We start from the raw sequence: 57,671 nt of genomic DNA, 5'->3' as shown, positions 1-57,671 counted from the left end.
ACCGGAAATAGTGCTGTTACTAATCTCGATATTTCCCTCATTCGACACTCCACCACCATTATATTTGGCAGTATTGTTAGCGATCGTGCTATTAGTAATTTTTACTGTGCCAATCGAATTATTCCAAATAGCGCCGCCGCTGTTAGCAGAGTTATTTGTTAGGGTGGTGCGATCGATCGTTACGGTATCCTTACTAGTGATAGAAATAGCACCCCCAACACTCATCTCTACCGTATTTTCGGAAAAAGTGCTATCTGTAATCTTTGCCGTACCATCGATCGATAACGCACCACCGTTTCTAGACTTATTACCAGAAAAAGTACTTTTGGTAATAATCAACGTATCCTGACTTGCAATAGCACCACCAGTAAAATCAGATTTGTTGTTGGTAAAATCACTATTAGCAACAGTCAGGGAACCTTCGGTATAAATAGCACCACCAGGGCCAAAAGCCTTATTATCAGAAAAGCTAGAATCAGTTACAGTTAGCGTCCCAATCCCAAGACTGGCAATAGCGCCGCCAGCAAGGTTTTTTGATTGGTTGCCAGAAAAAGTGCTTTTACTAACATTTACCTTGCCTCCCTTCCAGTTAAAAATAGCACCACCAAACCCACCAAAATCAGCCAAGTTGTTGGTAAAGGTGCTGTTACTAACATTCACCGTCCCACCATTAAAATTAGTAATAGCACCACCATGGTAATCAGATTGATTGTTAGAAAAAGTGGTATTGTTAACATTTATCGTACCAGTGCCAAAGTTAAGGATTCCGCCGCCACCCAAAGAATTGTAGTAAAGAGATCCAGACCCAGTATAACCATTAGAAATAGTCAACCCATCAATAGTAAAATCACCATTTATAACAGAGAAAATCCGATATTCTCCACCCGTATCTCGGCGCACATTTAAATTACCAGCACCAGTACCATTAATCTTTAAATTTTGGGAAATAAAGGGCAACACACCTGTTAAATTAATCGTTCCCGATGTTGCTGCACCACTAAAATTAATTGTGTCTGTTCCGGCAAAAGCTTCTGCATTTAACATCGCTTGCCGCAAAGTACCTTCCAGGTTAGCATAGTTGGGATTAATGCTGGCATCATCTGCTAAACTAATTATTACTGTATCGTTAGCAGCGATCGCTACCGTTCCCTCTTTATTAACTCCATCAATGTTGTAACTTCCTGCTGCTAAATTCAGTTTTAGCGTTTCATCTGCTTCCGCGTGAATATCATCTTTTGGGGTAAGAGTAATATCTACAAATGACTGTCCATCGGGAATAGTAACTGTTAGATTGCTACCTGCAATTACAACACTACCACCACTCAAAATATAGTCGGTAGATTTAGCTAAACTACTACCATCAATATTCAGATTAACTGTTAATGCACCTATAGTATTTGTTCCGCGACTAATGCGATAAGTTCCAGTATCACCTGTTTCTGCTGCCTTGGTATCTGTGGCGGTAAGACTGACAGTTGCTAAATCATCATTAATAATAGTTAAAACCGCTTTCGGTGTAGTAGTGCCAACATTACCCGCACTAGGGTTAACTAAAGTAAGAGCGATATTTTCATCTTGTTCGACATCAGTATCTCCAGCAATGGGAACAGATACATCTTTGAAAATATCACCCGGATTAAAGGTAACGGTAATCGGGGTATTGTTGTAATCTACTCCGCCTGTGGCGCTAGGAGAAGCACCATTAGCTAATTGAATTTGTATTGAGTTGGTGCCAGAAATATCGCCAGTGCGGTTAACTCTTACTATGCCATTTGTGTTGAAACTTCCCCCATTTCCTTCAGTAACAGTGTAAGTAGCAATACTAAAGTCAAAGGTAGGGGCAGCATCATCATTAATAATAGTATAAATAGCTGTTTGCTGTCCTCCTAAACTAGCGCCACCAGTAGGATTAACTAATTTTAAATTAATCGTATCATTTCCTTCAGGTATCCCATCTCCAATAATCGGAAGTTCTACATTTCGAGAAGTTTCCCCTGGTAACAAAGTAACAGTAATTGGCAAATTATTAATAAAATCATCGGCAGTTGCAGTACTACCCGTATCCAGTTGTACTTGTACTGTCACCGTACCATCACTGCCACTATCACGTTGAATGGTAGCAACTATTTTATTAACAGTTCCCCCATTTCCTTCATTCTCACTATAGTTAGCTTTGGTAAAAGATAAAATCCCTGGATTAGTAATTAAAGTATCATTATCTATTATTGTCAGAACCGCAGTATTTTGTAACCCAATTGTTGCCCCATTTGTCGGATCGCTTAAAGTTAAATTGACAGTTTCGTTACCCTCAACTTCTGTATCATTGAAAATGGGAATATTGACAGTTTTAGGTGTCGTATCCCCATCTGCCCAAGTAACTGTAATAAAGCTGTTATCATAATCTTTTGGTGCTGCTAATGGTGCAGCGCCACCTATTGCAGTGCCGCCATTTACTAAAACTTTAACGCTTACTATACCAGAGTCGCCATTGGTGCGATTTAGGGTAATTGAAGCAATAGGTGTACCATCTTCATTAACACTAAAATTAGCAGCACTAAATTCTAATGTACCTGGAAATACTTCTTTATTAACTGTAATTGGGATAAGCTCTTTAGCAATAATACTATTAGGATTGACTCCTTTAATAATTGCTAAATATTCAGTTGTTCCTTTGTCTTGAATAATGGTATGATTAGCATATATTCCAGTACCAGCGAAAATATTTAGTTCGGAAAATTGTAAATTTCCTATCAGTTCAATTATGTCTTCACCAGGAGTAAAATCTAGAAAATAATCAGCATCGCTAATATTAATTCCACCAGTAGTCTGAAATCCGGGAACATCATTTCTTCTACCAATTACAAAAATATCATTTCCGGCACCACCGCTAACAGTATCCGCCCCTAAATCGCCAATTAAAATATCATCGCCTTCGCCACCAAATAATCGATCGCTCTCCTTACCACCATGTAGCGTATCATTACCATTACCTCCTTCTATGGTGTCATCGTTTTCATTGCCATTAAGAAAATCGTTACCTTCACCACCAAATACTAAGTCATTACCTATTCCTGCTAATCCTATATCATCGCCTTTGTCTCCAGAAAGAGTCTCATTTCCTCGATCGCCTAATAGAAAATCATTATCTTGACCACCGTACAATAAGTCATTTCCATCACCTCCTATTACTGTATCCTTGCCGCGATTACCGTGAAGAGTATCATTGTTTTCGTTACCATTAATCCAATCATTACTATCCCCCCCAAATCCAACGTCTTCTCCTTCTCCTCCCAGGATTACATCATTTCCTTGCTCACCAAATAAAGTATCATTGCCTTCTTCTCCCGATAAAAAATCATCGTCTTTTCCCTCATATTTGGTGCTATCTGGCTGATTTTGTTTTGTTGGATCGTTGCCTTCGTCACCATTGATTACATCATTTCCTTTACCACCAAAAATAGTATCTTTGCCTGCTAAACCTAAAAGAAAATCTTCAGATAATGAACCATTAATTAAGTCATTACCGAGTGTACCGATATAAATAGTCATTTCTACTTACAGGATTTTTACGGAGACGACCCGATCATGGCTTGGTCAAAAACAAATCGTCATCAGTGAAAGCACCTAACAATATTTTGTTATTATTACTGTTTTCAGTAGGTGTTTTTTATTGTTTAAATTTTAATTTTTAACAGGGGAAATTGTTGGTTGAATTGCTGTTTTAAATACCCTGAACTTGCTCAAAAAATCAACATAACTCTTGGACAAAATCGAACAACTGATGTGCCATTTCTAATTTAGAACAAGTTGGAATTTCTACTTGTCTGCCTTGGGAATCTAGCAAGATTGCTTGGTTGTTATCGCTGGCAAAACCACTGTTGATTTTATCTATGGGATTAGCGGCGATCGCATCCAGTTTTTTCCTCTTTAACTTCTCCAATGCAGGTGTTACAATATCCCCAGTTTGGGCAGCAAAACCAATCAACTTTTGATGGGGTTGTTTTAAATTACCTAACTGGGCAACAATATCAGGAACAAACTCCAAATCTAAAGCAGTAGGAAGAGATTTTTTCGGTAACTTTTCACTGGCATAATTAGCAGGTTTCACATCTGCCACTGCTGCTGACATAATAATTAAATCGGCACTAGAAAAAGACTCTAACATAGCCTTTTGCATTTCGGCGGCGCTAGTCACACCCACAGTTTTTACACCCAATGGAATTTCCCCGGTTATTGGTGCGTGTACTAACGTTACTGATGCACCTCGATGTAATGCTGCGGTTGCTAAAGCTAATCCCATTTTGCCAGTAGAAGGATTACCAATAAATCGCACCGGATCTAAAAATTCTCTCGTTCCCCCAGCACTAATTAAAACTCGTTTTCCGGTTAAATCTTTTTTGCCTTTAGTGTGTAATAAACTGTGAATATGTGCGATAATTTCAGAAGGTTCAGCCATGCGACCGGAACCAATGCGATCGCAAGCCAAAATTCCCGCACTAGGCCCGACACTGTGATATCTTGGATTTGTAAAAATCTCTTGCCAATTGCGCTTCACTGTCAACTGTTCCCACATATCCGTATTCATCGCAGGTGCTAACAAAATCGGACAAGTAGAAGCCAAAACAGTATTAGTTAATAAATTATCAGCAAAACCATGAGCCAGTTTTGCTAAACTATTTGCAGTTAAAGGCGCGATCGCAAAAACATCCGCCCATTCACCTAATTCAATATGTAGCGGACGACCATGAATCGGTTGCCAAAAATCTCGATCGGTAAAAGCCGGATTTCGAGAAAGAGTAGCCAGGGTCAAAGGTGTGATAAACTCACAAGCCGCAGCAGTTAAAATAACCTTTACCTCGACCCCAGATTTTGCCAGGAAAGAAACTACTTCGCAGACTTTATAAGCAGCAATACCACCGCCAATGCCAATTAGAACCTTCGCCATTTTTAGATTGAGGAATTTGGATTTAACTCCAATTTTGAATCTAAAATCCTCTATCGTCAGGCTTCATCATAAGCTTCCATATCTAACAGATGAATGTAAGGTTCAATTAACTCTGGACGCTGAAAAGCGATCGCCCTCAGCAGATGCCAATCATCAAGTCCTTCAAAGACATTAGTATAATCATCCTGCTCCAAACGTGCAGCTAATTCAGCTACATCTGCTGGAGTCATAGCAGCTATATCGCGCTTCACAATGCTTGCTGTCGTCATCTCTCGGCACCTCCCGTCCCAGCGTAGAGTCAATCGATTTTAGATTTTAGATTTTAGATTTTGGATTTTGAACTGATGACATCGCATCAGGATGAGTCACATAGTCTCAATAATCAGCCATCAGCAACCTTGAATCTAAAATTGGTCAACTGGTCAAAATACACTCACCCCTACTATCTTACCCTTACCTTACTATGAGTAAATAATTACCAATTATTCGCAATAAGGTGGAGATACCTTTTTACTCAAGCTTTGGGACTTTCCACAGACATTACCTGCAACACAAAACTTCGCATTAAGTTAAGGACTGCTGGTATAACTTCATGCGCCATATTAAACTCTTGATACTGCACCGCTACTCCTAAACTCGTCAATATATCCCTAGCATTTTGAGCAGCAGTTATCGGAACAACTGAATCCCTAGTACCGTGAATAATCAACGTTGGTGGCAAAGTATCAGGTTTTGTTCCCTGAGTAATCGGATGCAAATAGCCGCTCAGACAGACTAAACCCGCTAACGGTAAATTTAATCCCACATCCAGCGTCATCGCCCCACCTTGAGAAAATCCACTTAAAATCGTCCGCGACAAAGGAACACCAGTTTCACTCTCCAAACTAGAAAGCCAATCTGTAAGAAGTTGGCGACTCTCTTGTATACCTTCATTTCGCTGAAAGTCGTACCAAGCCCTGCCCACTGATGAGTAAGGGTGAGGGAAAGGGGCATTAGGAAAGAGAAACTGATAATCCGGTAAGTTCAGAAAAGGTGCTAAGTCAGCCAAATCTTCTGCATTGGCACCCCAGCCGTGCAAAGCGACAATCACCCCAGTTGGTGCTTGTCCGGTTGTTGGTGGAATGGAAATTACCTGAAGAGACAGAAGTTTGCTCCTAAATTCAGACTAACGCCTTTGATTTTAGACCAATAGTTTTATTCTTGACACTCCCGTTAATCAAGAGCGGATGTAACGGGAGATTCTTTGCAAGATTTTCACTCTTAAAGGTTGTGCCAAACAACCCCTAGACAGTCCGAAAATACTTTCATTCTGTTTACTTAAATGTTTTCTCAAGATATTAGCTGCACCTAATATCGGCATTAATCAACCAACCTTGCTTGGTGCGATACAAACCTCTTTTGACTCGCTTCCCGGAAAACTTGCGCGGCTCTGGATTGTCAGCGTTGTAGACAGGAATAACGTCATTATCGAGAAAACTAGCAATACTTGTGTAGCTTTCCTCTTGCTCAACAAATTCAATTCCGTGACGACTACAGAGGCTTTGCAGCTTGAGTCTAAGTATAGATACAGGAACTTGTACAAAGTTTTGATTGTTGCGTTGTCCGAGATTAATTTTGAGAAATGATATTAGGCGATCGCTAAAACCTTAATTTCGCTAAATTATTAAATCATTCTTAAGAATTACTTTTACGTAAATATACGCAACTCTGACTTTTATGAAGATTCGGTGAAGTTTCTTGAGGGAATGTATCTTTCATAATATTATTTTGTAGAATTAACCGTATAAATACTATGAACTAGCTAGTAAACCCTATTTCTTTGAGTGAGATTATACGGATTTCACTAGTTAGTCTTAGTTTTAAGATTGAGGTGGTAAATCTACTAATTATTGCTGAGACAATGGATGTCTTACAGCAATCATTTTCGCTGATTTATTTAATGATAATTCCTAGAGAATTACAAATATTTTCCATATACTTCTAAATTTATTTGGGTACTTTTTTGTATCTATAATGCTGCTATTCTTGTTTAAATTTATTGTTCCCTTTCGTTTTCAATGGAGTTCGGTGGATGCAAGTACCACAAATTGAATTAATTCCCTTACGTGCTGCGATTTGTTCAGATGTACCATCAGATTTGGATGTTCTAATTAGAATTATTCCACCTGCACCGGAAAAAGACTTACAAAGACCACCTTTAAACTTGTGCTTAGTAATCGATCGCTCAAGTTCCATGAAAGGAAGAAAAATCGATTATGTGAAAAAAGCAGCTTGCTATGCAGTGCAACAACTTTTAATTACCGATCGCGTCAGTGTAGTAGTATTCGATCGGGCAGTTTATACCCTAGTAGATAGTACATTTGCCGTAGATAAAGCTAATATAATTCATCAAATTCAACAAATTCAACCCGGATATGGAACCGCCCTACACGCAGGTTGGCAAGCCGGAGCAATTCAAGTTATTAAACATCTTAATTCCCAACATTTAAATCGAGTAATTTTGCTTTCTGATGGCTTTAGTAGCGTCGGTGAAAAAAATCCTTATGTCATCGCCACAGATGTTTATGGCTTAGCACAACAGGGCGTAAGTACAACAACAATGGGTGTGGGTAATCATTACGATGAAGACTTACTAACCTCAATGGCAAAACGCGGAAATGGCGGATATTATTACATCCAATCTCCCGAAAAATTGCCGATTATTTTTCGCACAGAATTACAAGATTTAATGGCAACAGTAGGGCATACTGTGAGTTTAGCGATCGATCCGCAAGGAGCCGTAGAAATTGAAGACGTACTGAACGATTTAGAAACCGATCAAAGAGGCAGATTTCAATTACCAAACTTAATTATGGGTAATCCAATGGAAGTAGTGGTAAGATTGCAAGTGCCACCAATTCCACAAATTACAGACCTGTGCTATTTCCGCTTAAATTGGAAAAATCCCAAACAAGAAGAACTACAAAAAATTTGGACAAGTCTACGCTTACCTGTAATTAATTCAGCATCAATAAGTGAATTCCCCCCCAATTTAGAAGTCCAACAAAGAACATTATTAATGATGGTAGCTAGAGCGAAAAAGGAAGCAGTAAAACATCTCGATCGCGGCGACTACGAAATGGCAAGTAAACTACTCAAAAATGCCAGATTACAAGTAATAAACGCCCCCCAATCACCATTACTAGATAAAGAAGCTCAAGCATTAGCTAACTTGGATGCCGACTTACAAGCAAGGCAACTATTAAAGTTACGCAAACAAGCAAGCTTAGAAACTTATGACATTACCTTAACAAATCCCCGTATCTTAGATGACATCATCTAAACATTTAATAAATTAATCAGTTTCTAATTCCTGATTATCAGGTAAGATCGCTAATGGTCAATCAGCGATAGGAAAAATTAAGGTCATGGCGCGTCTAGCACTGCTGAGTACCTCTGATAAAACTGGATTAGTAGACTTTGCTCGAATTCTTGTCGAAGAATTTCAATTTGATTTAATCAGCAGTGGCGGAACCGCTGTTACCTTGAAAGAAGCAGGTTTACCAGTCACAAAAGTTTCAGATTATACAGGGTTTCCCGAAATTTTAGGGGGAAGAGTGAAAACTCTCCACCCTCGAATTCATGGGGGAATTTTAGCCAGAAAAGATTTACCAGAAGATATTAAAGATTTAGAAACACACCAAATTCGCCCCATAGATTTGGTAGTAGTCAACCTTTATCCCTTTGAACAAACTATTGCCAAACCTAATGTAACTTTAGCAGAAGCAGTGGAACAAATCGATATTGGTGGCCCTGCAATGATTCGCGCCGCAGCGAAAAATTTCGCTCATTTAACAGTATTGTCCAACCCCGATCAATATAAAAATTATGTAGAAGAATTGCGGCAAAATGGAGAACCAAGTTTTGATTTTCGTAAAGCTTGTGCATTAGCAGCATTTAGACATACTTCTACTTACGATTTAGCAATTTCTAATTATTTAGCAACTGATGATTCCTTTTTCAATATTTCAGGAAAACAGTTGCAACCCCTGCGTTACGGAGAAAATCCTCATCAACCAGCTGCCTGGTATCAAACAGGAACCGTTGCTACAGGTTGGACAGCTGCTACTAAATTACAAGGTAAAGAATTAAGTTACAATAATTTAGTAGATTTGGAAGCTGCCAGAAGAATTATTGCCGAATTTAGCGACACTCCCGCTGCGGCAATTTTAAAACATACCAATCCCTGTGGTGTAGCTTTAGGTAATACTTTAGCCCAAGCTTATGAAAAAGCTTTTAATGCTGATGCTGTTTCCGCTTTTGGGGGAATTGTGGCTTTAAATCAACCAATTGACGCAGCAACAGCTACAGCTTTAACCAAAACATTTTTAGAATGTATTGTCGCGCCAAGTTGTGAACCTGAAGCACAGGAAATATTAGCAGCAAAATCCAATTTGCGCGTCTTAACTTTAGCAGATTTGAAAACAGGGCCAAAACAAACAGTCAAGGTAATTGCTGGCGGTTTGTTGGTGCAAAATTCTGATGATGCAGAGGAAAATACTAGTGAATGGCAAGTGGTGACAGAAAAGCAACCAACACCAGAAGAATTAGCAGAATTATTATTTGCTTGGAAGGTTTGTAAGCACGTCAAATCTAATGCTATTGTGGTGACAAAAGACAACACTACCCTTGGTGTTGGTGCAGGTCAAATGAATCGTGTAGGTTCGGTTAAAATTGCTTTAGAAGAAGCTGGAGAAAAAGCGCAAAATGCTTTTTTAGCTAGTGATGGTTTCTTTCCTTTTGATGATTCAGTAAGAACCGCTGCGGCGGCGGGAATTAAAGCGATCGTTCAACCAGGCGGAAGTCTACGCGATAAAGATTCGATCGCAGCGGCTAATGAATTAGGCATAGTCATGGTATTAACAGGTATCCGTCATTTCCTGCATTAGCATCGGGATTTAGGGATTGACATTTTCGATCGGGATTAATTAATAAAAGCTGGTAAATCTGTTAAATCTGTAAATCCCGATCGGATTTTCCCTTTTTACTTTGCAGATTGTGATTGAGAGTATTCTATGGAATTTTATCTAGAAGCGATCGCAACTCCAGAAGTCAAAGTTAACATCCTCCTGAATGGAGGACATAACTACACCATTTGGCTAAAGACAAACTCGCCACTATTACAAAGTCTTTTAGCTGTAATTAGAGGTGACTCTCAACCACAAACAAATTCAGGAGCACAATGGTTTCATATACCATTAGAAAATGGTCATTCTGCTTTATCTTTTCCCCAAAGTTCGCTCGTTGGCGTAGTAACTGAACCACCATTACTATTAGAAAATATCGCCTCAAATGACCTGCAAGGAACAAATATTTTCCCTACTCCATTAGTGCAAATTGACAACTTTTTGACTGAAGAAGAAAAGTTAAAACTAATTAGTTATAGTTTAGAAAAAGAGTCAGCTTTTGTAGATACCGCCTCCAGAACTAATACTTCCTATCATCCAGATCATCGAAAATCCTCGGTTTTATACCAATTTCCTGAAATTTCCGAAATCTTTCTGCGGCGCTTCAGAAAAGCCATACCTTTTGTCCTGAGTAAATTGGGTATGGGATTATTTCCCATTTCGCGCATTGAAGCACAATTAACAGCCCATAATGATAATAATTACTTCCGGTTACACAAGGATAACGGAACTCCCGAAACTGCCACTAGAGAATTGACTTATTCCTACTATTTTTATCGAGAACCCAAACCTTTTTATGGTGGAGAATTACTAGTTTACGATCGCAAAATCCTCAACTCTTGCGATTACCCAAGTGACAGTTTCCAAACCATCGAACCACGCAACAACAGCATAGTCTTTTTCCCCAGCCAATGCTATCACGAAGTTCTGCCAGTAACTTGTGTAGACAAAGCATTTGCTAACAGTCGGTTCACTATTAACGGTTGGGTACGTCGAGAAGAAAATTTTAAGTTTTGAGTTGAGATTGGGGACTGGGGCGGGGTTAGGGGTTAGGGGTTAGGGGTTAGGGGTTAGGGGTTAGGGGTTAGGGAAAAACTCAAAAGAACACCCCTGCACCTGTGCCCCCCTGCTCCCTTGCTTACTCCTGTGCTCCTGCTGCTTCCAGTAATTTGACGATCTCGGAATCACCAATAGATTTGGCGATCGCTAAAGCCGTCATTCCATCGCGTTTCACATTCACATCAGCACCAGCTGAAATTAACAATTGCAAAATATCACTACTACTATTTTCTATTGCCTTAATTAACCCAGTTTTTCCATCTTCCGTAGCCAAATTAACATCCGCACCACCAGCTAATAAAATTTGCACCATACTGAAATTACCGTTAGATACTGCCAAAGTTAAAGCAGTTTCATCAAAATTAGTAGCATTACAATCAGCACCAAACTTTTGCAAAATCGCTACAATTTGCTCATGATTATGTAAAGCTGCCAACAGCAAAGGTGTATCGCCAAGTTGATTTTTCGCTTGAAAATCTGCCCCCCTTTCCAACAGAACTTCTACCACAGCAAGATTCCCTTCCACCACAGCCAAATGTAAAGCTGTTTCGCGATCGGAATCCTGGGCATTGATATCAGCACCCTTATCCAATAAACTTCTGACAATCTCAGTATGACCACCAGCAGCCGCTGAGATTAACCCTGTCCATCCATCAGGATTTTTCGCATTCACATCCGCACCAGCGGCTAACAGCGCTTGGACAACTCCCAAATGTCCTTGGTCAGCTGCTAAAGTTAACGCCGTTTCCCCACCACTAGTTTGATTCACTTCCGCTAAAGCCGCCAATAAAGCCGCTACCACATCCGTAAAACCACTATTAGCCGCTAGAGTCAACGCCGTATCTTCATCCTTATCTCTCACATTCACTTCCGCACCAGCAGCCAACAAAAGCTGCACTACTTCCGTGTTTCCCCTAAAAGCAGCTGCCATCAATGCGGTGCTTCCTTCATCGTTTTTGGCGTTCACATCCGCGCCATCAGCGATTAAAGCCTTTACTACATCCACTTGGTTGCTAGTAGCAGCCAACATTAAAGCCGTCGAACCATTAAGTTTTTTTGGCTTATTAACATTAGCTCCAGCTTCTAAGAGCACTGTGACTATTTCTATATAGCCATTTCGAGCCGCAAACATCAAAGGAGTAGTGCCATCTTTATCAGTAGAATTCAGATTTGCACCTTGAGCAAGTAAAGCTTTGACTCCATTAATGTCACCAGTCTGTGCTGCTCGTCTTAATAAAACATCTTTATCTTTAGTGGAGATCATGCCTGTCCCTCGTTCCATTCCACTCACTGACAACTTAGCGTTAAATCTCAAATTTGAGAAGACAGTACCCCCGACATTATGCCAATTGTGCAGCTATATTATGCAAATAAAGCGATTTGTTACACAAGAAACATCGGAGATAATCTTAACTATACAAAGAACTGGAACAATTATGCTAAGTTTTATAAAGTTCCTCCCATCGTTAAGAGTCTATGAGCTTGGAAATACCTACATCTGTGAAAGTTTGGAGCCAATTTATTCACCCCACTTTAATGTGGATTCTATTCGCCTTGTCCCTGTATGCCTTATATCTGGGCGTTTTGGTGCGACGTACCAGAAGCGCAGAAGGGGAAGCAAAGAAAGAGCTAATCAAGGGTAAGTTTAACATCAAACATTACCAAGTAGGCTCTTTACTTTTGGCAGTCATGGTAGTTGGCACCCTAATTGGTATGGGTGTTACATATATCAATAATGGCAAATTGTTTGTTGGCCCTCATTTACTGGTAGGGTTAGGCATGACAGGGTTAATTGCTACTTCAGCTGCACTTTCTCCCTTGATGCAAAAAGGACAAAATTGGGCACGCTACAGCCACATTTTTTTAAATGTTGTACTTTTGGTATTGTTTGGTTGGCAGGCAATTACTGGGGTTGAGATCGTGCAAAGAATCATCAGCAAAATGTAACAAAAAAAAATCGGGAATTTCCGAATTAAAATCCCTAGTTTAAATTAATTCGGAAATTCCCGATTAATGCCTTTGAGATTTTTGGGGTAAAAGCAATCCTAAGCTAGTGTGAAAGTCTTCTTGGACTTTTTGAGTTAAGCGACGATTCACTTGCCGGACTATTTGGGCTAATAAGCGATCGCCAGTGCTTTGAATTAAAGATTTCGGTAAGCGATGAATAAACCGGGGAAATTTAATAAACACAGCTAAATCTAGTTGCCATTCTATCCTCGTAATTGTACTAGGTAAATTCTTGGTAAACTCCGTATTTCCCGCAAGTGAATCAGCCTTTACCTCCAGTAATTTCATCTTTGCATTGAAATCCACATCATAACCAGGAGCCACATAACCGGGAATAGAAATTGTGCGGATGCGGTAAATACTATCCTCCGGTGGTAATAGATGTAACCCAATTTTTGGCTCTACTTCATAACCAAAAGAACCAAATCTTCCTATTACTAAAGCATAGCCATTTTCCCCTAAAGGCTCAGCTTTCATCGGTTGAGCACAACGCCGAAACCACTGATGATGAGCATTGAGATACTCAGCAACTACCTCTGGCGGCGCATACATTTCCATACAATCTTCAAAATTACCATGAAAGCGAAAAGGCTCTAATTCTTCAGTAGCTTGTACGGTAGGCTCTTCTGCTTCCGAAAAATTTTGCCGATAATCCAAAAACGTCTCAGACAGTTCTCTAGATTGATAATCGCTGTATTGTGATTGCATAGATGCTATCCTAAATTGTTTATTAGTTGTCTATTTTCAGGATGCCCATTCACCGGAAAAAAAGTTACATCTAAGTTGTGAATTTTAACCTATAAAATCAATAAATGTTAAGCTTTGATTCGATAAACATCTCTTTGTCCGGGGAACTCCTCTTTCCGTAATAAATACTCCTATAGGGAGAAAACAGTTGCATATAACTTTCTTATCCTGGTAAAATCAGCACGCTGACCATTTCAGAGCGAATCCTATCTCTATTAGGGTTAGGTAACTCAAAAAAGTCTCATTGTAAAACGATGCTAACCAATATAGCTTGAAGCATGAAAGCATTTGTAGCCGGGGCAACAGGTGAAACAGGTCGCCGAATTGTCCAACAATTGGTGAAGCGGCAAATTCCTGTCCGCGCTCTAGTGCGGGATTTGGAAAAAGCCAAAGGATTATTGCCAGAACCAGTAGAGTTAGTAGTTGGGGATGTACTGCAACCATTAAGTCTAGCTCAGGCTATAGGAGATAGTACAGTCCTACTTTGTGCTACTGGCGCTAGTCCTAGTTTTGACCCCACAGGGCCTTACAAAGTAGACTATGAAGGAACCAAGAATTTAGTTGATGTTGCTAAAGCTAATAACATTCAACACTTTGTTTTGGTTACTTCCCTTTGTGTATCACGGTTCTTTCATCCACTAAATTTGTTTTGGCTGATTTTAGTGTGGAAAAAACAAGCTGAGGAATATCTCCAAAATAGTGGTCTGACCTATACCATAGTTCGGCCTGGTGGTCTGACGAATGAGGAAAATCCCCAAGAAGTTGTGATGTCTGTCGCTGACACATTGTTTGAAGGTAGGATACCAAGGACTAAAGTAGCGCAGACTTGTGTTGAGGCATTATTTCAACCAGCAGCCGCCAATAAAATTGTGGAAATTGTTGCTGAGCCTCAAGGGAAAGAAAAAACTTGGGAGGAACTTTTTGCCAATGTGACATGATCTCTACATTATGGAAACGGAGTTTTATTGAGTTGAGGAGTGGGGATTTTGGCTCGAAAATTGGCTCGCAAGCATTCTGCAAGAGGCAAAAAAAAGTCAGATTTCACTCTCAAGCGGGTGACAGTTGCGAGTTCTGTGGCTGCTGTGGCTCTGATCTTCTGGCTAATTAGTTGCCAAGCTATCCAAAGACAATCAGGTTATTTTTATTGGCAACATAGTCAAAAAGAGCTTTCGGAACCAAGGTCAGGTGTAGATTTACTCAAAGATACACTTTTGGCTCAGACTCCAACTAGTCCAGCAGATGTGATCATCCCACCATTAATGATGACTGGGGGCGATCCTTATATTCGTGCTTTGATGCGAACTATTTCGGCAAGTGAGTCAAATGAACCGAATCCCTACGCAGTACTTTATGGTGGTCAGCAGGTACATGACTTGAGTCATCATCCGCAGTTATGTGTAACGATAGTTACTGGGCCGAATCGGGGGAGATGTACTACCGCAGCTGGACGATATCAAATATTATACAAGACATGGGTAGAAAAGGCGGAACGGTATCACCCAAAACCGTCGCCTTTTTTGTTTTGGACTGGGTATAGTTTTGAACCTGAGTATCAAGATGCGATCGTCTATGCTTGGTTAAGCGATCGCCTTGCTTGGGGAGTAGATATTTCTAATCTCCTGCGTCAAGGAAAGCTCGACGAAGTATTGCGTTTACTTTCTGGTACTTGGACAAGTTTGGGATATGGCAAAGAAGATAACTCAATGACGCAATACTTACCAGAAATCTATCAGCGAATGCTTAAAGAAGAGCTACAGATAGCTAGTCAAAATTAATCCTTGGGGACTCTTGGGACTCTTGGGACTCTTGGGACTCTTGGAGGAAAAGAATTTTTGGCATCACAATTTGGTTTTGACCAAATTCGGCATAAACTAAGCACAACTCACGAAAAAACCCCAGGTTTTTGGGCTGGGGTTAGAATTATCAGGGTGCATCTAGTATTATTTCTACAGATCAATATCACCTTAATCCGGGAGAAACCGGAAAATTTTCGGGGATAAATTTTTATCTAGGGCAAAAATCGATCTAAAGCTGCCTTTAACTCTTCAATTTCCGCTTCGATGTTACCCTCTTTTGCCGCTCGACCAATACAATCAGTTAAATGTTCATCTAGAATCATTCGCGCTACTCGATCTAAAGCACCTCTAACAGCGGCAATCTGTACTAGTACATCAGGACAGGAACGGCTTTCTTGTACCATTGATTTGATGCCGCGAATGTGTCCTTCAATGCGAGATAGGCGATTAACTACCCGGCGGAGGGATTCTTCTGAGTGTACGTGATGATGACCTGCGCGATCGCTATGTGGGGAATCGTCCTCGTGGGAATGATGAGTGTGGATGTGGTCTACACTATCAGCGGGCGCTTTTTTGTGAGTTTTATTACTATCAATCAAACCTGCCTCTGCTTTAGTCTCAGAACCAGGAAATATTTCGTCTTTAGATCCAATCATCATTTACAGGCTATCAATATTAATAATCCTAGCTTAGATGACAACAAATCTACTTTGCTAGATTTCGCTGCTTTCTTTAGAGGTCGATCATCTAAAATCTAAACGGTGAGATCACAAGAGTCCTAAATCATCATGACAGACCTAGAGATTCGCACAAGCCATGTAAAAATTCCTCATGGCGATTTGGAAATAGATGCTTACTTGGCTGAACCTACGGGTCAGTTGTCCTTTCCTGGGGTAATAGTAATTCAAGAAATTTTTGGGGTCAATGCTCATATTCGTGAGGTGACAGAACGCATTGCTAAAGAAGGTTATGTAGCGATCGCACCTGCTATTTACCAACGCCTTGCACCTGGATATGAAGCTGGTTATACTCCAGAAGATATTCAAGAAGGCAGAAAATATAAGGAGCAAACAAAAGCAAACGAATTACTTGGCGATATCCAAGCCACCATTGATTATCTCAAGAACAAGAGAGAAGTTAAACCCGATGGTTTTGGTTGCATTGGTTTTTGTTTTGGTGGTCATGTTGCTTATTTAGCAGCAACTTTACCAGATATTAAGGCTACTGCTTCTTTCTATGGCGCAGGTATTACAACTATGACTCCCGGTGGTGGTGAACCAACTATTACTCGGACTAAAGATATTAAAGGGATAATTTATGCCTTCTTTGGCATGGCTGATGCTAGTATTCCCCCAGAACAAGTTGACCAGATTGAAGCCGAGTTAACAAAAAATCACATTCATCATCGTGTCTTTCGCTACGATGGAGTAGATCACGGTTTCTTTTGTGACCATCGTAGTAGTTATGATGCGAAAGCCGCTGAAGCAGCTTGGCAACAAGTTAAACAATTGTTTCAAATGAATCTCGTAATAGAGAATTAATGTTACTGAAAATGTGGTAAACCTTTTGCAAGTGTTTGCCACTGTTAAATAATGCTGAGTTACTCAGCCAGATCAACAGTTGTTGGTGGTATCTATATAATGATGCCACTGGCACAATAACAACAAACTAATTTAGATTGCAAGATGAAATCCAATTCAACTCCTTCTCCAGCAGAAAATCTATCCTTTTCTAGAGATGATTTCGCCAAAGCTCTAGAAGCGCAAAGTTACGGATTTGAGAAGGGACAAATAGTACGCGGTAAAGTCTATGAATACGCTAGTGATGGTGCATTTATAGATATAGGTGGTAAATCTCCGGCTTTTCTACCTGCCAGAGAAGCTTCGCTGCAAGGGATTACAGATTTGTCGGTGTTGTTACCTTTGCAGTCAGAACGGGATTTTTTAATTATCCGGGAACAAGATGCAGAAGGACAAGTCACTGTTTCTGTGAAGCAGTTAGAAATTAAGGAAAAGTGGGATAGACTCAACGAATTGCAAGATAGCAGTCAGTCAGTTCAAGTAAGAGTTAGTGGTGTAAATAAAGGTGGGGTGACTGTAGATGTTGAAGGATTGCGGGGGTTCATTCCGCGATCGCATTTGCTCGATCGCAACAACCTCGAAGACTTAATCGGTCAAGCTCTAACCGCTACTTTTATCGAACTAGATCAAAGTCGTGGTAAACTCGTACTCTCCCAACGTTTAGCTAGTCAATCTGCCCGATTCAGCGAAATAGAATTGACTCAACTTGTAGAAGGAACAATTAGTAGTATTAAACCCTTTGGTCTGTTTGTAGACTTAGGCGGAACTAGTGGTTTACTACACATTAAACAAATTAGCCAAAACTACATTGAATCTTTAACCAATTTATTCCAAGTAGGTCAACCAATTAAAGCAGTAGTTGTGAATTTGGATGAAGGCAAAAGCCGCATTTCTCTTTCTACCAAAGTCTTAGAAAACTATCCCGGAGAAATGTTAGAAAATATGGCAGAAGTTATGGAATCAGCAGAAGCCCGTGCCCAAAGAGCCAGAAAAAATTTATTAGGTAGTTAATCTAGTAAGTGGTTGGTTGGTTTATAGTTGAGCTTTTCCGAGCAACCACTATTTAATAAACCAAGATTTTTTCTTTGCACCAAAGCGCAAAACTAATTTGAGCCCTCGGAGTTAAAGTCTCCAGGTAAAAAATTTTGCTCTTAACTTAGAGCAACCGAATTTAGCCGTGCGGTAAGTTGAAAATTTAAAATCTAAAATGCCGCAGCTATGAGCCAGGAATCACAAATCCTGGCTAATTACTCATTTTATTTGGGAAAATCTCAACAATTAAACCAGCAATAATAAATTAATTCTTAATTTTTTCAGTTGATTATTAAAATTGTTTCCCAATTAAACCCAATTTTCCAAATTTGATCTAACATCATAACTTGGTTATACTAATTCGCCTGATTCTTGAAAGGAAAGTTTTCCCTGTCATAACCCCACAATTTTCACAAGCTCCTTACCGCGAATTAGTATTTCTTTCAGTGCGACTTGAGTGAATTTAAAACTCACCAAATCGCCAGTTATTCCCTGCCTAAATTTAGGCGCTACTGCACTGACAGCAGCGGGAAAGTTATATTGCAGTGTCAAACAAACATTGAATTACATTGAAAAAGGTAGAGCAATCATGGCTGATACTCGTTTAAGACTAGAAGATATTTTCGATCCCAATTACTATCGCCAGCAAAATCCAGACTTAGCAGGGTTAAGCGATCAACAAGCATTACAGCATTTCCGACTATACGGCTTACAAGGAGGTAGAAGGTTCTCGCAATTTTTTGACTTAGCTTTTTTTGAAGCAAATAATCCCACTTTAGCCAGTGGCATTAATAGTATAGCCTTACAAAACTTTTTCGATATTGGGCTTCCTGCCGGAGTAGAATTTTCACCTAATTTCGATCTCAATTACTATCGAAGTGCTAACCCAGATTTAGCAAGCTTAGACAACAACCAATTATTTAAGCAGTTTCTTACTTCTGGGCTAAATGAAGGACGGAATTTTAACCCGCTAATTGATATCAATTATTATCGGGCAGCTAACCCAGATTTAGCCGGATTAAGCAATCGAGATTTGTTCACTCACTTTATTAGCGCTGGTATAGGAGAAGGAAGACCTTCTTTACCGTTATTTGATTTCGATTTTTATGTACAGAATAACGGTGATTTATTTGCTGATAATTCTTTTTTAAGAGATCCAGAATCTATAGATGGTGCATTCATAACTAGTCAGGAAATCATCAACCATTTTTTGAGCAATGGTTTAAATGAAAGACGAAAATTCAGTCCATTTTTTGATGTTAATACCTACCTAAATAGTAATCCAGACTTGCTTGCAGCAGGTTTAACTGGGCGACAAGCTTACGATCATTTTAGAACTACTGGAGTCAATGAGGGCAGACGTTTTTCCCAATATTTTGATACGAATTATTATTTGGGAAATAACCCCGATTTACGGGCGGCTGGATTGACACCAGGACAAGCATTCAATCACTTCGTAAATTTTGGTATTAATGAAGGTCGTCGCCCATCAGTGTTATTCGATCCTATTTATTATGTAACGAATAATCCTGATGTCGCAGCAACTCAACCTTCTTTTGCCAAAGCATTTGCAGACTTTCAAACTAGTTTTGAAGTCACTCCAGGTAGTCCAGATCCAGGGCCGGGTTTACCTCGTTCTTCTTCTTTGTGGTTCGATCCAGTTTCGATCGCATCTCTATTAATACCAAGTCCAGGGGAAGAAGAACAACCCTTAAATGATTGGCTAAGAAATGCCACCAAATGGCAAAATATCCCCGTAGGCGGCACATTAACCTACAGCTTTGTCACCACAGCTAGCGCACCTCTATATGAAGGCCCAGAATCTGGAGTTAGGGAAGTAACACCAGAAGTTAAAAACAATGTTCGCAACATTATGCGGACTCTTTCACAATATATTCCCATTAATTTTGTCGAAGTTCCTGATAGACCGCCTAACGTTGGTAGAATCCGAATCATGTTTTCTAACGGGCCAGCAGGTTTATCTCTTGATGGAAATGTGTATGCCTATGTTGCCGAGTTACCTTCCGACGCACCTGGTACAGGTCGTGCAGGAGATATACATTTAAATCCCGATCGCAGTTTAGTCGATTTTAACGCTGGCCCTGGCAGTTTTGCTTACACAGTTTTACTCCACGAAATAGGTCATGCTTTAGGTCTAAAACATCCTTTCCAGGGATTATATCAACTTCCCCCAGGAAAAGATAACAATACAAATACTGTAATGACCTATAACATTTTTGCTCCCAACTATAACGGTTCTTACAACATTACGCCAATGGCCTATGATATTCGTGCTTTACAGTATTTATATGGCACAGCTAATTACAACCAAGGCGACACAGTTTATACCTTTGATATCAACAACTTCATAGGCCCAAATCAAAGGGATGGGAGAAACAGTTTCAAACAAACAATTTGGGATAGTGGCGGTACTGATACCCTTAACTTTGCCGCTTTACCAGCAATTCAAGGTGGCTATTATTTCAACATGAATGAAGGCGGACAAAATACCACCCAATTTGCCCTGAATGGTTCTACTTATTCAATTCCTAATCCTAATAGTACTACCTCTAACCCTCTACCAGATATTCCAGTACTTACTGACAGTTTCGGTACCACAATTGCTTTTGGAACACTAATTGAAAACCTCTTTGGTTCACAAGGAGACGATGAAATTATAGGTAATAATTTGCCTAACATTATTGCAGGTGGGGCAGGTAATGATAGTATCACTGGTGGCCCCGGTGCAGATATTTTAGTTGGTGGTGATGGCAGTGATGTATTTATTTTTGCTTTAGGAGATGGCAGCAAAAATCCCGCAACAACAAACGTAATTAATGACTTCCAACCAGGCGTAGATAAGATTGGTTTAAGCTTAGGTTTACCATCATCATCAATAGCTATTACTCAAGGAACAGATGCAAATGCTGCTAATACCTTGATTTGGGTTCCTAGCACAGGTGAATACTTAGCAATTTTGCGAAATGTTCCCGCATCTTCAGTAAGCTTTGCTGATTTAATTCCTGTTTAATAGTTAAATTCTCTAGGTGCATCTCAGATTTTTTTGCTGTGTTTTTTGATTTTAAAAACCAGTGATTTACTTTTCTTTTCACCTTCTAATCATTCAGTATTTACCAAGGAAATCACAACATGGCTACCACAACTTTGCCATTAAGTTTAACGGACTTATACGACGAGAATTTCTATCGGGCTAGATATCCAGAATTAAATACTTTAAGCAGTCGAGAACTGTATCAACATTTGTTAACTGTTGGGCTTACAGAAGGTCGGGATTTTTCACCTTATTTTGATTTAAGATTTTATAAAATTAGTAATCCAGCGTTAGCAAATCTCAACAATCGCCAATTAATTGATGATTTTCTAACTCGTGGAATTGATGCAGGATTGAAGTTTTCTCCCTTCTTTGACTTGGAAGTTTATCGCGCTAGCAATCAAGACATAGCCCCATTAAACAACAGAGAATTATTCATACATTTTCGTGACTCAGGCGTAAATGAAGCGCGTAAGTCTACCCTAATTTTTGACCCCAATTTTTACCGTTATGCCAACGCTGACTTATCACAATTAAATAACAAACAAGCATTTTATCATGTTCAAACTAGTGGGATTGAACAAGGTCGAGAATTTTCTCCCTTCTTCGACCTCTCTTTCTTTCGCGCCGCTAATCAAGATAATTCAAATATTGCCAATGCACCAAACAACAGAGTATTACTCGAACAATTTTTTCTGACTGGACTACCCGCAAGTCGAAGATTTTCACCTTTTGTAGATTTAAGTTACTACAAAAGCCGCAATGCTGACTTAGTAAATCTCACCAACACTCAGCTACTAACTCATTTAGAAAATGTGGGGATTTTCCAAGGGCGGGCTTTTTCCCCTGTAGTAGATTTGAATTTTTACCGCACTAGCAACCAAGATTTATTAACACTGAACAACAAAGAATTATTTGAACATTTGCAAGTTTCAGGGTTAAATGAAGGTCGTTCTTTTTCGCCAGTAGTTGACTTAAACTCCTATCGGAATACTGACCCCAGATTTCAAAGTATCAACAACAGAGAATTGTTTGAAAATTTCCAACTTTCTGGTTTGTCTGGAGGAGTAGCTTTATCCAACTTATTAGACTTAGGCTTTTACAGAAAGGCTAACTCTGATTTGGCTGGGTTGACTGACGCGCAATTACTCGAACATTTCCAAAATAATGGTTTACAGGAAGGACGCAGATTTTCACCTTACTTTGATGTTAATTATTACGTCAATAATAACCCAGACTTACTTGCGGCTGGATTTGACACAAACAAAAGCCGAGCTTTTGAACATTTCCTGACATTTGGCTTAGAAGAAAACCGCCCCTTTTCTCAGTTTTTTGACCTGAATTATTACAGAAGTAACAATTCTGATTTAAGGAGGTTAACACCAGGGCAAGCATTTCGACATTTTATCGACTATGGAATTAAAGAAGGTCGTCGTCCTTCTGTGATGTTTGATCCCGTTTACTATATTGCTAATAACCCTGATTTAGCTGCTAGAAATCTGACATTTGAAGAAGGTTTTGAAGATTTCCAAACCAGCGGGTTCACTTTAGCACGTCCAGCATCAATTGTCTTTCAACCAAACGCCATTGCTTCTTTAATTGCTCCCAGATTTAGGGTTCCTCTAAATAGTGAAGGTCAGGAAGGGGGCTTACCTGAATGGCTGTTAACGGCAGCTAAATGGCGAAATATTCCCACTAGGGGAACTCTTACTTACAGCTTTGTTTCTACCCCTAACGCCTTTTTATATGAAGGTCTTGAAAGAGGTGTCAGTGAAGTAACTCCGACAATTAAAGTCAGAATTCGCCAAGTTATGCAAGAGTATGGCAAAGTTATGGGCATTAATTTGGAGGAAGTTCCTGACAGACCGCCTAATGCGGGTCGAATCAGAATTATGTTTTCTCAAGGGTCGCCTAACCCGGAAATAGTAACACTTAATGGTATTGGTACTTATGGCTATGCCTATGGGCCTACAGATTTTGCTGGTACTGGTCTACCTGGTGACATACATTTGGACTCTAGCAAAGTACTTGAATTTGAAGGAGCGGCTCCGGGCAATTTGGCTTATGAAGCTTTGCTCTTTTTAGTGGGTGCTGCTTTAGGTTTGGAACAGCCTCAGCGACAAAGAGACCCAAACGATTTTGAGCCAACCCTTGCCCTGGCAAGAGATAACAATACCAACACGGTAATGACTTACAATGCTTTACCTAATGTTAATTACACTGGTTTATATGCTTCTACACCGATGCCTGATGATATTCGGGCATTACAGTATCTCTATGGAGCCAGTAATTTTAATAACGGGGATAATGTTTACAGGGTTGATAACAATAACCTCTTGCAAAAGAGAACAATTTGGGATGCAGGTGGAATCGATACCTTAGATTTTTCTGGGTTGAGTGCTTTGCCAGAAAGTGTTCGTGTTCGTAACTTAGACTATTACTTTGATATGAATGAGGGAGGACAGAACACGGCACAATTTGCCCTACCACAATATATTTTCACTACTACAGGAGCAACCTATTCTTTTGCTAGTCCTGATAGTACCCCAGAGAATCCACTTCCTCCAACTGTTTACAGAACTACTAGTTACACCACAAGCATTGCTTTTGGAACCGAAATTGAAAACTTAGTTGGTTCGCAAGGTAATGATGAAATTCTGGGTAATAGAATGGCTAACAATATTATTGGCGGGCCAGGAAATGACAGGATTGCAGGTGCCAGAGGAGGAGATTTACTTACTGGTGGTTCAGGAGTAGATACTTTTGTATTTGCTCGTTTCGATGGTGGAGAAAATGCTGCAACAGCTGATGTAGTTACTGATTTTAATGTAGCTGAAGATAAGATTTCTTTGGCTTTAGTTCCTGTGTTTGATGCGCCACCATTACCACCAGAATCTTTGGCTACACCTCTTCAAGTTGTTGCTGATTCCAACAACCCTAATTCGAGATTTATCCAAATTAATGGACAAACTTTAGCTATATTGACTCAGGGTACAGGTGCTAATGCCAATGATACTATTCTGCAACTTTTAGGTAGTAATGAATTCTTAGCTGTGATTAAAAATACTGCTGTTAGTGTTTTTAATAACAACAGTTTCCAACTGGAAGTAGCGCTGACAGTTCCGGGGTTTTAGTTATTACTGTAGGGTGGGGAAAAAGTTGTCTTACACTCAAATCTTGCACGAGGGGAGGTGGAACCTCCCAGATACTCGTTCCCAGGTTGAACCTGGGAACGAAGAATAAAATCAATTTTTTGGCGGGTTTTTGATGTTCAATGGGATGTTAGTGCTAAATTTTCCCTTGCTTTTTGATTTTTTGTACTTGTTTAGGTGCGCCCATTTGTTCATAAATTTGAATGGCTGTTTGGAAGTTTCTGTTACTCTTTTCAATTTCACCGATTTTTTGATAGGTGCGGGCTAGTTCATAGTAAGCGTCGGCTAGGTCTTTTTTAGCTGTTATTGTTTGCAAAATGTCGATCGCTCTTGTATGCTTTTCTAACGCTTCTTCATACTTACCTTGATTGCGACTCACCATTGCTAAACCAGTGATTATTTGACCCTGCACTTGCTTATACTTACTGCCTTCTGCATAAGTTAAGGCGCGGTTAAACATGGTTAATGCTTGTTCATTTCGTCCTAGATTAGTATTAATCATCCCCATAGCAAAAAAGCTGTGTACTTGACTCCATGAACCCAGCATTATCTCTGGAAGTTTCTGATAAGCTTGGTAACTTTTTTCTAGTAATTCCAAAGCTTTCTGTTGCTCAGCTTCTGACTGGCTATAAGAATATAATAAACCTATATTAAACTGAGACAATATGGCAAATATATGCCAATTTGTATTTTCTGCTAAACTAATAACTTCTTCGTAAGATTGAATTGCTGCTTCAACTTCCCTGAGAGATTCTTTACAAGAACTAATTGTAAATATAGTGCCTATATTATATCTTTCTAGTTCATGTTTAATCTTAGGATCGAAATTGTCTTTGTCAAGAGAATCGCTATATTTTTTTGCCATTAAAATACATTTTTGGTAGTATTCAATGGCAGTCCGAATATCACCCATTTGCTGGTAAAATCCGCCGATATGACCAGGAAGCAGGGTTAAATAATAGTCATTATCAAGTTTATCTGTAATTGCCAGAACTACAGAAAGAATGTGTTGGACTAAGCCTAATCTCCCAAAGGAAATAGTTAGTTCTTCTGGTTCTCCTTGATAATTTAATTTGTACTTTCTTTTTTTCAAAAGTACTTCGCAAGCTAAGTCAAATTCTCCAATATCAATATAATGATAATAAGCTTCCAAAGCTTTGATTGCATCTTCTGTAGTATCTACGGTTTCTACACTTTGCGTCCAAAATTCGGCGGCTTTTATATTGACAGTTTTCCAATCTTCAGTGGCTTTAAGCCTTGTCCTCGCTTCCGCACGAATTACTGGGTGTAACCAATATTCTCCCTTGAGGAATTCTACCAAAGATCGATCGCGCAAAGACTTCACAACTCGAATCCTTTGCGACTCTGGAATATCCCAAAGCAAACACATCATCGCATCCCGATGTAGAGAACGTACATCTTGATAACGAAAACATCCCAAACGGCAAAGCAACTTATAAGCATCTAGATCGACTTCTTGCAACCGCTTAAATTGACTAACAACCAAATCTTGTAAATCTGACTCAATTAACAAATTCTTCTGATTTGCTTGCCAGTAACTTTCCATATCACCTGACCAATCAGTTTGAATCACACCACTCAAGATGTGCATCGCTTTAGCATTTCCGCCATAAGCTTGGTGCATCGCCGACAATACATCAGAATGAACCTCTATCCCCCGATTTATAAAAAACTGTTTCCAGACCGATAATTTTAATCCTTCTAATCGATAATCCTGAAAAGTGACAGCAGATTCCCCAAGTCTTTCCCGACTGGTAATTAAAGTTACACAGTTTCCGGCTGGATCGGCTAACACGCGGAATAATTCTACATAGTCTCGATGAGCAGGAATCAATCTCCCATGTTTATCTAAAGCAGGTTCTAAATTATCAATCAACACTCCTACCCGACGATTTGGATCGCGTAACTTTTGCCGCAATAACTCCAGCGTCACCCCAAAATCTTCTCTCGGTTCCTCCTGAAAGTGTCGCCTTAGCCATTCCTCAACTATACTTTTGGCATTGGTAGTGATGATTTCTGCCTCTTTCGCCATCCACACTTCCAGAATTGGGTCAAAATTCTGAGTGGTGAAATATTCCCAAGACAACAAAGACTTACCCACGCCACCCTTACCATAAACCAAAATAATTTTCGCCCCTTGTTGGACAAAAGCATTTATGTCGGCAATTTCCCTGTTTCGTCCCATGAAATTGGGGTTATGAACTGGGATAGGTTTCGGTTCGGGATCTACAGGTTCATCATCTAATGGTGGTATTTCCCGTTTCCATTGTCGTTGCCTTTCCCACTCCCGTTCCACCGCCGCCTGAAGGTTTATCTTACTGACAGGTTCTGCCAAAACTTCACTCAGCAGTTTCCATAACTTAGAACCAATATCTTGTCTGATGTAGGTCAAGGTATAGCCAGATTCTTTGGCAATCTCAGCATAACTTTGCCTTAACCAAGCTCCCTTGAATACTAGCCTTTCCACGTCCTTTAAACGCCTTTTATTTTTAGCCAACACTGCTCGATCGACAATTTTTAGTGCTGCTTCTACATCCATGAGAGCTAATTTATGATTAATTCCTACTGGTTCATTCATAGTATAACCTGACTTTTCCTGACTTTTTCCTACTATCACCTGAAACCTCCTGAGCTTTCCTGAGCTTTTCTGTTTTTTTCTTACTTAAACTGAGGTAAGCAAACTACCTACTTTTTCCTTATCGACAAATCTTTGAATTTCTACGAAACTATATTTATCAGGTGGAAGCGCAGTTTTCGGGACTTTACTAGATATGGATAAAAAATTATCTTCTCGGTTGAGATTGTATTTTAATGATTGCCAAAAATTACAGCATTGCCGAAAACCTTAATGCTTGTAATCCAGGTATAACAAGGATTATAGGCATATAATCCAGGCAGATAATACTAAATCAATAGGTGGCATTTGCTGAATTAATTGCCATGTCTAATCCAGAATAGATAAGTATTAAATCAAGGATTGAATTAGGTAATTAACCATTGTTGAAATCAACAGATGGCTAAATTTATCACTCGCTATTCGTTAGGATAATAATCAGTGGTTGACTTGGAAAAATCTACAAAAATTTTTCTCCCTTAAGTAAAGCAAATATAAACTTATTGGCGAAAAAAGTGTCCAAGTTAGGTGAGTGTAGTCCTCCGGGAAGTTCCCTGGTAAAAGTTTTCATTTTTGGTGCCTACTGTCAATATCTGAGTCAGATTAAAAAGTTAAATCACACAAAGGGGCGATCGCACCCAAATTAATTTTCCCTAAATCTTAGTGCAATTTGTAACTTTAATGCTGAGGGGCAATACCATGCAGGTTCAAGCTAATACTATTCCAAATGTAACTACTGCCGTTAACACCAATAGTCCGGAACTCTCACTCCCACAGTCGGGGTCAAACTTACAGGAAATTCTCCTTGATGAACTTTCCCAAAAAGTTGGTTACAACTCCCAAAGTGTACTCGGAGTTGCAACCAGAATTGCCACAGAAGTAGAACGGATGTGCTACAAAAGTGCTCGCATCCAAACTTCTGGAGAAGTTTACACTTGGCAACTGATATTGGGACGTAATAGATTACACAAGTGCTTGTCTTACCACCAGAAAGGCCCAAAACAGGGACGTATTGAACTGCATAGCAATTTAACTGCTATGATTTATCGTTACGTAGCGCCGTCTCAATCTCAGTTGGGTTTCCAAGGTCGGAAAAATCTGATTGACGATTTTTTGCAAGAGTTTTACGCTGCTTCGCTTGCTGCTTTTCGTCGGGAATACGAGTTACCCAATTTTCAACTCCGCACCAAGCTAGAGTTAGCAGAGTATTTGGCGTTTACAGAAAATTATGCCAAGCGCCGCATTACCTTACCAAATGGTACCAGTCAACAATTGATTGTGTTGCGGGTGCAGGCTTTTGTCAAACGTCAACCTGCGGAAACTTCTGTTGATATTGAACAAGCGGTAGAAACTCCCAAAGGAGAGTACGATCAACAAAGTGGTTGGTCTGCTTCTACAATGCAGCAAGTGCGATCGCAAATGATGATGGAAACAGTCGATCCTACTGAGGGGATGTTGCGCGATCGAATCATCACAGAACTCCTAGACTATTTAGAATCTCAAGGTCAAACGGACTGTGTAAACTACCTAGTCTTAAAACTCCAAGACTATTCTGCTCCAGATATTGACGAGATTCTCAAATTAACTCCTCGCGAACGAGATTATCTACAACAACGCTTTAAGTATCATGTGGATAAGTTCGCCCGTGCATCCCACTGGAAACTAGTCCATCAGTGGTTAGGCGCAGACTTAGATCAAAAATTGGGAATGTCCTCTCAACAATGGGAAGAATTTTCAAAACATCTTTCGCCCGATCTTGAGAAATTGTTGCAACTCAAAAAAGTCAACAAATTTGATGAGGAAATTGCCAAAGATTTAGAATGTTCTCTCAAACAGGTACAAAAGCAATGGATGGATCTCTTAGAACTCGCCTGGAAATATCGTAACTGGGACGGTCAAAAATTACCAGGCAAAAAATCTAATCTCCGTTCCGTTAAAAATTCCACAAAAGTTAGGAACATTTCTGATAATTCCCTTTTGCCTTTAGCAGTTTCATAGTGAGGAAAGGCTCCGGGTACAGGGATAAGGGGAACGATCTTGCATCCTGTGAGGTAGAACCTCCTTTCATCTCGTTCCCAGGTTCAACCTGGGAACGAAAAACCGAGGCTCTGCCTCTAGGTGCAAGATCTGAGTTCTGCCTTTTGCCTTCTGCCCTGAAGTCTTTCCATCTCGTTCCCAGGTTCAACCTGGGAACGAAAAACCGAGGCTCTGCCTCTAGGTGCAAGATCTGAGTTCTGCCTTTTGCCTTCTGCCCTGAAGTCATTCTTCTAAACTTTACTTAATAATTGACTAATCATGCGATTTGCTTGGGATTCGTAACTACCACCGAACAAATTAAAGTGATTAATAATGTGGTAGAGATTGTATAAAGTTTGGCGTAATTCATAGCCGGAATCTAAAGGCCAAACTTCGTTATAACCATGATAAAAACTAGCAGGAAATCTGCCGAATAATTCGGTCATGGCGATATCGACTTCGCGATCGCCATAATAAGTCGCCGGATCAAAAATCACAGGTTCACCTGCTGCTGTAACAGAAGCATTTCCTGACCATAAATCCCCATGCACTAAAGATGGTTGGGGATGATGATTTGCTAATAATTTAGGAATCGCTTTAATTAAACTTTCTCCTTGGCTAAATTGCCCTCCTCGGCGTTTAGCTAATTTCAATTGATAACCAATGCGATGTTGGGCAAAAAACTCTACCCAATCTGATGTCCAAGTGTTAATTTGTGGTGTAGAACCAATGGTATTATTTCTCTCCCAACCAAAACCAGATCCCCGACTTCTTAGAGAAGTCGGGGATCTCAAGTGCATTGCTGCTAATTTTCGCCCCATTTCTTGCCAAGCATTATTTCCACCACTGCGCCCTAATTCTAAATATTCTTGCACGATGTAAGCTGAATTATTAGTTGTACCGTAACAAATTGGTTGCGGTACTCGAATAGTTTTAGTTGACCACATTTCTTTTAATCCCAAAGCTTCCGCAGCAAACATATCAACTTGGTCAGCTTGGTTTAGTTTGACAAAATAAGTGCGATCGCTATTCCCGATCGCATACCCTTGATTAATACAACCACCACCCACAGAACGGCGGTTTTCTATGACAAATTTCTCGCCTGTTACTTCGCTAATATGTTCAGAAATTGCAGTCCACATAACTAAAGAATATTTATTTCACGCTCATTACAATGCACAGGAATTCTCGGAACTCTAGGGGGAGTAAAATTCAAACCTCAAAACTCTTTCCCTAACTTAAAACTTAAAACTCAAAACTCAAAACTCCCCCAATCCCCTTTATTCCGGTTTAACTATTACTATTCCATAAGCTTCTGGAGATAGAAAACTGTTAGCAGTAAATTGCAATTCTTCCTCATCAACTGCTTGAATTCTGGCTGGATAATTCAGCATTGGAGCTAAATCTTTGACCATTGATTGATAGTAACCATACATTCCAGCCCGATCGCTCGGAGTTTCAGAAGCAAACACAAATCGATTTGCTACTTGAGTTCGCACGCGAGAAATTTCGGCTTGAGTTACAGGTTCTTTTTGTAATTTGCGAATATGTTCTGCGATCGCTAATTCCGCCGCTTCTATATTTTCCACTGGTAAATTAGCTGAAATTTGAAAAATTCCTTGTAAACTGTGAGTTAAATTGCTCGCAGAAATCTGCGTTACCAAATGTTTCTCTTCCCGCAAATCTCGCACTAATCTAGAACTACGTCCTTGTCCTAAAATTGCTGCCAAAACATCTATTGGATAAGTTTGGGCTAATTGCGTCATTCCCGGTACTCGCCACATCATAATTAATCTGGCTTGCTGTAAACTTTCATCCACATATTCCCGTCTCACAACTTCCGTAAAAGGTGCTTCCGGTTGCCATTTAGGGCTAGCAAAACTCTCAGGAATAGAACTTAAGTTTGAGCGAGTTTTAGTAAAACCTTCGACAACAATTTCGATTAATTGTTCTACTGGTAAATTACCCACCACTGCCGCTGTGATTGACTGAGGTTGATACCAACCAAAGTGAAAATCTCGCATTTGTTGCGGTGTGAGAGATTCGATCACTGATGTTGGCCCTAATACTGGACGACGGTAAGGTAATTGATTGAAAGCTGTTTCGATCGATCTCTGATAAGTACGCCGACGCGGGTTATCTTCTGCACGGCGAATTTCTTCTAAAACTACCAATCTTTCTCGCTCAAATGCTTCATCAGGAATACTAGGATTCAACACCACATCAATTTGTAAAGGTGCTAAATCTGCAAAATCTTTGGGCGCAGTTGTCATGTAAAACTGAGTATAATCCTGACTGGTAGCAGCGTTAGTGACAGCACCTCTCTCTTCAACTAAACGCTCAAATTCGCCACTGGCTAAATTTTCGGTTCCCTTAAAAACCATGTGTTCTAAAAAGTGAGCCATGCCATTAATTTGATCTGACTCTACCGCAGAACCAACATTTAACCAGATACTCAAATTTACAGCTTCGATCGGCATTTGTTCGGCAACGATCGTTAGCCCATTAGGTAACTGATATACAGTGGGGGCATTAAGAGGAGGAGACTTGAGCAAAATCGAGGTCATCAAACGTAGGGATTAGTAACACTTCCTTCATCTTAACTAGAGAGTAGAGAACGGGGAACAGCTAATATTGGAAATTACTACATCGTTTAAATTATAATAATAAATGTAAATAAAAGTAAACTTCTATGAAAAATCATAACCATAACAAAGTAATTGTTATCGGTGCGGGAATTGGTGGTTTAACCGCCGCCGCCTTACTTGCTCATCGGGGCTACCAAGTTTTAGTCTTAGATCAAGCCTTAGTTCCCGGAGGATGCGCTTCCACTTTTCAACGTCGCGGTTTTACCTTTGATGTTGGCGCTACTCAAGTCGCTGGGTTAGAACCGGGAGGCATTCATCACAAAATATTCTCAGAATTAGAAATAGATTTGCCAGAGGCGACATTTTGCGATCCTGCTTGTGCGGTGTTTTTGCCTGGGGAAACTGAACCGATTAATGTCTGGCGAGATCCGCAAAAATGGCTTGCAGAACGTCAGCGACAGTTTCCCGGAAGCGAACCATTTTGGCAGTTATTGAATAATTTATTTCGTTATAGTTGGGCGTTTCAATCTCGCGATCCAGTTTTACCACCGCGTAATTTATGGGATTTATGGCAATTAACTAAAGCAGTTCGACCCGATACTTTATTAACTTTACCTCACACTTTCTCGACGGTGGGAAATGCCTTACGTTATTTTGGTTTGGCGGAAAATCTGCGGTTACGGACTTTTTTAGATTTACAGTTAAAGCTTTATTCCCAAGTGGATGCGGAGGAAACAGCTTTGCTTTATGCGGCGACTGCCTTGGGTGTAAGCCAAGCACCACAGGGATTGTATCACTTAAAGGGTAGTATGCAGGTGTTGAGCGATCGCCTAGTCACTACCTTAGAACGAGATGGCGGAAAATTATTAATGCGCCACACAGTAAAACAAATTTTCACAGAAAATGGCAAAGCTACAGCCGTTCAAATTTACAATCAAAAAACTGGAGAAACTTGGACTGAAACAGCAGATCACATAATTGCCAATGTCACCGTCCAAAACCTAGTTCAATTATTAGGAGAAACAGCACCCAAAGGATACCGTTATCGCGTAGACAAACTACCACCCGCATCTGGCGCATTTGTGCTGTATTTAGGAGTAGATGAAACAGCTATTCCAAGAGAATGTCCACCCCATTTACAATTTTTCTACGATTACTCAGGACCGATCGGAGAAAATAATTCCCTGTTTGTTTCCGTCAGTCGTCCGGGAGATGGACGTGCCCCCGAAGGTAAAGCCACAATTACAGCTTCCTCGTTTACAGATACCAGAATTTGGTGGAATTGCCCAGACTATGAAACCTTAAAAAGTAAATACACCCAAGAAGCTCTCTTCAAACTGGGTCAATATTTCCACCTCACCCGCGAAACAATTCTCCACACCGAAGCCGCCACACCCCGCACTTTTGCTCGTTTTACAGGACGCGATCGAGGAGTAGTCGGCGGTATCGGTCAACGTATCCCCACTTTTGGCCCCTTCGGATTTGCCAATCGTACACCAATTAACCATCTCTGGTTAGTCGGTGACTCCACCCATCCAGGGGAAGGAACTGCTGGTGTTTCCTATTCGGCGCTCACCGTCGTCAGACAAATTGAACAAGGTAGTCGATCGAGTTTTGAGTTTTGAGTTTGTGTTGGCAATTCATGAATTACCCCTACTGAGTTTTAATTAGGGACAATTCATGAATTGTCCCCCTTCGGCTTCTCGCTCACGTCGAAGTCTTGTCCCTTTATCTGCATGAATCCCCCTTAAATCTGCGATTATCATCCCATGAAATTCTTACTCTGTCTACATCCTGGGCAATTCTTTCTCAAACAAACCAACTGTATTTCCATCCCGGAAAACTTCTTCATCTTGAGCAAGTTTGCTGAGGAATAAGCAAGAATTTGGCTATTTAGTCAACCTCTAATCTAAGGGCTAGTAGGCGGGACACTAAACTCCGTTGGTGGCGAAGCTTCTGGAGCAATGGGAGTTTGTTCCACTGGGGGGGCAAAGTATTCAGGGCTTGGGGGTGCTGGGGGATTTAAGATATTTTGCCAGACTTCGATTTGTGCTTTTGCTTCTGGGTAAGCACTAGTCCCAGCCGGAATACTTCTGGCAATAGAAATTGCCCCTGGCAAATCATAATTTGCCCGATCTTGCGCGAGTGATAGAATTTGGTAACTCCATTGATTCATGGCTGTTTCCGCTTCCGATCGCATTGCCGAACTTCGGGGAATACTCCTTAACAATCCAATTGCCGATACTAAAGAATCTGGCGTACCAGCAGTTGCCAACTGTTGCGCTTGTTGCCAATTCTGTTGCGCTCTGGCTTGCCCTTGCCACTCTTGAATTGCCGACTGTGCCTGATTAGACAAAGCCCTACCTGGTTTAATTTGTTGAGCAGTATTAATTGCGGCGGCGAAATTACCGGAGTTAGCTAATTGTCTTGCCTGATCTAAATATGGCTGGTCTTCAATTCGTTGAATTTGAGCCGTCCATCGCGAAATTTTACTTTGAGCTTCGGAATACAGCGCCCGACCTTTGCTAATTTTAGCAGCTTCATTAACGGCGGCTGCCAAAGAAGTGCCATCTCCCAATTTGGCTACTTGCTCAGCACGACTCAACAGGGGACGATCTTCAATTGTTTGAATCTGAGCTTCCCATGCGGCAATTTGTTGTTTTGCTTCTCTTGCTCTGGGATTATTCTCTGGAATTTGTTGTGCTTCTCTAATGGCTGCCTGGAAGTCATTAACTGTGCCCATACTTGCTAGCTGACGGGCTTTATCTAATTTTGCTACGTCTTGTTGTTCTTGTTGCCAACGCAATAACCAATCTTGAGCTTTATTATACAAAGGTCGATTGGGGCTAATCCTTTGCACTTGGTTAATTGCCGCATCTAAACTACCTACTGTCCCATCAGCCGCTAAAGCTAAAGCTTGTGCCAAGTTAGTGAAGTCTTCTATATCACCCTGCAAGTTGATAATCGAGGGAATTTGCCGGACTATAGACAATGCTCCATCGACATCTTGATTATCCAGCTGGGTTTGCGCTAAATCCAGCATTTTCCGCCCAAATTCCAATATTGTAGTTTTAGATGCTTCAAAAAGATAGCTTTTTGAACTGATTCCTTGGGCTATTTTTATCGCTTCTAACAGGTTTTTTACACCGCCTGCGCGTGCCAATCTGCGAGCTTTGGTTAAGTTTTCGCCGTCTTCTCTGGCTGAGGCAATAATTTGGGTAAGTTCTTCATATTTTGTGGTTTCCCAATATCTGTTGCCGATGTAGAGTAAGCGTACTGCTTCCCGGAAGGCTTGAGTCCAATTTTCTTTACGTACCTGTGCTTCAGCGGCTCGATAGTAACCTTCTGCTTTTGTCCAAATCGCACGCCAACGCTCAATGCGTTTTTCTACTAGCGTATAAGCGGGAACATCACTGGGGATTTTTTTCGCTGTGGCGATCGCTTCATCTAATTTACCAGCTAGAAAAGACTGATCTGCTAAATTTAAAACTTCTTGCGACCATCCTTTGATCAGTGAGTTTGCTTCATCCCGCAATGGGTGCTCTTCTGGTAGAGTTTTCACCAGGGAAATTGCTTCGAGCAAGCTATTTACTGTCTGCTTATTCGCTAATATTTCCGCGCAGGAAATTCGCTCACTCGCTGAAGCTGTCATTAAGTTAATTGACGAGCAGTTGGGCTGTGCTGGCAGCGTTAACAACAAACTTACTGCCAGTGTTCCCACTCCGCCTGCGCTAACTGTTGCTAAGGCTACCCAGAATTGCCACTGTCCTGTTAACTGTAACACCGCCAGAGGCATTTTTATCTGCACTTGTTTTAACTTTTTACTGATTCGCCTGAGTTTACCATTTTTGGGAGCTTCACTTGCTGTGACTGGCGCTTCATATTGGTTGCTCTCTGGTGAAACGTTCGGCTCTTGGCTCACGTCGAAGCCTGAAGCGTTCACTTTTAATTTTTCTTGCAGCGTGCCATTAGGCGTAACAGTATTATTTGGAATCAGAGGTGGAATTGGCGATCGATTTTTATTTCCCTGCTCAGAACCTTTCATCGACAACCATTGCTTTGGACTTCCCCGTTCTCTCATAGCTCACACCAAAATAATCGTGCATTAGACCAGGCTAGCTCGAATATGCAGTGGTAGCTATCCTACCCCTCTAATTCCAAAAAAGCTAGATCTTGGGCAATATATATTCTACTTACCATCCTTTAAACAATTTGTCACCCGATCTCAGACAGAGGATTGGGCTCGTAAATCGGAAATTAGTTGCGCTAATTCATCGCTGCTGGCTTGATAAACTTCTCCACAGAAATGGCAAGTAGCCTCCGCACCATTATCTTTTTCAATCATGTCCTGCAATTCCGCTTCTCCCAGAAGTTTCAGCGCACCTAAAACTCTCTCGTAGGAGCAGTTACATTGAAAGCGTAGCAGCTGCACTTCCGGTAACTGCACTAGCCCCATATCTCCCAGCAATTGCTGAAAAATATCTGGTAATGTCTTACCTGCTTGTAACAAAGGCGTAAATCCCGCTAATGCTGCTACCCTGGACTCTAAAGTTTGTACCAAGGCTTCATCCGATGCAGCTTTCGGCATAACTTGGATCAAAATACCCCCAGATGCCGTCACTACCCCACCCTCGACAAATACGCCCACTACTAAAGCCGAAGGTGTCTGTTCGGAAGCAGCTAGGTAATAAGTCACATCTTCACCTATTTCCCCAGAAACCAGTTCTACTGTACTGGAGTATGGATAACCATATCCCACATCTCTAACAACGTAGAGATAGCCTTCCTTACCGACTGCGCCACCGACATCTAGTTTGCCTTTGGCGTTAGGTGGTAGTTCAATTCCAGGGTTTTCTACATATCCCCGGACTGTACCATCTAATCCAGCATCAACTAAAATTCCCCCTAAAGGGCCATTTCCTTTCACCCGAATATTTACTCTTGATTCCGGTCGCTTCATACTAGAAGCTAACAACAACCCTGCTGACATCGTGCGCCCCAAGGCAGCTGTCGCTACGTAGGAAAGTTGATGTCGCCGTTTCGCTTCGTCTGTGAGGCGTGTTGTAATTACACCAACGGCGCGAATTCCTCCATCGGCAGCAGTGGCTCTAATTAACTGATCGGCCATGAAAATTCCTTACATTTCTTAACATCTTCTATTGTAAGTGGCTGATTGGCCAGTGGTGAGTCAAAAATTGGCAAGTTTCGATTTGAAATGTTGTGTCTGCCAAGGCTCGCTAGGAAGTGTTATGGTACAGAAAAAATTGTTAGTTTGGTAATAATTTAATTTATGCTGGGTAATTTTCAACATAGTAATTTGCGAATTGAGGTGGAAGCAGAGGAAAATACAATTCGAGAAAGTCTGCTCTATCCCCGAAAATTGCAGCAGTGGTTATGGCCGCAAAGTTTAGATTCTAATTTACCAGAGGAATTCTACACTGGATTAAAGTTTACTAGTCGGCTAGGCCCTTTGGCCATTCTACACCAAGTTGATGTCGCTGAATCTAACCATCTTCGCTTGATTTTAAGTCAAGGAATTGATGGTTTTCACGAATGGTATTGGGGTAATGGTTGGGTACAATCTCGCTTGGAAGGTATCTCTTTACTTCCATTGAATTTAGCTCAAACTTTCGGTTTGATCAGATTAAGGGAATTTCTCACAAATAATCAAACTCAACTCTAATCGTTCGTTGTAATCGTTCGTTGTGAGCGCTTTTGCGCTGTAACACTGAAGTGCTCACAACTAACCTTTAATCTTTTAATTATCTTTGGCCCTCTTTTTTCACTATTTCATTTAATCCTACTTGATCTAATAAGGAGAGAATATCACCGTATGTAGATTGATTGGGATTAGCGGTAAAAGCAGTACTAAGTGTGTCTAGGGCATCATACCAATAGCCTTGTTGAGCAAAAACTCTAGCTTTTTGTTGGGGGGTAGTAGCTTGAGATAATTGCTGAGTTAATTCTGGTGGAGGAGCTACTCGTTGAATTCCTGCTTCTACAGATATTTTTCGTCTTTTTCCTTCAGTAATACAAGGAACTGAAACTGACCAAATGTATTGTGTTCCTATTTCTAATTCTACTTTATCTTTGGGTAGTTTCATTTCAATTATTCCGGCTGAAGGTTGTAACTGTTCAGCATAAATTGGTTCTTTTTCTCCGGCTTTTCGCAATTCAAATACCATGATTTCTACATCTTTATTTTGTAAATACCAGAGTACTGTAGGATTACTAGAAGTAGTTAAACCCAGATGATTTTGTGGGACTAGGAGAGTTGGTGTTGTGGGAATACATTGTTTTGGTACAGTTTGAATACTTGCCGGAGGAGGTGCAGCAGTACCCCTAGTTCTTGTCCAATTGTCTTCTGATTCTAAAATAGTGGGTTTTTCGTGCGCCCTAGCTCCGCCCGATCCTGTGGCTCCAGGTGCTCCGCGATCGGGAGGAGTATACTGAATATCTCCGGGTAAAGATTGTGCTAAAGCATGTGAATTAAATAGCTCAATTGATATGCGTTTAAATAGATGATAATGGGAACTTTTACTAGGAGTAACTAAGGTCACTAATAGCATTGATATGATGCTTAAAATCAAGGGATTTTGTTGACGACTGTTAATCATAATTTTTCAGCTTTATTCTGGGAAACCCCAACCTGCCTAAACCGGACAAAATTATTTGAGTAAATACACTGTAATCTGACTCATTTCCGGCAAAATTTGTTTCAGATGCTTAGTATCTTGAGTGAAAGCCGGAAACCTTTCCTCATATAAATTGGCCTTCAAACCCTCTCCCTTGCTCCTTTGAGTTCCCCTGCTAACTCCACAAGCAATTTAAATGATTAACAGCTTACACTTTGTCTGACTATTGCTTATCTTGGTTTAATCAGTAACACTGAGCAAGGAGCATCTTCTATGACTTGGCTGCTTACCGATCGCTCTAAAATCCGTTTTAACCCTGTCAACCCACGACTACCAATGATAATTAAATCAGCATGGTGAATATTGGCAAGACGGACTATTTCTTCTGCCGGATCGCCTGTAACTATTTCTAATTCACTTTGGTAAGGCAGTCTAGTTTGGTAGGACTGCAACTGCTTTTCCGCTTTCCGGTAGGGAATTTCCTCACTGATGCCTTGGGGTCGATCGGCAGACCATTCTACATCCTCTCCCGACGGTGGGATAACGTGAGACAGGATAACTTTCGTTTCCGGTTGTAAATTAATTTGGTCAAGGCTGTGAATTACCTGTTCGGATAGTTCTGTCCCATCTAATGCGATAAGAATTGTTTTCAGCACGAATTATGCCTCCTCAATGAGTAGTTGTGAGTTTTGCGTTTTCGGTTTCGATTTATAAAAATATCTTCAATTGCCAATTAAATGAAGGCGGGTTTATCTATTTTTTTCGATTTCCCACTGGCCTAATGATAAAACCCTTGCCTCCTAAACACAAAACTCTGACAAGGCATGGCAGCAAATCAAAACTTAAGACTTAACTGCATTACTTCTTGGCGACTTATAAAGATTCATCCTAGACCGTAAGTATTTCACGGTCGAGATGGGAAACGAACAGAATTATACTGACTTTATGTTTGGCGATCGATTATTTCCGGCACTCACCTACCTGGGAATGGGGATTAATTAAAGTTAATTAAACTCTGGTGTCAACTGTCTTTAGGATGAAGAATTGGGATTGCCTTCAGGACCTGAGTCGCGTCGGGAAACTCTCAGTCGCACTGAGTCTGCGTGAGAAGGTAGTCCTTCTGCATTTGCCAAGACTTCGATCGCACTAGCTACTTTCTGAAGTGCGGTGGGAGAATATTGAATCAGGCTAGAGTGTTTCATAAAGGTTTCCACGCCCAAAGCAGAGGCGTAGCGGGCGGCACCGGAAGTTGGTAAAGTATGATTTGGCCCTGCTAAGTAATCGCCGACGGCTTCTGGGGTAGAATGACCCAGGAAAATTGCTCCCGCATGGCGAATCAAATCCAAGGTTGACCAAGGATCTTCCACTTCTAGTTCTAAGTGTTCGGGGGCAAATTCGTTAGACAGTTCCGCAGCTAAGGCTAGAGACTCTACCAGAACAATTAAGCCATAGTGCGCGATCGCTTTTTCCGTCAACGTCCGGCGTGGGTGATCCACCAATTGCAGTTCTACCTCAGCTTGCACTTTATGCGCCAAAGTAGAATCCGTAGTTAACAGAATCGCCGAAGCCATTGGATCGTGTTCTGCTTGCGCCAACAAATCAGCCGCTACATGGACTGGATTAGCTGTTTTATCCGCAATTACCAACACTTCTGATGGCCCTGCTAACGAGTCTATGCCCACAGTTCCATAAACCAATTTTTTTGCCAGTGTCACATAAATGTTACCAGGGCCAGTAATCACATCGACTTTGGGTATAGTTTCTGTGCCGTATGCTAGTGCTGCGATCGCTTGCGCCCCTCCCACACGGTAAATTTCCGTTATACCTGCTTCCTGTGCTGCTACCAACACAGCTGGAGAAATCGCTTTATCCATCCCTGGAGGCGTGACCATGACAATGCGCGATACTCCAGCCACCTTAGCCGGAATCGCATTCATCAGCACAGTACTGGGATAAGCGGCGCGACCACCGGGAATGTAAATCCCGGCTTTGTCTACTGGTCTGTAACGTTTACCCAACACTACTTCGTCATCTTTAAACTGCACCCAGGATTTGGGTACTCGCTGTCGGTGGAAAGCTTCGATCTGTTCCTTAGCCAGAAGAATCGCATTTAACAGTTCTTTCGATACCTGCTGATAAGCAGCATCCATTTCGGAACCGCTGACCCGCAACTCTTCTGGCGTTAAGTTTTGTCGATCGAATTCCGCCGTATAATGCAATACCGCTCGATCGCCTTGCGCTTTAACGCGCTGAAGGACTTCTCGAACCGTTGCTTCTTTGTGAACAATCTGGTCAGTGGAAGTGCGATCGCGGATACGCCGCAATTCTGCTTCTGCCTCAGTCCGCTCAGTGATGATTCGCAGCATGGAGTTAGGAATGCCAATCTTAGGAAGTTACCCGTTTGTGGAAAGGGGGCACAGACACCCTGGTAATTATGCGGGGTTGGTTGTCAAACCATCTGTATTTTAAGATAAGTATGTTTGGTCAACTCATCCCTACGTTCCAGGCTTGCCCATTAATTTGTTTCTCTAGCTTAACTTGAGATTTCGATCGCGGATCGCTCCCGCGTCAGCATAGATGTTATATTAGTTTTTCCAGGACTTTCAATGTTTATTTAGATAGAGTAGCTTCGGAAGAACAGCAGTGGCTAATATTAAGTCCGCTATTAAGCGAGTAAAAATTGCCGAACGCAACCGTTTGCGTAATAAAGCATACAAATCAGCAGTCAGAACGCTGATGAAGGGATATTTTGCAGCCGTAGACACTTATGCTGCTAATCCTACCCCAGAATCGCTCACAGAAGTACAGCAGCGGATGTCAGCTGCTTACAGCAAAATCGACAAAGCCGTGAAAAAAGGCGTGCTGCATCCCAACACTGGGGCGCGGAAAAAATCTCGTCTTGCGAGAACTTTAAAGCGCCATACCAACCCAGCAACGGCTACAGCTTCTTAGAAGGCTGGGGAGATGGGGAGATGGGTTCGATTAGGGGAGATAGGGAATTTTATTAACCCAAAACTTCCTAAACTTTCTTTGTAACTCAAAACTCAAAACTCAAAACTTAAAACTTTCCCCTAACCATGCAGTTGATTGATACCCACGTACACATCAATTTTGATGTGTTTGAGGCAGACTTAGATGCTGTTGGACAACGCTGGCGCGATGCGGGAGTTATCTCATTAGTACACTCTTGCGTCCATCCCGGAGAGTTTTCAGGCATTCAAGCCCTTTCCAGGCGGTTTCCTGAACTGTTTTTTGCTGTGGGTTTACATCCGTTGGATGCCGAAAAGTGGACAACTGATTCCCAAAAGCAAATTTATGACTTGTGTAGTTCAGATCCCAAAGTAGTCGCTATCGGCGAAATGGGACTGGATTTTTACAAGGCGCAAAACCAACAACAGCAGGAAGAAGTTTTTCTCTCTCAACTAGAAATAGCCCAGAAACTGAAAAAGCCAGTAATTATTCATTGTAGAGATGCAGCTGCGCGAATGCAGAAGCTCATGCAGGATTTTTGGGCAAATTCTGGTTCAGTTGCTGGAGTTATGCACTGTTGGGGCGGAACTCCCGAAGAAACTCAATGGTTTTTAGACTTAGGTTTCTATATTAGCCTGAGTGGTGTAGTAACATTCAAAAATGCGATCGCCATTCAAGAATCCGCCAAAATGATTCCTCAAGATCGGTTGCTCATTGAAACAGATTGCCCATTTCTTGCCCCAGTTCCCAAACGGGGGAAACGTAACGAACCAGCTTATGTTCGCCATGTAGCGGAATTTGTGGCTGATTTACGTGGGGTGTCCCCGGAAGCGATCGCGAATACCACAACTCAAAACGCTTGTCAATTGTTTAGTCTGCCAATTACGGCTAATAAGAGTGTAAAATGTAACTTACTACAACAGACTAAATAAAAATTCTGGCAACCCATACTAAAAAAACCGTTTTTGGTCAACCAATATGGGTAACATTGCGCCATAATGTTTAAGGGGGAAAATACAGTGGGGGAAAACGCCGTGAATCAACGAGTTAGCCTAAACACTATTGCTACGCTACAATATCATAGCCACAAAAGAAGTACACAGGCAAATGACGGCGATCGGCCTGACGGCACGCTGCGCGAACGACACTACTAGGTGAAAAGCCTGATATTTTTAAATTTGCTTGCCTAGCCACCAACGTTTAACTTTATGAGAACAGCTTTTAAAGCGATATCAATATCATCTAGTACGGTCGGCGTGACCGGAACTTATGTCTTTGGGCAACTTCAGCCGACTATCTGGAGAGAGATATTGCAGAAGAAAGCTAAATACAGTTTAACGAGGGAATGGTAACTTTTAAAGCCCAGCGCAGCATTCTGTGACAAAACTTAAGTCAAAGCAAAATGCGAAGAAGCAAAATTCAAAAGAAAAAATCGACTTTTTGAATTTGGGGTTGTTTAGTGGTAATCTACAAAACCTTTGCTGAGATTGAAGACTTGCAATTAACAAACTACACAGATTTTCATACTTTCGATTTAGGATTGAGGATGCTTCGTCAATTCAGAATGCCAGATGCCAAAATCTTCCTGTGGGATTTTGAATTTCTAATTTTGAATTGTTTAACTAAACTTCAATCAAACTAGGTTAATTGACTAACCTACTTTCTTTGTTTTGTTTGCGATCGCCTAAAACTTAAAAATTAACTATGCTTGCTGACCAAATGAACATTTCCAACCAAGAGGCTCCTACTGCTAATGTTACACTACCTGACCTAGTAGAAATCCAACGCTCCAGCTTTCGTTGGTTCCTAGAAGAAGGATTAATCGAAGAACTCAGTAGCTTCTCCCCAATTACCGACTATACAGGAAAGCTAGAACTACACTTTTTAGGCAAAGACTACAAACTAAAAAGACCTAAATACGACGTAGACGAAGCCAAACGCCGGGATAGTACCTACGCCGTCCAAATGTATGTTCCGACTCGATTAATAAACAAAGAAACCGGACAAATTAAAGAACAAGAAGTATTCATCGGCGACTTACCCTTAATGACAGACCGAGGCACCTTCATCATTAACGGTGCTGAACGAGTCATCGTCAACCAAATCGTCCGTTCCCCTGGAGTTTACTACAAATCAGAAGTAGATAAAAACGGTCGGCGTACCTACTCAGCCTCCCTCATCCCTAACCGAGGCGCATGGCTGAAATTTGAAACCGACAAAAACGACTTAGTTTGGGTCAGAATTGACAAAACCCGCAAACTTTCCGCCCAAGTCCTCTTAAAATCCTTGGGATTAGCAGACAACGAAATCTTCGATGCCCTACGTCACCCAGAATACTTCCAAAAAACCCTGGAAAAAGAAGGCAACCCAACAGAAGAAGAAGCCTTAATGGAACTCTACCGCAAACTGCGTCCCGGAGAACCACCAACCGTTTCCGGCGGTCAACAACTCTTAGATTCGCGGTTCTTCGACCCCAAACGCTACGACTTAGGTAGAGTAGGGCGCTACAAACTCAACCGCAAACTGCGCCTGAGTGTTCCAGACACCATGAGGGTACTCACACCCCAAGACATACTTGCCAGCATTGACTACCTGATTAACCTGGAGTTTGACATTGGCAACACAGACGACATCGACCACTTAGGCAACCGTCGCGTTCGTAGCGTGGGGGAACTGCTGCAAAACCAAGTCCGCGTAGGGTTAAACCGTTTAGAAAGAATCATCCGAGAACGGATGACAGTTTCCGATGCCGAAGTTTTGACACCCGCATCTTTAGTTAACCCCAAACCATTAGTTGCTGCGATTAAAGAATTCTTTGGTTCATCCCAACTCTCGCAGTTCATGGATCAAACCAACCCCTTAGCAGAATTAACCCACAAACGGCGACTTTCTGCACTAGGCCCTGGAGGATTAACCAGAGAACGGGCAGGGTTTGCAGTTCGGGATATTCACCCCTCTCACTATGGTCGGGTTTGTCCTATCGAAACTCCAGAAGGGCCGAACGCAGGGTTAATCAGTTCCTTGGCTACCCATGCTAGAGTTAACCAGTACGGCTTCTTAGAAACCCCCTTCTGGCGCGTAGAAAATGCCATAGTGCAATCTCACTTGCCCCCAGCCTACATGACCGCTGACGAAGAAGACGACAAGCGGGTAGCCCCTGGAGACATTCCCATAGACGAAAACGGCAGAATTTTAGGCGATACTGTCCCAGTACGTTATCGTCAAGAATTTACTACCACTACTCCAGACCAAGTAGACTATGTAGCTGTTTCTCCGGTACAAATTATTTCCGTTGCGACTTCTTTGATTCCTTTCTTAGAACATGACGACGCGAACCGGGCGCTGATGGGTTCCAATATGCAGCGGCAAGCGGTACCATTACTCAGACCGGAAAGACCTTTAGTAGGGACAGGACTGGAAGCCCAAGCTGCTAGAGATAGCGGGATGGTGATTGTTTCTCGGACTGATGGAGAAGTTACATACGTTGATGCCGAAAGAATCAGAGTTCGTCCGGCATCAATACAAGGAAGCGACGGGAAAGAAGAACAGCCGAAAGAAATTGAATACGTACTGCAAAAATATCAACGTTCTAACCAAGATACCTGTTTGAACCAAAGACCGATCGTCCACGTCGGCGATAAAGTCCAAGCAGGTCAAGTAATGGCAGATGGTTCAGCTACAGAAGGCGGCGAACTAGCATTAGGACATAACATCTTAGTCGCTTATATGCCTTGGGAAGGCTATAACTACGAAGACGCGATCCTAATTAATGAACGTTTAGTTTATCAGGATATTTACACCTCAATTCACGTTGAAAAATTTGAAATTGAGGCCAGACAAACTAAATTAGGGCCAGAAGAAATTACTCGCGAAATTCCCAACGTTGGGGAAGATGCCCTCAGACAACTAGATGAAACCGGAATTATTCGCATTGGTGCTTGGGTGGAATCTGGAGATATTCTGGTTGGTAAAGTTACACCAAAAGGGGAATCTGACCAACCTCCAGAAGAAAAACTGCTGCGGGCAATTTTCGGGGAAAAAGCCAGAGATGTCCGGGATAACTCCCTGCGTGTACCGAACGGGGAAAAAGGTCGCGTCGTAGATGTGCGGGTGTTTACTCGCGAACAAGGCGACGAACTACCCCCGGGCGCAAACATGGTTGTCCGCGTTTATGTCGCCCAAAAACGGAAAATCCAAGTTGGGGATAAAATGGCGGGTCGTCATGGTAATAAAGGGATTATTTCTCGAATTCTGCCATTAGAAGATATGCCCTATTTACCAGATGGTACTCCGGTAGATATCGTGTTGAATCCTCTGGGTGTACCTTCCCGGATGAACGTCGGACAAGTATTTGAATGCTTGCTTTCTTGGGCGGGAGAAAACTTGGGATATCGGTTTAAAGTTGTCCCATTTGACGAACGCTATGGAAAGGAAGCTTCACGGGCAACAGTTCATGGCAAACTAGACCAAGCCAGAGACGAAACAGGGAAAGAGTGGCTGTTCCGACCAGAACACCCAGGTAAGATTATCGTCTACGATGGGCGCACTGGGGAGGCGTTCGATCGACCAATCACCGTCGGTAAAGCGTATATGCTCAAACTAGTACACTTGGTCGATGATAAGATTCACGCCCGTTCCACTGGCCCATACTCCTTGGTGACACAGCAACCTTTGGGTGGTAAAGCGCAACAAGGCGGTCAGCGGTTTGGAGAAATGGAAGTGTGGGCACTAGAAGCATTCGGCGCAGCCTACACTTTACAAGAATTGCTGACAGTGAAATCTGACGATATGCAGGGGCGGAATGAAGCACTCAATGCCATTGTTAAGGGCAAAGCCATTCCTCGTCCTGGTACACCAGAATCTTTCAAAGTGTTAATGCGGGAGTTGCAATCTTTGGGATTGGATATTGCCGTACATAAGGTGGAAACCCAAGATGATGGTAGCACCAGAGATGTGGAAGTTGATTTGATGGCTGATGTGGGCGGTCGTCGGACTCCTAGTAAGCCAACTTATGAGTCTCTGACTCGTGAGGATTTGGTAGAGGAAGAAGAGTAATGGGTAATAGGTAGTTGGTAGTTGGTAATGGAAAAGGAGGTAGAAAGCAGAATAAATGTTTTTTCCTGTCTTCTGTCTCCTGAAAAATGCCAACTACCCACTACCCACTACCCACTCCCTAAAAAAGTTGATTTCCTAATAATAATATTTTGATTTTCGGAGTAGAAATGGCAAAGCTGGAACAGCGTTTTGATTATGTAAAAATTGGCATTGCTTCACCAGAAAGAATTCGGCAGTGGGGAGAAAGAACTCTACCAAATGGACAAATTGTTGGGGAAGTAACTAAGCCAGAAACTATTAACTACCGCACCTTAAAGCCAGAAATGGATGGCTTGTTTTGCGAGCGAATTTTTGGCCCTGCTAAGGATTGGGAATGTCATTGCGGTAAGTACAAAAGAGTCAGACATAGAGGCATTGTTTGCGAACGTTGCGGCGTAGAAGTAACGGAATCTAGAGTGCGTCGGCATCGCATGGGCTACATTAAATTGGCAGCACCAGTAGCCCATGTTTGGTATCTTAAGGGAATTCCTTCTTATATTGCGATTCTCTTAGATATGCCGTTGCGGGATGTGGAACAAATTGTTTACTTTAATGCTTATGTGGTTCTAGATCCTGGTAATGCGCCAAACCTCACTTATAAGCAACTGCTGAGTGAAGATCAGTGGATGGAAATAGAGGATCAAATCTACAGTGAGGATACCCAACTCTCAGGCGTAGAAGTAGGAATTGGCGCAGAAGCATTACAACGTTTACTGCAAGATTTGAATCTGGAAAAAGAGGCGGAACAATTACGCGAAGAAATTGCTTCTGCTAAGGGACAAAAACGCGCCAAATTAATTAAAAGATTGCGCGTAATGGATAACTTTGTGGCTACTGGTTCTCTACCTGATTGGATGGTGTTAGAGGTTATTCCAGTGATTCCGCCTGATTTACGCCCAATGGTGCAGTTAGATGGTGGTCGGTTTGCGACTTCGGATTTAAATGATTTGTATCGTCGGGTAATTAATAGGAATAACCGTTTAGCTAGATTACAGGAAATTCTAGCGCCGGAAATCATTGTCCGTAACGAAAAACGGATGTTACAAGAAGCTGTAGACGCTTTAATTGATAACGGTCGGCGTGGTAGAACGGTGGTTGGGGCTAATAATCGTCCGTTGAAATCTTTGTCGGATATTATTGAAGGGAAGCAAGGTCGTTTCCGGCAAAACTTGTTAGGTAAACGGGTGGATTATTCTGGTCGTTCTGTAATTGTGGTCGGGCCAAAATTAAAGATTCACCAGTGTGGTTTGCCGCGAGAAATGGCGATCGAACTTTTCCAACCCTTCGTTATCCATCGCTTAATTCGCCAAGGATTAGTAAACAACATTAAGGCGGCGAAAAAGTTAATTCAACGCAACGATCCAAGCGTTTGGAATGTTTTGGAAGAAGTAATTGAAGGACACCCAGTATTATTAAACCGGGCACCAACATTACACAGATTAGGGATTCAAGCTTTTGAACCAATTTTAGTGGAAGGAAGGGCGATTCAATTACACCCATTAGTTTGTCCCGCATTTAACGCTGACTTTGATGGCGACCAAATGGCGGTTCACGTTCCTTTATCTTTGGAATCTCAAGCGGAAGCAAGATTGCTAATGTTAGCTTCTAATAATATCTTGTCTCCGGCAACTGGTAGACCAATTGTTACTCCAAGCCAAGATATGGTTCTGGGTTGTTATTATTTGACTGCGGAGAATCCGGCTTTTGCTAAAGATAAAGACCGCTACTTCCCTAGTCTTGATGACGTAATCATGGCCTACGAACAGAAAGAAATTAACCTGCATTCATACATCATGGTGCGGTTTCATGGCAAAAGTGTACATTCAGAACCAGAAAAACTCGCGAGTGAAGAACGATCGGACGATGGACAGATTGTCACTAAAACTTATGTGGGTGAGAAAAGTGGCGTACTTTTGCGTCGAGTCCGGGAAGATGCAGAAGGTAACTTAATTAACCAATATATTCGCACCACTCCGGGAAGGATTATTTTCAATAAGACGATCGAAAACGCACTCCGCTAAAAAAGTTTTAAGTTATGAGTTACTTCGTTAGTTTTGAGTTACGAGTTTTGAGTTTTGAATGAAATTACTAACTTAAAACTTAGAACTTAAAACTTTACGAAGTAACTAACTTAAAACTCAAAACTTAAAACGTGCTACGCACCGCTACGCTAACAAAACTCAAGCATTACCATGACAGAAGAACAAGTATTTCGTAATCAAGTTGTAGACAAAGGTCAATTAAAAAAATTAATTACCTGGGCATTTACCAACTATGGAACTGCCCGAACTGCCCAAATCGCAGACAAACTTAAAGACTTAGGTTTCCGTTATGCGACAAAAGCTGGAGTATCTATATCTGTAGATGATTTGCAGGTTCCTGATAGCAAACGCGAACTTTTAGAAGCAGCAGAAGAAGAAATTCGGAATACTGAACAGCGTTATTCTAGAGGAGAAATTACCGAAGTAGAACGTTTCCAAAAAGTAATTGACACTTGGAACAGCACCTCCGAAATTTTAAAAGATGAAGTTGTTACTAACTTCCGCAAAAAAGACCCCCTGAACTCTGTTTACATGATGGCGTTTTCTGGTGCTAGAGGTAACATCTCCCAAGTTCGCCAGCTAGTAGGAATGCGGGGACTGATGGCAGATCCTCAAGGGCGAATCATTGACTTACCGATTAAAACTAATTTCCGGGAGGGATTGACGGTTACGGAATACATTATTTCTTCTTACGGTGCTCGGAAGGGATTGGTGGATACGGCGTTAAGAACGGCGGATTCTGGTTACTTAACTCGCCGCTTAGTGGACGTTTCCCAAGATGTAATTATTCGGGAATTAGATTGCGGGACTAATCGGGGCATTACGATGAAGCCGATGACGGATGGCGATCGCGTTCTCATCCCCCTGAAAGACCGCCTACTCGGACGGATGTTAGCAGCCGACGTACTCCATCCTACCACCGGAGAAATCATTGCCAAACGTAACCAACACATAGACGATGACTTAGCGGCTGAAATCGGCAAGGCAAAAGTAGAAGAGGTCATTCTCCGCAGTCCTCTTACCTGTGAGGCTGCTCGTTCTGTCTGTCAAACTTGCTACGGTTGGAGTCTGGCTCATGCCAAAATGGTAGACTTGGGCGAGGCTGTGGGGATTATTGCGGCGCAGTCGATCGGTGAACCTGGTACACAGCTAACCATGAGAACCTTCCACACCGGAGGGGTATTCACCGGAGAAGTAGCCAAAGTCATCAAATCCAGCATCGAAGGCACAGTTAAATATAGCCGCAGCCTCCGAGTTCGTCCCCACCGTACCCGTCATGGTGAAGAAGCCTTCACCGCAGAAACCAACGGCGAAATCACCCTTACCGGAACAGACAACTCCGAAACCTTCCCGATCGCCCAAGGTTCAACCCTCCTAGCCGCAGATGGCAGCAAAATTAAAATTGGGAAATTACTTGCAGAAGTACCGATTACTGGGCGAAACGTTCGTCGGAGTACGGAAAAGGCTGTAAAAGATGTGGCTTCTGACTTAGCCGGAGAGGTCAAGTTTGCTGATTTGATACCGGAAGAAAAGACCGATCGCCAAGGCAATACTACCAGAATCGCCCAACGTGGGGGACTAGTCTGGGTGCTCTCAGGAGAGGTATACAATCTACCACCGGGTGCGGAACCTGTGGTCAAAAACTATGACAAAATCGCAGCCAATAGTGTGCTTGCGGAAACTAAGTTAATCAGCGAACATGGTGGGGTGGTTCGTTTACCCCAAGATAATAACACTGGATTAGCCCGTGAAATAGAAATTATCACTGCTTCGGTACTTTTGGATACTGCCAGAGTTCGCGGCGAGAAGTTCCAAGGGGTGGATCACTACTTAATTGAAACTCAAGGTGGGCAACTTTTTTCTTTGAAGGCTGCACCTGGGACAAAGGTGTTAAACAATCAGGTGGTGGCTGAACTTATTGACGATCGCTACCGCACTAACACAGGCGGTATCATCAAATACGCCGGAGTAGAAGTAGCGAAACGCGGCAAGGCTAAACAAGGTTACGAAGTGGTTCAAGGCGGCACACTGCTGTGGATACCAGAAGAAGCCCACGAAGTTAACAAAGACATCTCACTACTTTTAGTCGAAGATGGACAATTTATCGAAGCGGGAACGGAGGTAGTCAAAGATATCTTCGCTGGTAGTTCTGGGGTGATTGAAGTGGTGCAGAAAAACGACATCCTGCGGGAAATCGTGATTAAACCGGGAGACTTGCATTTAATTGATGATTTGGAGGCGATCGCCCCTGACTTCCGTTCTATAATGACCGAAAACACAGGCAGCCTCGTTAATCCAGGGCAAGAAATCTACCCGGGCATCAGCCCTCAAGAACTGCGTTACGCAGAATACATCGAAACCCCCGAAGGCCCAGCCCTGCTACTGCGCCCAGTTCAGGAATTCCATATTCCCGATCATCCCAGCGTTCCCACCCAAAGAGCATCATCAAAGGCAGCAGGAGAACAAATTCAAAATTCAGCCCTCGCCCTCTCCGAATCTGAAACTGTAGGGGCAATTCATGAATTGCCCCTACAAGAGGCAGTGCAATCCTTAGAACTGCGTGCCGTCCAAAGACTACCTTACAAAGACGGAGAACGAGTCAAATCCGTAGAAGGGTTAGACTTGCTGCGGACTCAACTGGTGTTAGAAATTGGCAGAGATGCCCCTCAATTAGCGGCTGATATTGAGTTAATTCCAGACGAAGACGACCCAGAAGTAATGCGTCTGCAATTAGTGATCCTAGAATCATTAGTAATTCGTCGGGATGTGGCGGCAGATGCTACCCAAGGCAGCACCCAAACTCGCTTACTAGTACACAACGGTCAAGAAATTCCCCCCGGTGCAGTAGTCGCACGCACCGAAATTCAGTGTAAAGAGGCTGGAGAAATTCGTGGGATTCGGGAAGGTGCAGAAGCGATTCGCCGTGTATTAATAGTCAGAGATAGCGATCTAATCACTATACAAACCAATGTCACAAGTAAAAAAGACCTCGCGGTTAAAGTCAAGGACTTAATTACCGATGGCATGACAATAGCCCCAGGTATAGAAGCACCTTCCTCTGGCATGGTAGTTGCCATTAAAGAAGGAGACAACGGCCTTCAAGTCGTAATGCGAATTGCTCGTCCTTATCGGGTATCCAACGGCGCGATTTTACACATTGACGACGGAGACTTAGTACAACGGGGAGACAACCTAGTTTTACTGGTGTTTGAAAGAACTAAAACCGGAGACATTATTCAAGGTTTACCGAGAATTGAAGAACTCCTAGAAGCAAGAAAACCAAAAGAAGCTTGTATCCTCTCCCGTCGCCCCGGAACAGTGCAAATTGTTTATGGAGACGATGAACCGCACGAAATCAAAGTAATTGAAACGGACGGAGTAATAGCCGAATATCCCATCGGACCCGGACAAAACGTCATCGTTGGCGATGGACAAGAAGTGGATGCTGGGGAACCTTTAACCGATGGCCCATCGAATCCCCATGAAATCTTGGAAATCTTTTTTGAGTTACATCGGGAAAGTCGCGGCATTTACGAAGCATCACTGGCTGCTTTAAGAGCTTGTCAAACTTTCTTAGTTAACGAAGTTCAATCGGTTTATCAATCACAAGGGATTGAAATTTCTGATAAACACATTGAAGTAATTGTCCGCCAAATGACTTCCAAAGTCCGAGTTGATGACGGGGGCGATACGGTGATGCTTCCGGGTGAATTGGTGGAACTGCGGCAAATTGAGCAGGTAAACGAGGCGATGTCGATTACTGGTGCTGCTACGGCTCAGTACACTCCCGTTCTACTTGGTATCACAAAAGCTAGCTTGAATACTGATAGCTTCATCTCTGCTGCTTCGTTCCAAGAAACAACTAGAGTGTTGACAGAGGCGGCTATTGAAGGCAAGTCTGATTGGTTGCGTGGACTGAAAGAAAACGTGATTATTGGACGGTTGATTCCTGCTGGTACTGGATTCAATGCTTATGAAGAGGCGATGTCTACTCCAGACATTGATTTAGGTTATGACGGTAGTGGCGTGCTTGATGACGATGTAAGTTTGTCTGAAGTGGTGTTGGACGATCGCACCGCCCGCAATTACCGCATGGACAACATCACCAGAGACGATCGAGAAACCGAACCTACTACTAAAGGTCGTGGTGGTTACTCTTTCTTAGCCGATGGTGATGAATTAATTGATGATGAAATTTATGGGGATGATGGAATGGACGACGATGAAGATGATGATTTTGAATAGTTTTGAATTGTAGGGGCAATTCATGAATTACCCCTACAATTCAAAACTCAAGATCCCCGACTTCGCAGAAGTTGTCGGGGATCTTGCTTAAGATTAAGACTGCAATTGTGCTGTCCGAATTCCTAGTTTTTGAGTTTGATTACCACGCTGTATAGTTAATTCTAGAGTTTGACCAATGCGCGATCCTTCGACTATATTTTGCAAAACTGTTGCATTATTAACAGGTTGACCGTCAATTTCGACAATCACATCTCCACGACGTAAACCACTTTGAGCCGCAGGAGTATTAGGCAAAATACCCATAACTAATACACCAGAAATTTCTGGTACTGTGAGGGGAGAATTAGGATCGTTGTTGTTTTCTTTGGCTAATTGAGGTGTTAATGTCACCATCTGAATGCCAATATAAGGATGAGCAACGGTTTTTCCTTGGGCTAATTGAGTACTAATTTGTTTGGCTTTATCGATCGGAATGGCAAAACCAATTCCCATTGCTCCGGCACGAATTGCTGTATTAATTCCGATTACTTCTCCTGAACCATTTAATAGTGGACCACCAGAATTGCCTGGATTAATTGCGGCATCAGTTTGAATAAAATCAAGTCGTTTATCAGGAACTCCCACTTCTACAGATGGTCGTTTTAAGGTACTAACAATACCAAGGGTAACGGTGTTATCTAATCCTAGTGGATTACCAACTGCGATCGCCCAATCTCCCACCTGTACAGTAGAAGAATCCCCTAAAGGTGCCACAGGTAAAAATTTGCCTACTGCGTCAATTTTCACCACCGCTAAATCCGTTACTTCGTCAACTCCCTGCACTTTACCAGCAAAAGTGCGTCCATCCTTCAATGTCACCGTCACTTTATCCGCTTGGTCAACTACATGAGCATTGGTGAGAATTACACCATTTTTATCGATAATAAAACCACTACCTTGACCTCTCATTAGTCCTTGTTGTGGGCCCCTACCACGTGAAAATTCATCACCAAAAAAACGCCGGAAAAATGGGTCGTCAAAAAATGGATCGACATTGCGGGTAATGGTACGCTCGGTATCAATTCTGACTACTGCTGGCCCGACGCGATTAACTGCTGCGGTGACAAAACTACTGTTCCGTTGTCGGGAATCGATGCTTGACTTTTGCGGAACTTCCGTAGTCGATGAATTGGGTAATGCAGGTAGAGACGTTGTATACAACGTCTCTAGATGATTTTGAGCAATTGCAGCCATTGGTAATACTGCCATTGCACTCCAAGAAATAGCTACTCCCAAGAGGGTGACAAGAGTATATTTGATCGATCGATTGAGAAAGGAAAGAATCTTCGTCATTGGCATAATGTTGATTTTTTTACTCTACTGTGCTATGTAAAACTTCAGTATTTGCAGCGCAGTGTAGAGACGTTGTATACAACGTCTCTACACTATTTTAGAACTTATACCTTTTGGCTCTCGCGTCGATAAAGTGATAAGTAAAGCTGATGAATTAATGAATTGTTATGTTTTTCAATAAATCCTAGTCCCGTCCTCCCCAGTCCCTAAAATCAGAGTTTTCCACCACTAAAACAAGAGAGCCATTTTTTGATAGCCAGTTTTGGATAGGATAACTATTAAACTGGAATTACAGACAAAAATAGAAATTTTTGGTGCCTACGGCAAAATCTCTGTTAATTATTGATTTAGAGTCCCTGGAGGCTCTGGTATGGTTCAATTTCATATTCAGCCTGATAGTGAAATTCCGGCTTCTACTCAACTATTTAATCAGATTAGGTTTGCGATCGCATCCCGCCAATTTCCCCCTGGACATCGCCTTCCCAGCACCAGAGCATTAGCGATGCAGACGGGTTTACACCGTAACACTATTAGCAAAGTCTATCGTCATTTAGAAGAGATTGGATTAGTTGACTCCCAAGCTGGGTCAGGAATTTATGTTCGCGCTCAAGGTCACGAAGGCGGAACTAAAATTAAATCCCCCATTCTAGAACAATATCCTGAAGCTAGTAAAATTGTCCAAGAAAGTTTAGATCAACTTTTAGCCCAAGGTTGTAATCTCAGCCAAGCTAGAGAGTTATTCTTAGGAGAAATTGATTGGCGATTACGTTGTAGCGCTCGTGTTCTTGTCACCGCGCCAGCTTATGATATTGGAGTTGGCGAATTAATGGTACAAGAATTAGAACAAGCTTTGGGGATTCCCGTGCAGTTAGTACCCTTAGAACAACTAGCGAAATCTTTAGAACAAACACATTCTGGTACGGTTGTTACTAGTCGCTATTTTATTGGTGAAGCAGAAGCGATCGTTGCTCCCAAATCTGTGCGAGTAATCCCGATCGACATCTACGACTACACCAAAGAAATTCAAATTATCAGCACTTTACCAAAAGATAGTTGTGTAGGTTTAGTTAGTCTCAGTTCTGGTATCCTCCGAGCCGCAGAAGTAATTATTCACAGTTTACGCGGTGAAGATTTACTAGTAATGACAGCGCAAAAAGGAGATATTTATAAGCTTAATGCTTTAGTTCGTAGCGCCAGAGTTATTATTAGCGATCAAGCCAGTTTCAACAGCGTCAAAGCTGTTGTAGCTGAAGCACGAGATGATTTAATTCGTCCTCCTCAATTAGTTTGTTGTGAAAACTACATTGGCATTAATTCCATTAACTTACTCAAGCGAGAATTAGGGTTAGGGTAAAAATTTTTATGACCGAAAAGATTCAATCTCAGACCACTATAGAGGATTTCTTCAAAGTTCCCGAAACTAATCCGCCATCAGAATTGATCGAGGGAGAAGTCATTCAAAAACCAATTCGAGAAGGCGAACATAGTCTACTTCAACTAGAACTTTGTGAAGCGATTAATCGAGTAGCTAAAGAACCAAAAATTGCTATAGCATTTCCCGAACTACGCTGCACGTTTGGCGGTGAATCGATCGTCCCTGATGTTTCCGTATTCCGCTGGAAAAGAATCCCGCTTCAATCATCGGGGAGAATTGCTAAACGCTTTGAAATTTATCCTGATTGGGCGATCGAAATTCTTTCTCCTGAACAGAAACAAATCTTTGTGCTAAAAAAATTATTGCATTATTCTCAAAACGGCACAGACTTAGGTTGGTTGATCGACTCAGAAACAGAAAGTATTCTCGCTATATTTCCCGGTCAGCAAGTGGAAATTTTTCAAGGTGCGACTCAGTTACCTGTAATTTATGGAATTCCCTTAGAAATAACAGCCGAACAAATTTTTAGTTGGTTAACTTTTAGTTAAAGTTATCTCCTCTAGCTTTTCCCACTATTGAAATCCCCTTTTCTCAACTATTTCTCCCTTGATTTGAATAGAGGTAAATTATGAGCAAAATTCAGACGGAAATAGTGACTGACACCTGGGTAAAAGCTAGTTGGAATGAATATATAGAAATAGTTGACAATCCCAACTATGAAAAAGCAAAATGCTACTATCACAACGGAAAAATGAGGATTGAAATGCCACCAGTAGGAAACGACCATGCTAGCGATCATACTGTAGTTATTGTCGCTGTCGGCTTATTTGCTGCACTCAAACAAATCGCTTTAACTGGCAAAGATAACTGCACTTATCGTAAAACAGGCGTTCAAGACGTGCAACCAGATGTATCTTATTACATTGGTGAAAACGCTAACATAATTCCTTATGGAACTTCGATTATTGACTTAAATATTTATCCTCCACCAACCTTAGTTATAGAAGTAGCTAACACTTCATTAGCTGATGATAAAGGCGAAAAACGCCTAATATATGAAGATTTAAAAGTAACTGAATACTGGATTGTCGATGTACCAAACATCCAAGTTATAGCTTTTTTAATTGAAAATAATGGCAGTCGTCGAATTACTGAATCCTACGTATTACCAGGATTAAAAATTTCCGTATTAAACGAAGCTTTCCGGCGCACTCGTCAAATGAATCAAGGGCAAGTTTATGCTTGGTTATTAACTCAATTTCAACAAACTTAGTATAAAGACGCAGAAGGAAATTAGGTTTTTACAAACTATACCTTTATCAAATCCGGCTTTAAAATTATTGTTATGCTTTCAGTCCGCGTAGGCGGACTTTGTTTGTGTAGCCGCGATTTCAATCGCTAACTCCCAAAAATTCTCTCACCTTTTGCAAGTAAGTTTCTGCATCTTCCAACATGGGAAAATGAGCAGTTTTCGGAATTAAAACATACTCAACCTTATCACTTAAATTTGCCGCTTGTCGTCCCATTTTTGCGGGAATAATTTGGTCAAATTCACCCGAAACTAACAAAGTTGGCACTGTTAATTTAGCAAATTCTTTTGGCATTACTTCTGATGCTTGCTTACTCACAGAAGTAAAAATAGTCCCTAAAGCTGCTTCATAATCTGCTGTGAGAAAATCATCTAAAAAAGCGCGACTAACTGCTGTTGGTAAAGGACGATATAAAAACCGTTTCATGAAAAGTTTATCCACAAAGGGAATTTTTCCTAACCAGCGCGGACGAACTTTCACCACATAACCGCCAAATTTATGAAACGCAGCAAAAGCTTTTTCGTCATACTCAAAAATGCCGCTACAAGTTAAAATTGCCCTTTCCACGCGCTGGGGATACAAATTTAAAAACAATGTAGCTACAGAAGCACCCATTGAGTGAGCATTAAGATAAACTCTTTCTAACTGAAAGGCATCTAATAATGCTGCTAAATCTTCAGCATACTCTTCCAATTCATAAGTTATTTTAGCTGCATCTTCTGCTTCTATTAAAGGCAACCGGGAACGACCAAAACCTCGCAAATCGTAGAGTAAACAATCAAAATCATCTGCTAAAGCTTGAGCAACACTTTCCCAATATCTGCCAGAACCCGCCCAACCGTGAACAAAAACCATTACTGGTTTTGTTTTACCAGTTTCGCTGCGAATCCATTCATAAAAATGCTCGACACCACGAATTTTAATTAATGGCATTGGTCATTAGTCATTGGTCATTAGGTACGTTGTTGGGGGTTTTGGCAAATATAACAAATGTAAAAAACCAAAAAACCAAAAACCTAACAAAAAATAAAAAAAAAAAAAAAAGCAACCAACAAGATATATAATTAATTTTTTAAAAACAAAAAACCCCAACCAAACACCCACAACAAAATT

At 41.5% G+C, this 57,671-nt stretch carries 38 protein-coding genes and 1 pseudogene (1 of these 39 running past the window's edge); 21 read left to right on the top strand and 18 right to left on the bottom strand.

The annotated features are described in order from the left end of the window. The 5 genes and pseudogenes from ACE1CC_RS29880 to ACE1CC_RS36980 all read right to left on the bottom strand — a co-directional run. A protein-coding gene (locus tag ACE1CC_RS29880; RefSeq protein ID WP_413274074.1) for a Calx-beta domain-containing protein crosses the window boundary here: on the bottom strand, positions 1–3,549 show its 5' portion. It extends 1,740 nt beyond the left edge of the window; 3,549 of the gene's 5,289 nt are visible here — the first part of the coding sequence; its start codon is at positions 3,547–3,549; its stop codon lies beyond the left edge, outside the window. A gap of 199 nt (positions 3,550–3,748) precedes the next feature. Continuing rightward, complete coding sequence (gene coaBC / locus ACE1CC_RS29875) at positions 3,749–4,945, bottom strand: bifunctional phosphopantothenoylcysteine decarboxylase/phosphopantothenate--cysteine ligase CoaBC (protein WP_413274073.1); 1,197 nt, start codon at positions 4,943–4,945, stop codon at positions 3,749–3,751. A gap of 56 nt (positions 4,946–5,001) precedes the next feature. Beyond that, complete coding sequence (gene isiD, locus ACE1CC_RS29870) at positions 5,002–5,214, bottom strand: protein IsiD (protein ID WP_413265763.1); 213 nt, start codon at positions 5,212–5,214, stop codon at positions 5,002–5,004. 245 nt (positions 5,215–5,459) lie between these two features. Then, positions 5,460–6,089 carry an alpha/beta hydrolase gene (locus ACE1CC_RS29865; protein WP_413274098.1) on the bottom strand — a complete coding sequence of 210 codons (630 nt, stop codon included), beginning with the start codon at positions 6,087–6,089 and terminating at the stop codon, positions 5,460–5,462. Between the two features lie 68 nt (positions 6,090–6,157). Continuing rightward, positions 6,158–6,558: pseudogene (locus ACE1CC_RS36980) on the bottom strand (RNA-guided endonuclease TnpB family protein); the annotation flags it as partial. A gap of 458 nt (positions 6,559–7,016) precedes the next feature. Between ACE1CC_RS36980 and ACE1CC_RS29860 the strand changes: the two are divergent. From ACE1CC_RS29860 to ACE1CC_RS29850, 3 genes are all read left to right on the top strand, one after another. Continuing rightward, positions 7,017–8,267 (top strand): vWA domain-containing protein, encoded by a 1,251-nt coding sequence (locus ACE1CC_RS29860; protein ID WP_413265762.1) that lies wholly within the window; start codon positions 7,017–7,019, stop codon positions 8,265–8,267. A gap of 85 nt (positions 8,268–8,352) precedes the next feature. After that, a complete protein-coding gene (gene purH, locus ACE1CC_RS29855) occupies positions 8,353–9,873 on the top strand; it encodes a bifunctional phosphoribosylaminoimidazolecarboxamide formyltransferase/IMP cyclohydrolase (protein WP_413274072.1) in 1,521 nt (506 codons plus the stop codon). A gap of 126 nt (positions 9,874–9,999) precedes the next feature. Then, positions 10,000–10,908 (top strand): 2OG-Fe(II) oxygenase, encoded by a 909-nt coding sequence (locus ACE1CC_RS29850; protein WP_413274071.1) that lies wholly within the window; start codon positions 10,000–10,002, stop codon positions 10,906–10,908. A 121-nt stretch (positions 10,909–11,029) separates the two neighbouring features. Here ACE1CC_RS29850 and ACE1CC_RS29845 read toward each other — a convergent pair whose 3' ends face one another. Beyond that, positions 11,030–12,214: an ankyrin repeat domain-containing protein gene (locus ACE1CC_RS29845; RefSeq protein WP_413274070.1), complete on the bottom strand. Its 1,185-nt coding sequence runs from the start codon at positions 12,212–12,214 to the stop codon at positions 11,030–11,032. A gap of 212 nt (positions 12,215–12,426) precedes the next feature. Here ACE1CC_RS29845 and ACE1CC_RS29840 point away from each other — a divergent pair, with 212 nt between their 5' ends. Next, entirely contained in the window at positions 12,427–12,897 is a 471-nt protein-coding gene (locus ACE1CC_RS29840) for a DUF4079 domain-containing protein (RefSeq protein ID WP_413274069.1), read from the top strand. A 63-nt stretch (positions 12,898–12,960) separates the two neighbouring features. Here the strand turns inward: ACE1CC_RS29840 and ACE1CC_RS29835 are convergent, their stop codons facing one another. Then, entirely contained in the window at positions 12,961–13,665 is a 705-nt protein-coding gene (locus ACE1CC_RS29835) for a DUF1997 domain-containing protein (protein ID WP_413274068.1), read from the bottom strand. A gap of 317 nt (positions 13,666–13,982) precedes the next feature. Between ACE1CC_RS29835 and ACE1CC_RS29830 the strand changes: the two genes are divergently transcribed. Further along, positions 13,983–14,642 carry an SDR family oxidoreductase gene (locus ACE1CC_RS29830; RefSeq protein WP_413274067.1) on the top strand — a complete coding sequence of 220 codons (660 nt, stop codon included), beginning with the start codon at positions 13,983–13,985 and terminating at the stop codon, positions 14,640–14,642. 48 nt (positions 14,643–14,690) lie between these two features. Beyond that, entirely contained in the window at positions 14,691–15,479 is a 789-nt protein-coding gene (locus ACE1CC_RS29825; protein ID WP_413274066.1) for a glycoside hydrolase family 24 protein, read from the top strand. A 233-nt stretch (positions 15,480–15,712) separates the two neighbouring features. On the opposite strand, the gene ACE1CC_RS29820 is transcribed toward ACE1CC_RS29825, so the two are convergent. Continuing rightward, entirely contained in the window at positions 15,713–16,159 is a 447-nt protein-coding gene (locus ACE1CC_RS29820; protein ID WP_413274065.1) for a metal-sensing transcriptional repressor, read from the bottom strand. A gap of 129 nt (positions 16,160–16,288) precedes the next feature. Between ACE1CC_RS29820 and ACE1CC_RS29815 the strand changes: the two genes are divergently transcribed. From ACE1CC_RS29815 to ACE1CC_RS29800, 4 genes are all read left to right on the top strand, one after another. Beyond that, on the top strand, positions 16,289–17,041 hold the full coding sequence (locus ACE1CC_RS29815; RefSeq protein WP_413274064.1) for a dienelactone hydrolase family protein: 753 nt from the start codon (positions 16,289–16,291) through the stop codon (positions 17,039–17,041). Between the two features lie 144 nt (positions 17,042–17,185). After that, positions 17,186–18,091 (top strand): S1 RNA-binding domain-containing protein, encoded by a 906-nt coding sequence (locus tag ACE1CC_RS29810; protein ID WP_413274063.1) that lies wholly within the window; start codon positions 17,186–17,188, stop codon positions 18,089–18,091. 478 nt (positions 18,092–18,569) lie between these two features. Then, a complete protein-coding gene (locus ACE1CC_RS29805) occupies positions 18,570–21,143 on the top strand; it encodes a M10 family metallopeptidase (protein WP_413274062.1) in 2,574 nt (857 codons plus the stop codon). A 119-nt stretch (positions 21,144–21,262) separates the two neighbouring features. Further along, positions 21,263–24,298 (top strand): M10 family metallopeptidase, encoded by a 3,036-nt coding sequence (locus ACE1CC_RS29800; protein ID WP_413274061.1) that lies wholly within the window; start codon positions 21,263–21,265, stop codon positions 24,296–24,298. Positions 24,299–24,452: 154 nt separating this feature from the next. Here ACE1CC_RS29800 and ACE1CC_RS29795 read toward each other — a convergent pair whose 3' ends face one another. Beyond that, the gene (locus tag ACE1CC_RS29795; protein WP_413274060.1) at positions 24,453–26,915 is read right to left on the bottom strand and encodes a tetratricopeptide repeat protein; all 2,463 of its coding nucleotides are present in this window, start codon (positions 26,913–26,915) and stop codon (positions 24,453–24,455) included. Positions 26,916–27,650: 735 nt separating this feature from the next. On the opposite strand from ACE1CC_RS29795, the gene ACE1CC_RS29790 reads away from it, so the two are divergent. Continuing rightward, positions 27,651–28,949, top strand: a complete 1,299-nt coding sequence (locus tag ACE1CC_RS29790) for a hypothetical protein (protein WP_413274059.1) — start codon at positions 27,651–27,653, stop codon at positions 28,947–28,949. A 269-nt stretch (positions 28,950–29,218) separates the two neighbouring features. On the opposite strand, the gene ACE1CC_RS29785 is transcribed toward ACE1CC_RS29790, so the two are convergent. Together ACE1CC_RS29785 and ACE1CC_RS29780 are read right to left on the bottom strand one after the other, a co-directional pair. Next, positions 29,219–30,109 (bottom strand): fructosamine kinase family protein, encoded by an 891-nt coding sequence (locus ACE1CC_RS29785; RefSeq protein ID WP_413274058.1) that lies wholly within the window; start codon positions 30,107–30,109, stop codon positions 29,219–29,221. Positions 30,110–30,247: 138 nt separating this feature from the next. Further along, positions 30,248–31,534, bottom strand: coding sequence for a M16 family metallopeptidase (locus tag ACE1CC_RS29780; RefSeq protein ID WP_413274057.1), 1,287 nt, complete (start codon positions 31,532–31,534; stop codon positions 30,248–30,250). A 125-nt stretch (positions 31,535–31,659) separates the two neighbouring features. Here ACE1CC_RS29780 and crtD point away from each other — a divergent pair, with 125 nt between their 5' ends. Next, the gene (crtD, locus tag ACE1CC_RS29775) at positions 31,660–33,180 is read left to right on the top strand and encodes a C-3',4' desaturase CrtD (RefSeq protein ID WP_413274056.1); all 1,521 of its coding nucleotides are present in this window, start codon (positions 31,660–31,662) and stop codon (positions 33,178–33,180) included. Positions 33,181–33,464: 284 nt separating this feature from the next. Here the strand turns inward: crtD and ACE1CC_RS29770 are convergent, their stop codons facing one another. After that, a complete protein-coding gene (locus ACE1CC_RS29770; RefSeq protein WP_413274055.1) occupies positions 33,465–35,636 on the bottom strand; it encodes an AAA family ATPase in 2,172 nt (723 codons plus the stop codon). Between the two features lie 144 nt (positions 35,637–35,780). Beyond that, complete coding sequence (hslO, locus tag ACE1CC_RS29765; RefSeq protein WP_413274054.1) at positions 35,781–36,683, bottom strand: Hsp33 family molecular chaperone HslO; 903 nt, start codon at positions 36,681–36,683, stop codon at positions 35,781–35,783. Between the two features lie 162 nt (positions 36,684–36,845). On the opposite strand from hslO, the gene ACE1CC_RS29760 reads away from it, so the two are divergent. Next, positions 36,846–37,238, top strand: a complete 393-nt coding sequence (locus tag ACE1CC_RS29760) for a hypothetical protein (protein WP_413274053.1) — start codon at positions 36,846–36,848, stop codon at positions 37,236–37,238. Positions 37,239–37,317: 79 nt separating this feature from the next. Here the strand turns inward: ACE1CC_RS29760 and ACE1CC_RS29755 are convergent, their stop codons facing one another. The 3 genes from ACE1CC_RS29755 to hisD all read right to left on the bottom strand — a co-directional run bounded on the left by ACE1CC_RS29755 (position 37,318) and on the right by hisD (position 40,556). Beyond that, entirely contained in the window at positions 37,318–38,172 is an 855-nt protein-coding gene (locus tag ACE1CC_RS29755) for a DUF928 domain-containing protein (protein ID WP_413274052.1), read from the bottom strand. Between the two features lie 248 nt (positions 38,173–38,420). Then, a complete protein-coding gene (locus ACE1CC_RS29750; RefSeq protein ID WP_413274051.1) occupies positions 38,421–38,846 on the bottom strand; it encodes a universal stress protein in 426 nt (141 codons plus the stop codon). Between the two features lie 375 nt (positions 38,847–39,221). Then, positions 39,222–40,556 carry a histidinol dehydrogenase gene (gene hisD / locus ACE1CC_RS29745; protein ID WP_413274050.1) on the bottom strand — a complete coding sequence of 445 codons (1,335 nt, stop codon included), beginning with the start codon at positions 40,554–40,556 and terminating at the stop codon, positions 39,222–39,224. Positions 40,557–40,833: 277 nt separating this feature from the next. Between hisD and rpsT the strand changes: the two genes are divergently transcribed. From rpsT to ACE1CC_RS29720, 5 genes are all read left to right on the top strand, one after another. Further along, on the top strand, positions 40,834–41,142 hold the full coding sequence (gene rpsT / locus ACE1CC_RS29740; protein ID WP_413274049.1) for a 30S ribosomal protein S20: 309 nt from the start codon (positions 40,834–40,836) through the stop codon (positions 41,140–41,142). A 125-nt stretch (positions 41,143–41,267) separates the two neighbouring features. Then, on the top strand, positions 41,268–42,092 hold the full coding sequence (locus ACE1CC_RS29735) for a TatD family hydrolase (RefSeq protein ID WP_413274048.1): 825 nt from the start codon (positions 41,268–41,270) through the stop codon (positions 42,090–42,092). A gap of 772 nt (positions 42,093–42,864) precedes the next feature. Continuing rightward, positions 42,865–46,215, top strand: coding sequence for a DNA-directed RNA polymerase subunit beta (gene rpoB / locus ACE1CC_RS29730; protein ID WP_413274047.1), 3,351 nt, complete (start codon positions 42,865–42,867; stop codon positions 46,213–46,215). Between the two features lie 167 nt (positions 46,216–46,382). After that, positions 46,383–48,275, top strand: a complete 1,893-nt coding sequence (locus tag ACE1CC_RS29725; protein ID WP_413274046.1) for a DNA-directed RNA polymerase subunit gamma — start codon at positions 46,383–46,385, stop codon at positions 48,273–48,275. Positions 48,276–48,446: 171 nt separating this feature from the next. Further along, entirely contained in the window at positions 48,447–52,541 is a 4,095-nt protein-coding gene (locus ACE1CC_RS29720) for a DNA-directed RNA polymerase subunit beta'' (RefSeq protein ID WP_413274045.1), read from the top strand. Positions 52,542–52,634: 93 nt separating this feature from the next. On the opposite strand, the gene ACE1CC_RS29715 is transcribed toward ACE1CC_RS29720, so the two are convergent. Continuing rightward, complete coding sequence (locus ACE1CC_RS29715; RefSeq protein WP_413274044.1) at positions 52,635–53,879, bottom strand: HhoA/HhoB/HtrA family serine endopeptidase; 1,245 nt, start codon at positions 53,877–53,879, stop codon at positions 52,635–52,637. A gap of 364 nt (positions 53,880–54,243) precedes the next feature. Here ACE1CC_RS29715 and ACE1CC_RS29710 point away from each other — a divergent pair, with 364 nt between their 5' ends. The 3 genes from ACE1CC_RS29710 to ACE1CC_RS29700 all read left to right on the top strand — a co-directional run bounded on the left by ACE1CC_RS29710 (position 54,244) and on the right by ACE1CC_RS29700 (position 56,521). Further along, positions 54,244–55,227, top strand: a complete 984-nt coding sequence (locus tag ACE1CC_RS29710; RefSeq protein WP_413274043.1) for a GntR family transcriptional regulator — start codon at positions 54,244–54,246, stop codon at positions 55,225–55,227. 8 nt (positions 55,228–55,235) lie between these two features. After that, a complete protein-coding gene (locus ACE1CC_RS29705; RefSeq protein ID WP_413274042.1) occupies positions 55,236–55,796 on the top strand; it encodes a Uma2 family endonuclease in 561 nt (186 codons plus the stop codon). Positions 55,797–55,876: 80 nt separating this feature from the next. Then, on the top strand, positions 55,877–56,521 hold the full coding sequence (locus ACE1CC_RS29700) for a Uma2 family endonuclease (protein WP_413274041.1): 645 nt from the start codon (positions 55,877–55,879) through the stop codon (positions 56,519–56,521). 118 nt (positions 56,522–56,639) lie between these two features. Here ACE1CC_RS29700 and ACE1CC_RS29695 read toward each other — a convergent pair whose 3' ends face one another. Continuing rightward, positions 56,640–57,491 carry an alpha/beta fold hydrolase gene (locus ACE1CC_RS29695; RefSeq protein ID WP_413274040.1) on the bottom strand — a complete coding sequence of 284 codons (852 nt, stop codon included), beginning with the start codon at positions 57,489–57,491 and terminating at the stop codon, positions 56,640–56,642. Positions 57,492–57,671 lie beyond the last annotated feature (180 nt).

The organism is Floridaenema aerugineum BLCC-F46 (assembly GCF_041929345.1).
In the GTDB taxonomy this organism is placed as follows: Bacteria; Cyanobacteriota; Cyanobacteriia; order Cyanobacteriales; family Aerosakkonemataceae; genus Floridanema; species Floridanema aerugineum.
Note: the sequence above shows the minus strand (reverse complement) of the source record. Positions and strands in the feature narration are given on the sequence as shown.

Coding starts and splice junctions, on each gene's coding strand:
- ACE1CC_RS29770 (WP_413274055.1), bottom strand. CDS start 35,636: ATGAGAGAACGGGGAAGTCCAAAGCAATGGTTGTCGATGAAAGGTTCT.
- ACE1CC_RS29780 (WP_413274057.1), bottom strand. CDS start 31,534: ATGACCTCGATTTTGCTCAAGTCTCCTCCTCTTAATGCCCCCACTGTA.
- ACE1CC_RS29700 (WP_413274041.1), top strand. CDS start 55,877: ATGAGCAAAATTCAGACGGAAATAGTGACTGACACCTGGGTAAAAGCT.
- ACE1CC_RS29850 (WP_413274071.1), top strand. CDS start 10,000: ATGGAATTTTATCTAGAAGCGATCGCAACTCCAGAAGTCAAAGTTAAC.
- ACE1CC_RS29710 (WP_413274043.1), top strand. CDS start 54,244: ATGGTTCAATTTCATATTCAGCCTGATAGTGAAATTCCGGCTTCTACT.
- ACE1CC_RS29755 (WP_413274052.1), bottom strand. CDS start 38,172: ATGATTAACAGTCGTCAACAAAATCCCTTGATTTTAAGCATCATATCA.
- crtD (WP_413274056.1), top strand. CDS start 31,660: ATGAAAAATCATAACCATAACAAAGTAATTGTTATCGGTGCGGGAATT.
- ACE1CC_RS29845 (WP_413274070.1), bottom strand. CDS start 12,214: ATGATCTCCACTAAAGATAAAGATGTTTTATTAAGACGAGCAGCACAG.
- ACE1CC_RS29860 (WP_413265762.1), top strand. CDS start 7,017: ATGCAAGTACCACAAATTGAATTAATTCCCTTACGTGCTGCGATTTGT.
- ACE1CC_RS29735 (WP_413274048.1), top strand. CDS start 41,268: ATGCAGTTGATTGATACCCACGTACACATCAATTTTGATGTGTTTGAG.
- ACE1CC_RS29810 (WP_413274063.1), top strand. CDS start 17,186: ATGAAATCCAATTCAACTCCTTCTCCAGCAGAAAATCTATCCTTTTCT.
- ACE1CC_RS29725 (WP_413274046.1), top strand. CDS start 46,383: ATGGCAAAGCTGGAACAGCGTTTTGATTATGTAAAAATTGGCATTGCT.
- ACE1CC_RS29800 (WP_413274061.1), top strand. CDS start 21,263: ATGGCTACCACAACTTTGCCATTAAGTTTAACGGACTTATACGACGAG.
- ACE1CC_RS29695 (WP_413274040.1), bottom strand. CDS start 57,491: ATGCCATTAATTAAAATTCGTGGTGTCGAGCATTTTTATGAATGGATT.
- ACE1CC_RS29840 (WP_413274069.1), top strand. CDS start 12,427: ATGAGCTTGGAAATACCTACATCTGTGAAAGTTTGGAGCCAATTTATT.
- ACE1CC_RS29785 (WP_413274058.1), bottom strand. CDS start 30,109: ATGTGGACTGCAATTTCTGAACATATTAGCGAAGTAACAGGCGAGAAA.
- ACE1CC_RS29790 (WP_413274059.1), top strand. CDS start 27,651: ATGCAGGTTCAAGCTAATACTATTCCAAATGTAACTACTGCCGTTAAC.
- ACE1CC_RS29820 (WP_413274065.1), bottom strand. CDS start 16,159: ATGATGATTGGATCTAAAGACGAAATATTTCCTGGTTCTGAGACTAAA.
- purH (WP_413274072.1), top strand. CDS start 8,353: ATGGCGCGTCTAGCACTGCTGAGTACCTCTGATAAAACTGGATTAGTA.
- ACE1CC_RS29715 (WP_413274044.1), bottom strand. CDS start 53,879: ATGCCAATGACGAAGATTCTTTCCTTTCTCAATCGATCGATCAAATAT.
- ACE1CC_RS29835 (WP_413274068.1), bottom strand. CDS start 13,665: ATGCAATCACAATACAGCGATTATCAATCTAGAGAACTGTCTGAGACG.
- ACE1CC_RS29720 (WP_413274045.1), top strand. CDS start 48,447: ATGACAGAAGAACAAGTATTTCGTAATCAAGTTGTAGACAAAGGTCAA.
- ACE1CC_RS29705 (WP_413274042.1), top strand. CDS start 55,236: ATGACCGAAAAGATTCAATCTCAGACCACTATAGAGGATTTCTTCAAA.
- hisD (WP_413274050.1), bottom strand. CDS start 40,556: ATGCTGCGAATCATCACTGAGCGGACTGAGGCAGAAGCAGAATTGCGG.
- ACE1CC_RS29830 (WP_413274067.1), top strand. CDS start 13,983: ATGAAAGCATTTGTAGCCGGGGCAACAGGTGAAACAGGTCGCCGAATT.
- coaBC (WP_413274073.1), bottom strand. CDS start 4,945: ATGGCGAAGGTTCTAATTGGCATTGGCGGTGGTATTGCTGCTTATAAA.
- hslO (WP_413274054.1), bottom strand. CDS start 36,683: ATGGCCGATCAGTTAATTAGAGCCACTGCTGCCGATGGAGGAATTCGC.
- ACE1CC_RS29815 (WP_413274064.1), top strand. CDS start 16,289: ATGACAGACCTAGAGATTCGCACAAGCCATGTAAAAATTCCTCATGGC.
- ACE1CC_RS29795 (WP_413274060.1), bottom strand. CDS start 26,915: ATGAATGAACCAGTAGGAATTAATCATAAATTAGCTCTCATGGATGTA.
- rpoB (WP_413274047.1), top strand. CDS start 42,865: ATGCTTGCTGACCAAATGAACATTTCCAACCAAGAGGCTCCTACTGCT.
- ACE1CC_RS29760 (WP_413274053.1), top strand. CDS start 36,846: ATGCTGGGTAATTTTCAACATAGTAATTTGCGAATTGAGGTGGAAGCA.
- isiD (WP_413265763.1), bottom strand. CDS start 5,214: ATGACGACAGCAAGCATTGTGAAGCGCGATATAGCTGCTATGACTCCA.